The organism is Pseudomonas sp. (assembly GCF_026224925.1).
GTDB lineage: Bacteria > Pseudomonadota > Gammaproteobacteria > Pseudomonadales > Pseudomonadaceae > Aquipseudomonas.
This window is the reverse complement of sequence record NZ_JAMFRV010000327.1, coordinates 1-41,513: the sequence shown is the minus strand read 5'-3', so window position 1 is coordinate 41,513 and position 41,513 is coordinate 1. Positions and strand designations below refer to the sequence as shown.

Below are 41,513 nucleotides of genomic sequence, written 5' to 3'. Positions count from 1 at the left end.
TGAAAGCAGTAAACACCTGGTGAGTGATTTTCTGAAGGCCTTCTCCAGTGGAAACCTTGAGGCCATTTCTGCTTTTTTTCATGAGGATTTCAGTTGGTGGGTCGCGGGCAGTCTGGAAGGACTGTCGGGTACTTACGATCGTCGACAAATGTGTGAGCTGCTGTCCGGTATTACCGCCGTTTATAAACAAGGTGCCCTGCCTGTGACCCCCATCAGCATGATCGCCGAAAGTGATCGGGTCGCGGTGGAAGTGCAATGTTATGCTGAGTTAGTCAATGGTCGCATTTATAAAAACCAACTTCACATGGCCATTGAACTCTCCGACGGCAAGATCAAACGAATTCGCGAGTACATGGATACGGTACATGCCTATGACACTTTTCTTGCCCCTTGACGGGTTTGGACAGTGCAGGGCGATGAATCAATATCACCACAATAAAAAGGAAGTCCGATGAGCAGGCTACTCAATAAAGTCGCTTTGATAACGGGTGCTGCGCGTGGAATGGGGACATCTCACGCTCAACGATTCGTTCGTGAAGGTGCGAAAGTCGTCATCACTGATCTTAACGAAGAACGCGGAGTCGCCTTAATGAATGAACTGGGTGCTGACAACGCACTGTTCATTAAACAGGATGTTTCCAATGTTCATAGCTGGGCGTGTGTCGTGGCCCAGGGCGTGGCCCGTTTTGGTCCCATCACTATTCTGGTGAACAATGCCGGAGTTCTTGGCCCTGTTGCACAGACCGTCGAACTGAGCGCCGAAGATTACGCCAGCGTCTGTGCAGTTAATCAGCACGCAGTGTTCTATGGCATGCAGGCGGTTATTCCGTCGATGTTGGAGGCGGGCATCGGCTCTATCGTTAACATCTCATCTATTGCCGGGATGGCCGCCAACTACGGTTTTCCGAGTCTGGCGTACGTAGCCAGTAAGTTTGCGGTCCGCGGTATGACCAAAGCGGCGGCAATCGAGTATGGCCCGCGCAACATAAGGGTTAACTCGGTACACCCCGGCTTTATTCAAACGCCGATGATGGTTGAAGCCACGGATGATCAGGGCGGCGATGCGTTGGCGCAAATTCCGTTGGGGCGCATTGCAAAGCCAGAAGAAGTCAGCAACCTGGTGCTGTTTCTTGCCTCAGACGAGGCGTCTTATATAACGGGCAGTGAATACCTGGTCGACGCCGGTATGTTGGCTCAATGACCCAGGTTTTGAACGATATGGATGGAGTAGCAAAATGACTGAGTCGACCCAAGTAACGTTCCCCGCTTACACAACTATTCGCTTGGAACAGAAGGGTGCGTTGACCTGGTTGATTCTCAATCGTCCGGAAAAGGCTAACGCATTATCCAATGAGTTGCTTGATGAGTTTTCTGACGCTCTGCGCTTTCTTGAGACCGCTGGTGGACCAGTAATCGCCATTCGTGGAGAAGGCCGTGGGTTCTCCGCCGGGTTCGATCTTGATCAAGTCGGCAAGCTGACCAGCGCAAAAGATGCGGTCAGTGACAGAGAACGCTTGCAGCGAAACCTGAACCGCTTTCTGGCGATTTGGGACCACCCCAAGCCAATCATCGCTGCAGTGCACGGCTACTGTGCCGCAGGCGCGACGCAGATGTGTGTTTACGCGGATATCACCATCGTTGCGGACAATGTGCGTATCAGCGAGCCAACGGTGCCCATCGGGGGTGGTTATATCGCGCCGCTTTGGGTGCCGTTGGTGGGGCCAAAGCGCGCCAAGGAGTTCGCCTTTGTTCCGGGCAATAGCATTAATGGGCCCACCGCAGTGGAATGGGGTTGGGCTAACCATTGCGTGGCGGCCGATGAATTAATTGCAGTCGTTGAAGACTTGGCCGAAAGGATCGCAATGATCGCTCCGGAAGTGTTGCGGATCAAAAAGTTGTCGATCAATAAAGCCGCCGATGCCATGGGTTTTCGCGCCGCCAGTGCCAGCGTTGCGGAAATGGACACCTTGTTGCACTTTTCCACCCCCGTGCTTGAACTCAAACAATGGATTCAGGAGGTAGGGCTTAAAACCGCGATGCAGCATTATCGAGTGGAATCAACCAACCCGCTGACTACCACGCGCAAGCCGGACCAGTAAACCTCCCTATAGCGCGGAGCTAAAGGGAATGCCCCATCAGTGCTAACATATTCGCCATGTGCCAGAGGGTGGCGCACCAAACAACGTGTTACCTCGCTCTGTCGACGGATCACACCAAGGGAGCATCTGGTTTTATGGCCGATACAAGCAACATTTCTCGCCGTCGCAAGGCTGCATTGGCCGACGGCAGTGTCGAATACAAAGCCAAGCGCGATGAGCTGGTTCGAGTGGCCGCCATGTTGTTCAAGGACAAAGGCTATAAAGCCACCACCTTGAACGATATTGCCAAAGCCGCAAATCTGGACCGTGCGAGTGTTTACTACTACATCGGTAGCAAGGACGAGTTCTTCAAGGAAGTGATTAAAAGCTCGGTCGACAAGAATATTGCCGAAGTGGAGAGCTTGCTGCGCATGCGCTCGCTTGACCCGGTGCAGAAGCTCGAGAGGCTCATTGAGCTTCTGATGATTTCCTATGACGAATGCTACCCGTACATGTACGTGTACATTCAGGAGCAAATGCATATTGTCGCGGAAGAGGGCACTAACTGGGCCCAGGACATGGCACAGCAGACCCATCGATTTGAGAAAGCTGCGATGGGCTTGATTACCCAAGGTATCGCCAAAGGATTGCTGCGCGACGATATCGTGCCTGTGCTTGCAGCGAACGCAATATTCGGCATGCTTAACTGGACCCATCGTTGGCACAAGCCAGACGGAAAATATGGCGCTGCTGAGATCGCGGGCACGTTTTCCCGGATATTTTTCGATGGCATGCGTGTCTGATACAGTTTGGATTGAAGGCTGACCGGCTCGTTGCGAGCCGGTAGTTGGTGGGTCAATTGTGTCGATTTTGCCGCAACTGCCGAAGTTTGAGTTTAAACGACTCCGAGTCCATGCAACTGACCACTGCTTTTAATTCCTCCTCCAGTTGTATATGCAGTTTTGTGCCGGCTGAATGCATGATCAGTCGTTTGGTAGCCGCTGCTGCCTTGGGTTCCCACAGTGCCAAACGAAGGGCGAAGGCTTCTGTCTGCTGTTTAAGTTCTACAGCCGGTACAACGCGAGCGACCATGCCCCACTGCATTGCTTGTTGCGCACTGACTTCCTGTTCAGCCAAAAACAACTGCATGGCACGCCGTGGACCTACAGCGCGAACCAGGGCCGCCGTGCCGCCGGCATCGGGTGACAAACCTATTTGGATGTAAGCCGGACGCAGTCTTGCATTATCGGCCGCTATACAAAAATCCCCCATGAAGGCCAGTGAAAAGCCGGCGCCTGCCGCCACACCCTGAACGCTGGTCAGCACTAGCGCTGGCATCCGCTGCAAAACCAGCAGAAAGATATTCAGGTCGGTCAGTAGTTGAGTAATGGGTGGGGCGAGATCATCGATATGCCTGACGAAGAAATCCAGATCACCGCCAGCGCAGAACGATTTACCTGCACCGGCTAATACCAGTACGCGAATGTCTTTTCGTGCCTCTACTTCCAATGCGAGCAATTTCAAGCGCAAGGCCATGTCTGTATCAATGGCGTTATAAGCTGTGGGCTTGTTCAGGGTAATCGTTGCGATCATCCCGTTGACACTCAGGCATGCACACGCTTCTTGTTCATCGATCATTTCAATACCTCAGCGTGAGTGTCGTCCTTAGACGCTGGTTGCGCTGCGTTCTTTTGCTGTGGCTAGCCCCAATGGCGAAAACTGGCCATAGCTGCCCTGGAAGAATACTAGCGGCAGGCCGCCTTGTTCGATTTCCAGGTCATGGACCAGGCCAATCACAATGTAATGGTCACCGGCCTCGTGAATGGCTTGCATGTCGCAATCTATCCACGCGACGCTTTGCTCAATAATCGGAGAACCCAGCGGGGAGAGTCGATACACCGTGCCGATGAATTTATCAGTAGCTTTGGACGCGAGACGTCGGCATACGTCCTCCTGGTCAGCCCCTAAAATGTTCACGCAGAACTTTCCTGCGGCCTGAATTTTTGGCCAGCTTGAAGACGCTCGGTCGGGCAAGAACGCAACCAAGGGTGGATCGAGGGAGACTGAAGTAAAGGATCCGACCACCATGGCTGCAGGTGCGTTGTCCTCTTGTATCGCGGTGATCACGCAGACGCCCGTAGGATATTGCCCAAGCACCTGGCGAAACCTTTTCGGGTCCAATGGCTGAATGGCTTCGTGCTGTTGTTTTATGGTCATGGCTGATCCTGCAATCGGCAAAGTGTGTAGGCCCAGCGCCGTGTGCGGCGCTGGGTAGCGAGCGAGCACTCAGGCAAATATGCCGTCTGCGCCTTTGGTCGCAAACCGCGGCGCTACAAGACTGGCGAATTTCTCCAGTTCTTCGTTGTTTTGATCTGGGTTGAGGTGACCCTGGCCGAACATCAGGAACAGCTCATTGAAACCCAGTCGGTCATGAGCCTCACCGATGCGGTCGGCGATCTCGTCTGCTGAACCAATCAGGACGTTGGGCATGCGCTGACCAAACGGAATGAACCACTTGTCCCAAAACCATTGGTGCTCAGCCATTAGCTCGCGGGCTTTGGTTTTGTCATTGGTCAACATCAAGAAGCCACCCCATGCCGCGACCTCTTCGCGTGCGACTTCATTGCCTGCTTGCTTGGCACTCTCCGCATAGCGTTTCCAGAGGGCTTCACAGAAGTCCAGGTCACCCGACAGGACAATTGGCTTGCCGCCTTCGCGTGCCCAGAAGTCGACGGTTTTCATGCTGCCGGCGAAACCGCCGTAGATGCGTGGATGCGGTTTTTGATAGCACAGCGGTGCGATGCCGATCTGGCGGACAATGCCGTCCTTGTCCATGCCTTTGCCAAACTCAGCGTAGGCAGGGTGGCCAGCGGAGCCGCCGTTTGGCGGGAACTCCCAATGTTTGCCTTTATGGCTGAACACGTCATTGGTCCAAGCCTTTTTAATGACTTGTAGGGACTCTTCGAAAATCTCGCGGTTGAGCTCGTCCATGGCGTCCTTGGACTTGACCATATCGACGGTGGTTGCAGAAACGCCGCGAATAGCGGCGTATGAATCTACCCAACGCGCGTGGTAACCCCGGGTGAATCCTACGAACAAGCGGCCCTGCAACATATGGTCGAGGGTGGCAATTTCTTCGGCAATACGTACCGGGTTATGCGTAGGCAGGGTGTAGCCCATGATTCCTGCTTTGAGGCGTTTGGAGTGCATGCCGACGAACAGGCTAAACATGCCAGGGTGGTTGTTAATCTCAAAGCCTTCGATCTGCAGGTGATGTTCCGGCTGGCAATAGCCTGCGTAGCCAAGGTCGTCCGCAAGGCGAACGTAATCCTTAACCTCGGAAAGAAACCGTTGGTAAAGCTCGGGCCGCTGCCCGGCCATGCCAGCTTCTATCTCATAGCGGCGGCCAATAACGCCGGTCTGCATCAAGTTGAATTTCATTATTGTTCTCCTGGGAAAGCGGCTTGTGAAAGCAAGCATGCGATCTGATTTTGATTATGTCAACGGTGATGTTGATTTGTGGAAAGTAAAATCAACTGATGTGTTGAAAGCGATCAATCTGTCTGTTGACGCTGGTGTTGACTGATTCTATTATCAACTTTCGTGTTGACAAAATAGAGCCTGAAAGATGAATGAGCCAGTCGATTTGCAAGAGCTTTACACGCAAGTGCTTCGCTTAAGTGCTGCTGACGAAATCAAGACGTTGATTTACGACTACGCCTTCCACCTGGACATGAACCATCCCCAGGAGCTCAGCGAGCTGTTTATAGAAGACTGTGAAATTAGCTATGCGCCTAACTTCGGTGCGGTAGGGCGCGAGGCGTACGCCAAAACGCTGGAAGGCATCGGTACGTATTTCGTGGGCACCAGCCACCATGTGTCGAATATCAAAGTCGAGTTCATCGACGATGCAACTGCCCAGGTACGTTCGATCGTGTATGCGTGGCACCGCTACAGCCGCGAGCGGCCCGACAGCCATGTGTGGGGGCAGTACCGGGACGAAGTCGTGAAGGTTGACGGGGCATGGCGCTTCAAAAAGCGTGTGCTGTGCAACGCTGGGTCGAAAGACTTTCACGTTAAAGAAGCGAATCCCATCGGACGCGCTTGATCCTCACCTATATAGAGAAGCACTCATGTCAGATATCGAGTTTTTTTGTGAGGGCCATGTCGCCCACGTACGGCTCAACCGCCCCAAGTCTTTGAACGCAATCAACAGCGAGATGGATCAAGCGTTACATGATGCCTGGCACGAGATTAACCGTGATCCTGAGATATGGGTCGTTGTGCTTTCTGCAGAAGGTGAAAGGGCGTTCTGTGTCGGCGCAGACGTCAGTGGTGGTGCCGAGCGGCCCTCGCGCATGGCCCTCGGTGGCGGATTGACGGGGGTCGGTGGGCCTTTGGTGAAGTTGAATAAGCCAATGATCGCTGCCGTACAGGGCTATGTTCTGGGCGGTGGTTTCGAATTGGCACTGTGCGCAGACATCATTGTGGCTGCGGATTCAGCACTGTTTGCAGTGCCGGAAACCAAGGCCGGGATCATCGGCGAGTGCGGTGTACTGCACAGGACCATGCGTCAATTGCCGCCACGTATTGCCATGGCGATGATTCTTACCGGCGAGCGCATGCCTGCAAGCGATGCGCTGCAACACGGGCTGATCAATGAGGTGGTTCCGTTCGCGGACCTGCAAGCCGCAGCTGCACGCTGGGCCGAAAAGGTGGTGTTGGCCTCACCTTTGGCCAACCAGGCTGCCAAGTCTGCCGCATGGCAAGGACTTGAATCCTCGCTGGAAACTGCGTTGAGCACACGCTATGAGCCGATCGAAAATTATGCGTTCAGTGCCGACCGGCTGGAAGGACGTAACGCATTTGTTGAAAAGCGAAAACCTGTCTGGCGTGGGCTGTGATTCATGGCAATCAAAAAGGTTGGCATTATCGGTGCCGGAGTAATGGGCTGCGGCATAGCTCGGGTGCCAGCGGGTCAAGGCTTGCCGGATATCTGGGGCGCAAAAGCGGGCGCGGATTTCATGTCTATTAGTTAAAGTGTTGTACATGGTGCTTTGACGCAAAAGCAGTGGTGCGTGTTTTTCAGCCTTCTTAAAACAAAAAATAGGACGTTTCGCGGGCTCGACTCGCACGACGACATCGAAATGGGGAGAGAGCAATGGAGCTTTTCAGCGGGTGGTGTGAGGTGTCTCCCATCGGGGATTTATTGGTGCGTGCAGCCCATCTTCACCCAGACCGATTTGCGTTGGTTCTACCAGAGCATCGATGCACCTATTCGCAATTAATGCAGGGCGCAGTGAAAACAGCGCAAGGGCTGTTGGCGTTGGGTGTTATGCCTGGCGATAACGTCGGGCTCATGTCGACCAACAGCATCGAATTCACTGAAGGATTTTTTGCTGCGGCGCTGCTTGGGTGTGTCATCGTGCCGTTGAATGCCCGCCATAAGGCAGCCGAAATTGGTTTTATCATCCGTAATGCGCATCTCGCGGCATTGCTGACCACGGCAGACGACCAAGAGTACGTTGATTTCACCGAGCTGTTTTGTGCGGCGCTGCCCTCGTTGTCGGTGGCCCCCGACGCCACGCATTTGTCATTACCTGAAGCGCCGAATCTACGCGTCGCAGTGCTGTTACGCGGCAAGCAGCGGCCCGGGTTTATCGGGCGGGATCAGTTCGACACATTGATTGCGCAGGTATCCCCTGATCGTGTGGACGCCTTGCGTAGGCGTGTTCGCACGTGCGACATCGCGTTGACCGTATACACCTCAGGCACCACCGCACATCCCAAAGGCTGCATGTTGACCCATGAAGCTATTACCCGAGGCTCTGTAGAGCGTGCACGCAGCCGTTTTGCGGCCAAGGGCGGGAATGTTGTGTGGGGAGGAGGGCCGCTGTTTCATATCGGGTCTCTGGCACCGTTTATCGGCACCATTGGCGCGGCGGGCACTTACCTCACTGATGCCTTTTTTGAACCTGGTCGCGCGCTGAAACTCATGATGGATGAGCAGGTGACAACTATCTGGCCATGGTTTCCGGCGGTGGTTCAGGCATTGCTGGATCATCCGACGTTCGACTCACAACGCTTGTTGGCGTTACGCACTGTTATTTTGATTACCGCACCAGCCCTGGTAGAACGCGTGCAACGACTATTGCCGCAAGCTGAGGCTATTCAGGCATGTGGTATGACCGAGACGTCTGGCATCTTCGCATTGAGTTCGCCAGACGATTCACTCGCCCAGCGCGCCATCAGCCATGGCAGGCCTGCAGAGGGTATTGATGTGCGCATCGTTGACCCTTCCACAGGCGATGATGTTCTGCCCGGCAAGGTCGGAGAAGTTTTGGTTCGGGGCTACTGTGTCATGTCTGGTTATTACCGCGATAACGAAAAAACCGCCCAAGCCATCGACGCGCAGGGCTGGTTACACACCGGAGATCTTTATCGTTTCAACGATGACGGCGGACTGGTATTCAACGGTCGCCTCAAAGACATGTTGAAGGTCGGCGGCGAGAATGTCTCGGCGGTTGAAGTAGAGGCTTTTCTCTGTAGCCATCCTGCGGTAAAGCTTGCAGAGGTAGTAGGGCGAGCCGACTCACGACTGGATGAGGTGCCTGTGGCGTTTGTCGAGCTGCAACCGGGCTGCACTGCAACGGCCGATGAGTTGATTGCTTTCTGTAAAGGACAGATAGCCAACTACAAAGTCCCTCGAGCTGTCTATTTCATCGAAGCTGGAAGCTGGCCCATGTCCGCGACCAAGGTCAATAAGCAGGCACTCAGGCAACGATTGTGCGATGTGTTAGAAGCATAAACGCTGTTTTTCGGTTGGTTAAACGATAACGTTGATTAAAAACTTGTATCGTTTCGTGGTGGCTGGTCCTCCGCGGAAGATGAGGTGTGCTGGCCTTTTTTTGATGAGACCAGAGCCCGTAAAAATTAATTTTTGCTTGTTCAACGTTACTGTTGACTTGGCAATATTTGTATAGGATATTCACTGCGAGTCGTGGTTTTGCGTGACATCCGAGTACGGCCCGTATGACTGTTTTACCTTAAGAATAGAAATAAAAAAGAGAGAGGAGAGAAACGCCATGCCTATGGAAACCGGTCTTATTTTCCATCCTTACATGAAGCCGGAGCGCACTGCTCGGCAGACGTTTGATTGGGGTGTACAGAGCGCTATCGCAGCTGACAAAGCCGGCTTTAGCTCAATGATGATTTCCGAACACGCCTCGCAACGCTGGGAAAACATTCCCAATCCCGAGCTGATCATCGCTGCGGCAGCACTCCAGACAAGCAGAATCAAGTTCGCCCCCATGGCGCACATTCTTCCTCATCAACATCCAGCCAAACTGGCCATCATGATCGGCTGGCTGTCGCAAATTCTCGAAGGCCGTTATTTCCTTGGCATCGGTGCAGGCGCCTATCCACAGTCGTCTTATATCCACGGGATCAAGGGCGGTGAAGACACCAAATTTCTTAACGATATGGTTCGGGAATCTTTGGATATCATGGAGAAAATCTGGAAGCGTGAACCGTTCTTCCAGGAAGGTAAATATTGGAAGGCAGGCTATCCAGAAGAGACACATGCTGACAACGCCGAAGACCAGCAGCATATGTTGGCAGACTTTAGCCCTTGGGGTGGCAAGGCACCCGATATCGCAGTAACCGGCTTCAGTTTCAATTCGCCATCAATGCGTTTGGCTGGAGAGCGTGGTTTTAAACCAGTGTCCATTTACTCGGGCCTTGATGCGCTCAAGAGCCATTGGGACATGTATTCCGATGCTGCTTATAAAGCGGGTTATACCCCTAGCCGCGCCAACCATGCGGTATCTCAAACTGTATTCGTGGCCGACACCGATAAAGAGGCGAAGCGCCTGGTCATGGAAGGCCCCATTGGCTATTGCTTCGAACGTTACCTGATACCCATTTGGTGGCGTTTCGGGATGATGGACGGCTTCATCAAAGATAAAGGCGCCAGTGCGGCAGACGTAAACCTCGAATGGTTAGTCGATAACGTATTTGTAGTCGGGTCGCCGGATACCGTTGCTGACAAAATCAACACCTTGTTTGAGGCGGCAGGTGGCTGGGGCACGATGCAGGTCGAATCTCACGATTACTTCGATGACCCGTCGCCTTGGTTCAATTCGCTGGAACTGATTGCGAAAGAAGTAGCGCCGAGAATAAAACTACCTTCCTGACCTGCTGACCGGGCCCGTCCCTTCATAACACCGTACATCGCAATCAAAATGATGAGAGATAGCAGGGACGTTATCTCGTATACATTCGTCCAGGTTGTCAACGTAAGTGTTTACTAGCGCTTGATATCAACCACGAATGACCAACATTCGGAGCTGCTTGCTGCCTGCAATACCTTGCTGTTCATGCACCATTGGAGAGGAATGATGAAAACAAAAATTAAAGAAAACATCACCGCCAGACCGAAAAAACTCACTGCCGCCATTGCGTTGATCGCTACATCGGGGTGTTTTGTCACACAGGCTCACGCTTATACATTTGACCCGGGTGATAGCGATTGGCGGGTCAATTTTGATACGACACTGCAGTACACGATGGGCTGGCGTGCGGAAGGGCGCGATAACAACATCGGTAACTCAATTCCGAATGCGCAAAGTGATTACAAGTTTAACCAAGGTGACATGGTCACTAACCGCCTGCAAATGCTGTTCGAGTTTCAGGGCGTGTATCAGGATCGCATGGGCTTTCGTCTGTCGGGCTCAGGGTGGAAAGATTTCGCTTATGACGACAAAGTTGAAACCAATCCCGCGCCTGGTTACGGAGTCAGCTACTCCAACGGTCATTATTCCTCTTACACAAAGAAGTACCAGTTGAGGGGCGCAGAGTTACTGGATGCGTTTGTGTTCAAGAACTTTGAAATCAGTGATGTACCGGTATATGCCAAATTCGGTCGATTTACCCAGCAGTGGGGTAACGCACTGTTCTTTGGTTTTAGTAGCATTTCTTATGGGCAACATGCCGTCGATTATATCAAGGGCTTCACCCAACCGGGTTCCGAAGTTAAAGAGCTTTTTTTGCCGCGGGGTCAGGCCAACCTGGTTGCAGAGCTGACACCTACCTTGACTGTAAGTGGACAGTACTTTCTGGAAAACGCAGAAAACCGTTATCCAGAAGGCGGTACCTACCTGGCACCCTCGGACTTGCTTTATCAGGGGCCTAACACGTCAGAGTTTCAATTTGGTCCTGGATTTTCTGCAGGTGAAAGTCATGACCTGAAGAACATTAACAACAACTTCGGGGTCAAGGCTGCCTGGTCCCCTGAATGGGCGAATGGCACGATCGGGTTCTACTATCGGCGCCTGGATGAAACCCAACCTTGGGCGTTGGCGGAAGGGCAGCTTGGCGTCGGCGGCGACGTACATCTTTCCTATGGCGACAACGTAAAACTGTATGGTTTGTCGTACGAAACGACTGTTGGCAGCACCAGTTTCGGCATGGAGGCCAACTACCGTACCAATACGGCTCTTGCCAGTTCATTTACCTTACCGAGCTTTGGTACCGGCCCTGCCCAGCCTTACCGTGAAGGCGCACGCGGTAATATTACAAACTTGCTTGCCAACAGTTTCACCCAGCTGGGGACCACGCCTTTCTGGGACGCGGGCATCCTGCTTGCGGAGGTGACGTATACCCACCTCGACAGCGTGACCAAAAACAAAGAATTGTTTATGGGCAAAGGTTATTCCGCGTGTAATGGCGGTGGAATAGCTCAAGGCTGCGCGACCAAAGATGCTGCCGCAGTGGCCTTCTTGTTTGAACCTCAGTGGTTACAAGTTTTTCCTTCGATTGACCTGAGTTTGCCGATATCAGGCACTTACGGTGTCAGTGGTAACCCGGCGTATGCAGCGGGCTCTTTCTATGCAGAAAAATCACTGGTGTACTCCGTGGGGATCCGCGCGAATTATAAACAAGTTCACCAGGTTACGTTGCAGTACCAGGACTATGACTGGGATCACCTAGGAACCGGCGCCATTGGCCCTAATGGTGAGAAAGGCTATGTTGGTGGCAACGGTCCTTATGCCCTGGATGATAAAGGTTGGGTGTCATTGTCGTATAAAACCTCGTTCTAATAATAAATAAGGTGACGAAGATGTCTAAGCGCAGAGCTATTGGTAATCTGCTGGCAGGGGCTTTTGTATTGACGTGCGTGTGCCCACTGGTATTTGCAAAAGTTACGCCTGAAGAAGCAAAAGCAATAGGTACCACTCTCACCAGCTTTGGCGCGGAGGCCGGTGCGAATGCAGACGGTTCTATCCCAGCTTATACCGGCGGCCTTCAAACTGTTCCGGGTTACAATCGTGAGAAGAACCAGACCTACATTGATCCGTATAAGAGCGAAAAGCCGCTGTATTCGGTCACCGCAAAAAACATGGCGCAATATGACGCGGTGTTGACCGAGGGCAGTAAGGCGCTGCTGAAGAAGTACCCTGACACTTATCGCATAGACGTGTTTCCAACCCATCGTACTATGCGCATACCGGACTGGATGGTGGAAAACACCAAAAAGAACGCTACCACAGCTGAAATGACCGGCCAGGAAACCGGTGACAGCCTCAAAGGTGCAGCGGCTGATGGGCTACCGTTCCAAGGCGTTCCCTTCCCAATCCCGAAGAATGGTTATGAGGTGATGTGGAACCACAAGATGACGGTCGGCCCGGCGGTGCTGCACCAGCAGAACAAAGCTTTTCTCGTAGACAGCAATGGTAGCGTCACGGATATCCCATCAACGCATCAAATGTTCACCCGTCCATGGTCAGAACAAACTGGCGAATTGCGTAAAAAGACCTTTGACGCAACCTATGGTGTTTCGTCCAACCTAGTATCTCCGCCGTCGGCGGCAGGCACGTTCTTTCTCAACTTCTATCTGCCGACTGCCGATAACGGCGGCCAACGGGTATGGTTCTATACCCCGGGTCAGCGGCGGACCCGGACCGCGCCAGACTTCTCTTATGACCTGCCTATTGCTGCTTACGGCGGCGCATTGTTCTGGGACGAGTTGACCGGCTTTGTCGGGAGAATGGACCGTTTCGATTTCAAGTTAATCGGTAAGAAAGAGATGGTTATTCCGTATAACTCTTTCCCGTTGACTCAAGACATCCAGGCAAAAGATGCACTCGGTAAAAGTCATTTGAATCCAGAGGCTGTACGGTTCGAGAAACACCGTGTGTGGGTGGTCGAAGCCGATCGTAAAGCCGGCGAACGCCATGCTTATAAAAAACGCCGCTTCTATGTTGAAGAAGACTGCAACTGCGTGGTTGCCAGCGATGCTTACGATGACGCTGGCAACCTATGGCGGGTCGGAGCTGTATATACCTTCCCGACCTACGACGTTGGGGGCGTCAACAACATGAGCGTTGGCTTTAACGATCTGCTCAAGGGCAATTATTTCATCATGAACTACGGCGCCGCCGATGAAGGTTACTTCAATCGTAGTTACACCAGCGCAGATGGCCTCCAAATCAAACTGACGCCAGCATCCCTCGCAGGCAGTGTCAGATAACTGAAGAAAAATTGAAGCCGCGGTCGCAAGCCGCTGCTTCGTTTTCGGGAGAGTGGGTGCCATGAATGATTGGAAGGAAGTGAGTACCGGTCCAGGTAAAGGCGCTTCGGTTCTATTGTTGCTGTGTTTTCTGGTCCTATTTGTAGGGCAAGCCTATGCATTCGAGGACCCACTGGTAACGCCTGCGATTACTCAATCGAATCCCGCCCAACGCCCGCTTATCGGCATTACGCATGCGGGTAATCGGCTGATCGCAGTCGGCCTTCGAGGATTGATCATTTACTCTGACGATCAGGGTAAAGGTTGGAAGCAAGCGAAGGTGCCGGTGCAAAGCGATTTACTTGCAGTGCAGTTTCCGACCCCAGCTCAAGGGTGGGCCGTAGGCCACGACGGGATCATTTTGCACAGCGTAGATGGTGGGGAGACTTGGATTAAGCAATCGGACGGGCGTATGGCTGAGGCTGCTGCTCGGGAGTATTACAACAAATTGGCCAGCACCGGTGATACGTCCGCCGCAGATGCCTTGCAGATGGTTGATCTGAACTACCGCTCTGGACCATCGCTGCCTTATCTGGATGTGTGGTTTAAAAACGAACAGGAGGGTTACGTCGTGGGGTCGTTCGGTAACTTGGCGGCCACTGTGGATGGCGGTAAGAACTGGGTTCCGTGGCTTGACCGAATTGATAACCCCAATGGCGCGCACTTGAACAGCGTGCGAGGCATAGGTGGGGACATCTATATCGCTGCGGAGCAAGGGTACGTCTTCAAACTTGACCCAGATAAAAACCGTTTTGAGCCCATTCAAACCGGTTACGCAGGTAGCTTCTTCGGGTTGACGGGCAACGACCATATTATGTTGGCTTTTGGCCTGCGCGGTACCATCTACCGTAGCCTGGATGCAGGACTTAACTGGCAGCCGCAAAACAGCCCATCGCATTCCACGCTGACTGCCGGCGCTATTGATGCCGAAGGCAACTTTACCCTGGTGAATAATGACGGGCAGTTGGTGGTCGGTGACCCGTCCGGAAAGACTTTCAAACTCATTACTCCCGATAAATATATGCGCCTTACCTCAGTCGTCTCCAACCAGGATCAGTCGGTTATTACAACCGGGCTTGGCGGCATAGCGCATGACGCCCTCGTGCCTCATTGATCACGTATAACTTTAATAACAGGTATGCCGACGATGTCAGTCTCCAGCGAAAACAGCGACTCAATGCCGGCGATCCGCAGGGTGGAGGATTTTGATTCACTTTCCGGAAACAAGCTCGAACGATTGATCTTCAATAACCGCTTGATCATCACCATAGTAAGCCTTGTTTTGACGGTCGGGCTTATGTTTTCTGCTGTGCGCCTGGACGTTAATGCAAGCTTTGACAAGATGATGCCGCAGTCTCACGCGTACATCAAAAACTACAAGGACAACGCTGCATCATTGCGCGGTTTAGGAAACTCCTTGCGGATAGTCGTCGAAAATCCCACCGGAGATATTTACGACGCTCATTACATCGATACGTTGCGCGACATCAACGATAAGCTGTTCCTGATACCCGGCGTTGATCGATCGTTCATGAAATCGCTGTGGATGCCAGTGGTGCGCTGGACAGAAATCACCGAGCAGGGCTTTGATGGCGGCCCGGTAATGCCAGAAGCCTACAACGGCTCCGCTGAAAGCTTGACTGGCTTGCGTCAGAATATTTATCGCTCGGGGATCATTGGTTCATTGGTGGCCAATGACCAACGCTCAAGCATGATTTTCATCCCTTTACTCGAACGTGATGGCGCAACTGGCAAAGCCCTTGACTATAAAGAATTGCGTAGTCAGTTGGAGTCGCTAAAACACGAGTACGAAGCAAAAGGCGTCAAGATTTATATCATTGGCTTTGCCAAATTGGCGGGAGATCTCATTCATGGCCTGATGCAGGTGATGGGTTACTTTCTGATCGCCGCACTGCTGGTTTCAGCGATTATCTACTGCTATACCCGCTGTATTCGCAGCAGTGCATTGGTCATCTCCTGTTCGTTGATCGCGGTGGTTTGGCAGTTAGGAATAATGCAGATGCTTGGGTTCGTATTGGACCCATTTTCAATGCTCGTACCGTTCATGATATTTGCGATTGGTGTGTCGCACGGGGCACAGAAAATGAACGGTATCATGCTGGATGTAGGCCGCGGGACACACCGCTATGTCGCCGCCAGGTATACGTTCCGTCGACTGTTTCTTGCGGGTGTCACAGCGTTGATGGCCGATGCGGTTGGGTTCGCGGTACTGTCGATCATCGATATCCCAGCGATCCGCGACTTGGCGCTACAGGCCAGTATTGGGGTTGCAATATTGACCGTCACTAACTTGTTGCTATTGCCTATCCTGCTGTCCTACACCGGGGTAAGCCCCAAAGCAGCTGCGCGTGCGGTGGGGAGCAAGCAGGGTGAGCATCCGGTAGTGGGTATGTTGCTGAAGTTCACCGAGCCACGGGTCGCGGGTTTTGTTTTGCTGGGCACCGCTGTATTAACCGCGGGCGGGTTATTGCTGGCTCATCAACTGAAAATAGGCGATCTCGATGCCGGAGCGCCAGAGTTGCGGGCCGATTCCGAATACAACCGGGACAACGGCTACATCACCAGCCACTATGAGTTATCCAGCGACCAGTTCGCAGTCATTGTCACCAGCCCCAAAGGGCGACTGGATAACTTCGAAGACGTCGTAGAAATGGATCGCTTGGAGCAGCAGCTCCGGGAGTTACCTGGTGTTCAGACCACCAGTTCGATTGCTAGTCTCGGCAGACCCTTAACCTCGGCAGGATTTGAAGGGTCACCGAAGTGGATCACACTCAATCGAGATCCTTCAGTCATCAACGAATCTATTAATAATGTGTCGGCCGCTAGCCCGGAAATGGTTAACGATTCACGCAACGTCGCGCCTATCATCGCGTTCCTGACCGATCACAAAGCTTCAACCCTCGCCAGCGTGGTGACTCTGGTTGAAGCTTTTGCGGCCAAGCACAATACCGATCAACGACAGTTTTTATTGGCCGCCGGAAACGCGGGTATAGAGGCTGCGACCAATCAAACTGTGGCAAAAGCCAACTATCAGATGCTCGGTCTGGTTTACGCGGTGGTTATCATCCTGTGCCTGATTACGTTCCGCAGTTGGCGAGCGGTATTGGTGGCGGTTATTCCATTGGCGGTGACTTCGGTGTTGGCCGAAGCGCTGATGGTCTTGATGGGCATCGGGGTAAAAGTTGCGACGTTACCTGTTATAGCCTTGGGTGTAGGCATCGGGATCGATTATTCGCTGTATCTCCTGACGGTCTATTTGTCCCATGTACGTCAAGGGCACTCGGTTCGCGAGGCCTATCGTCGGGCATTGATGTTCACTGGGAAGGTGGTCGCGTTGATTGGCGTGACACTTTGCGTCGCCGTTGCGACATGGATCTGGTCACCCATCAAGTACCAAGCCGATATGGGAGTGCTCTTAGCGTTCATGTTCTTATGGAACATGGTAGGCGCGCTGGTCGTTGTACCGAGTTTGGCGGCCTTTTTACTTAAACCCGCTAAGGACGTATCGCCGCCGGATGAGACAACGGTGCCTCAGGAAAAGGATCTGAGGGTTGAATTAGAAAAGCCACGAAGGAATGTGCCGGTCTGATATTGAGGAAAGGGGCATCGAAAGCTGATCATGCTGTTAGACCAAGTCATCGTGATGGATGGCTTGGTCTAACGATTTGATTGTCAGGTCCGCTCGAAGATGGCTGTGGTCGAAATGATCGCACCTGTGGCGCCTAATGGGTGGTCGAGGGAAATCCCTGAACCATCCGGGCTCATTTGGCAGGATAGAGATCCAGTCCCTGGGACCTCATCACCTGGGGGGCTAATGAACCGACAGTTCGTCTAAGCCCTCAAGCAGTTGCCCACTAGCGTTGGTACTACATCAAGGGTGCCTATTTGGGTGAGGTTTTTTGCTGATATCTGCGCCTGGGTATCGCCTAAGGCTCTTCCCGTCTGGCTCGATAATAAACAGTCCCAAGGGGAGTCGCGGAACTGGTTGTGCACAGCCTGCGCAACGATTGCGCTGTCCGATAACTGCCACCGCAGAGGCTCCAGTGCCAATAGCTCACAACAGATATAACCGGCAGTAAATATGTCCAGCAAGTTGGTTTGTCCATCACTGCCCGCGCAGACCAATACAATAGGCGAGTCATGTGCGGCGGCGATGCGCTGAACGACAGCTGGGGCATTCACCAAGGCGGCGGTGTAGACGTGAAGCGCTTCGGATGACTTACGCAAGGCGGTGCCGCATGCACCACCCTGCATCAAGTTCATAGGTGGCGAGTTATCGAGCAACGGGCCGGGCAATTGATGCGGACGAAGCAGGTGCACCTCGTTTGCTCCGTCGGCCAGCCGTTGCGCAATTAATGAGGTCGTAGACAGCACATTGATAATGACGACGGTTTTTTCGGCAAGGTTAAGTGCGTCGAGATCTTCCTGGCGCAACACTACAGTTACTTTAGGCATGGTTGTGGCCCTGTCAGTTATTTTGACGGCCACGCAACGTGAATACCCAAGCGGTTGCTGGCTCTTTTTGTAGGTCTTATTAACGCTCACCAAGGGCGGGCAGGGCGGTTGCCAAAAAATTCAGTATGACTTGGTTGAATGGGTCATTTTTATCTCCGCCCACCATATGCCCGGCGCCGCTGACATCTTGCAGTTGGGCGTGAGGTATAAGGTTGAGTAATGATTGCGCTCCGTCTTGCGTCACAACATCACTTTCAGCTCCGCGGATCAGCAATGTCGGAATACCAATAGCCGAAGCGGCCGTTTCCATCCGATGGGTGAAGGGCGCCGATACAGATCGGGATTCATCATTCAAAAACGCAGGATCCCAATGCCAGTAATAACGGCCATCAGCGCGTAGCTTCAGAACCTTCAATAGCCCTTCGGTGCTGGCTGGTTTCGTGCGCACTGGTGAGTACTTGGCAATAGCGCTGGCAGCTTCTTCCAGCGTTGTAAAGCCTATAAGGGTACTGGCCATGAACTGCCTTATGTTATCGACGCCTTGCAGAGACATGCGCGGAACTACATCAACCAATATCAACGCACGTGCGCAAAGCGCCAGGCTTTCGCCACAGGCGAGCAATGACACGGCGCCCCCCAACGAAGCACCGATGAGTACTGGAGGATGGTCCAATGTATTGACAACCGCTTTCAGGTCTTCAATGAACGCGTCCAGTGAATAGTCCCCCTCAAGCGAATAAGCGCTGTCTCCATGGCCTCTCATGTCGAGGTTGATAACCTGATAGCCGGAGTCAATCAGGGTTCTTCCCAAGCGGCGCCAGGAATGACGAGTTTGCCCGCCGCCGTGTAACAAAATGACCGGCGGGTTATGCTTATCGCCACCAATATCGGCAACTAAAGTCAGGTCGGAATAGCCAGTGTATTGAATCGTCTGCATGCTCATTGCTTACCTCGATTTCTAACTCGGCGAAACATCATAAATGATGGCCCGAATCAGGACGTTGCGAGAGCAAAGGGGGTAGAGGTTCCTGATGGACTTACGTAGTCAAAGACTTCAAGGTCGAAACCCGATATTGCATGGTACTTTCGTGGGCTGCCCATCAGGCGCATTTTACCAAGCCCGAGTAAACGCAGAATTTGCGAGCCAACTCCGATCATCAGCGAGTTGTAATGGGTTGGAACGTTTCGTTGTTGAACCGACTCGTCGACATTGCCCAAACTTTGCAGCAGGTCTTCTGCAGACTCTGAAGCCGCAAGCAGCACTAGTACGCCGGTGCCTTCTTCGGCGATTCGTTTCAGGCAACGATTGATGTTCCAGCCGCTGCTGCCTTTAGCTTGAATACCCAATAAATCCCGGGCCGAAAGGCCTTGCTGGACTCGGGTCAGCGTCGGCTGCTCCTTGAATATCTCGCCACGTACCAGTGCGAAATGTACATTTCCGTTTATTCGATCACGAAAGGTGTGGAGGGAAAACTCGCCGTCGTCAGTGTTGACCACACGGGTGCCCATCTCATCTACCGTGCTTTCGTTGACAACTCTGAAGTGAATCAGATCAGCGATGGTGCCAATTTTTAATTGATGTTCTTGGGCAAACACTTCCAGTTCAGGACGACGCGCCATGCTGCCGTCGTCATTCATGACTTCGCAAATGACTGCACTTTCCTCAAACCCTGCCAAGCGGGCGAGGTCGCAGGCGGCTTCGGTATGACCCGCCCGAACAAGCACGCCACCCGTTTCAGCGATCAGCGGGAAAATATGACCTGGTTGTACAAGGTCAGTCGATATCGCCTGTGAGCGGGCTGCTACTTGAATGGTGTGCGCTCGGTCTGCGGCCGAAATCCCAGTGCTCACGCCCGTTGCGGCTTCGATCGAATTGGTGAACTTGGTTCCGTGGCTAGAACCATTGTGCTTGACCATAAGCCCTAGACCCAGGCGATCACTCTTGGCTTGACTCACCGGCATACATATCAAGCCACGTGCGTGCTTGGCCATAAAATTAATGTGCTCGGCGGTCACACATTTGGCTGCCATGACGAGGTCGCCTTCGTTTTCGCGGTCTTCGTCATCAATCAGCACGACCATCTTGCCGTTACGGATGTCCTGAATGATTTCTTCGCTGCTGTTTAATTGCATGGCAATACACTCAACGTGTGGCTGGGCTTTTCGCGGCGGAGCCTTGGAGAAGCAAAAGGGTCAAGGGACCGTCACGGCGTTTATTATTTTTTAAGTTGCAGATATTTGAACCGAACCATTTGTTTTGTGGCTGAAGCCAGCTTCCGTAGAACAGCATTGGAACGGAATGAATTGAATTATGTTGATTACAACTGTGCCTGTCAACGTTATGGTTGATTGAAGGTCCGTTGTGGTTTTTATGCCGGAATGACGGGAGGTAGTGGCACAAAGACGGGTTATGATGACGTCAGCCAGCGCGAACCTTAATCCGCAGGCAAGCCTCTACCCTCGGAGCCAGATTCTCGATGTCCACGATCACCCTGTTTCAAACTCCGCCCCCGGAACTCATCAAAAGCCAGATTCTGCAGATGGTCGTGGATTACCTGACCGACATCAGCATGGTCGCCATCGCACCAAGCAATCCGCTGTACAACCTGTATCAATACGGTATCGGCTTCGAAGTTCATCTCTACCTGGATGCTTTGGACGGTTCCAAGGGCATACCGGTCGAGCTAATCGTTGCGCTAGACGACGAAGACCCTTCTATCGTTGTCGGCTTTTTGCTGTACCTGCCGGTAAAAGACGATCCTGAGGCCTGCGCGGTGCCCTATATGGCAGTCCGGGCGAGCCATCGACGTCAGGGCATTGCCCGCGCAATGCTCCATCAGATGCTCGGTCGTTACCCTCACGCTGACCTGGCGTGCACCGTGGCCAAGGTCCCGTATTTCGAATCGTTGGGCTTTCAGGTGTTGGGCGCGCGCGGTCCGCAGGTGGTTATGAACACCTACGACCATGGCACCGATAGTTTGCTGGCCGTGTTGGATGTTGCGCCGATTTATAACTCGTTGGAGGTGCGGCAAATCCACACCTACCTGCTGCAGCAACACGGCAAAAGAGCGATGACAGACGCCGAGAAGAAGCGCGACCGCCAACTCGATCAAATGACGCGCCACGCTAAGGCATTTGTGCAGGAGCGTCTGGGCGAGAGTGCTGTGCCGGGCATTGGGGGCGGGTTGCGGTTGGTTTAGGCGTCGCTTCTGATAGGCTGCTGAGCCAAACCGTTAAAGCGCCAGGCCCAATCAATGCTTACTATTCGAGTTATGACCATGGACGATTACGATGGGGTCATCGACCTCATGAAACGTACGCCAGGCGTCACCTTCCGCGATGCTGACTCTCGTGAATCGACTTCGAAATACCTGCAACGAAATCCCGGGATGAGCTTCGTTGCTGAAGTCGCAGGCATTCTCTGTGCTTGCGTCATGTGTGGGCACGACGGCCGCAGAGGGTATTTGCAGCATTTGGTTGTTCTTCCTCAATATCGGCGCCAAGGCATAGCCAACACGCTGGTAGAACGCTGTCTGTCAACGCTTGAGCAACACGGGATACTGAAGTGTCACCTCGACGTGATCAAGACAAACGCGACCGCTGCTGACTATTGGCGCAGCCAAGGTTGGCAGCTGAGGACTGATATTGATCGGTACTCGTTTACGCGGTCGGAAAATGAAAACGTTTGATCTTTGACCAGCAGGACCTGGCTTGCCGAAATCACGCAGCTCGTTCTGCGCTCGGTAATGATCAGCCTTGCTCACTACGCCGTAGATAATCCTCAGCCAACTCAAGCATCCGCGCTCGACCAAAGCTCGGATCATGACCGCCATGCACCACTTCAACGGGCAGATTTTTCAAACGGTGCATCGTGCGCTGATAGTCGGTCACGTTAGCGCCGCCTATCTTGTCCAACAGCGGCCCATCGTAAATGGCATCGCCGGAAAACAGGGTGCCCGTATTTTTCTCCCACAGTCCGATGCTGCCGGGAGAATGACCGGGCAGATGCAGCACCTCGAACGCTGTATCGCCTAGGTCAACCACGTCGCCCTCATCAATTAGACGCGTCGCTTGAGTACCCCTCGGGCGAAAGGTGAACGGGTCAAAACCTTCATGAGGATAGGCATCAATCATGACGTCCGGTACCTCATAACCTTGCGCCTCAATGTTCGCGCGAGAAGTGCCAGGCCAGTGACAACTGCACAGCACTGGATAGGTCGCTGGAGTGGCCAGACTATGCGCCTCCAACGGGTGCACCAGGCGATGTTCGAATTCGTGCAGGCTGCCGACATGATCCGTATGGCTATGGGTCGCAACCACGATAAGCGGTTTGTTCAATAGCGCTGCCATCGCTGATTTCAAGCTACTGATGCCCATACCGGCATCGACCAGAAGATCGCTATCGCGCCCGCGCACATGCCACATGTTGCATTGGTCAAGCCGAGCGACATGCGGCTCCCACAGCAGCGTAATCCGGTCGTCGATGCGTTTTGTCTCAAACCAGCGATCAGCAATGCGCATCATGAAGCTCCAGTAACTTTTCAGAACAGGGGGGTGAAAGCACGCTGTATGCAAAAAAAGAGCAGTCTGTAGTCATTACTGACGGCATTGGTCACGCGGGTAAAAGCGTGTAACTATCAGGTACAAAGACTCTTACTATTAGAAGTCTACAGGGAGAGGGCTAGTCTGGAAGGAGCGCTGTCGAAAGTCAGCCCGTTTTAAATCTGATAAGAAAGCCAAGAATCAGCTAGTCATCGCTACTGGGCGCCTCGACGGGCCGTATAGCCGGATGAAAACGACCAAAGGTAGATAAAAAAATGTCAACTGAATCGAAATGCCCGTTTAATCACGCCGCTGGTGGTGGCACAACCAACCGCGACTGGTGGCCGAAACAACTGAACCTGAAGATCCTGCATCAACACTCGTCCTTGTCCGATCCTATGGGCGAGGGCTTTGACTATGCCAAAGAGTTCAAGAGCCTCGACCTGGCGGCCGTCAAGCAGGATTTACGTGCACTGATGACCGACTCCCAAGACTGGTGGCCTGCAGACTTTGGTCATTACGGTCCGCTGTTCATTCGCATGGCTTGGCACAGTGCCGGTACTTACCGCACGGCCGATGGTCGTGGCGGTGCCGGCGCCGGTCAGCAGCGCTTCGCGCCTCTCAACAGTTGGCCGGATAACGTCAGCCTCGACAAAGCGCGTCGGCTGATTTGGCCGATCAAGCAGAAGTACGGCCGTAAAATTTCCTGGGCTGACCTGATCGTTCTTACAGGCAACGTCGCACTGGAGTCCATGGGCTTCAAAACCTTTGGTTTCTCAGGTGGGCGTCCAGACGTCTGGGAGCCGGAGGAGGATGTTTACTGGGGGTCTGAAACCACTTGGTTGGGCGGCGACAACCGCTATGGCAATAATAAGGAAATGCAGGAACCCGGCGAAGGCGTACTCGTTGCCGAGCCAGAGATGCACGGCCTTGAAGAGAGCCGTACTGACAGCCAAGGGCGCAACCTGGAAAATCCACTAGCCGCCGTACAAATGGGCTTGATCTACGTGAACCCGGAAGGCCCTGAGGGCAACCCGGACCCGGTGGCGTCGGCGAAGGATATTCGCGAGACCTTCGGGCGCATGGCGATGAATGATGAAGAAACCGTGGCACTGATTGCCGGCGGTCACGCGTTCGGCAAGACCCACGGTGCAGGGCCCGCGACTAACGTAGGCGCCGAACCCGAAGCCGCTGACATCGAAGATCAGGGCTTTGGCTGGAAGAACAGCTTCGGCACCGGCAAAGGCGGTGACACGATCACCAGCGGCCTGGAAGTGACCTGGACCTCAACGCCAACCCGTTGGAGCAATCAATACCTGGAGAACCTGTTCGGCTTCGAATGGGAGCTGACAAAAAGTCCTGCTGGCGCGCATCAATGGACGCCGAAGAACGGCGGTGGCGCGAACACCGTACCGGATGCCCACGATCCGTCCAAGCGCCGTGCCCCCTCCATGTTGACGTCGGACCTCGCCCTGCGATTCGACCCGGCCTATGAAAAAATTGCACGCCGCTTTCTTGAGAACCCAGCGCAGTTGGACGACGCATTCGCCCGCGCCTGGTTCAAGCTGACCCACCGTGACATGGGGCCCCTGGCGCGCTACCTCGGCCCGGAAATGCCAGCCGAAGAACTCCTGTGGCAGGACCCGATTCCAGCGGTCGATCATGCGTTAGTAAGTGAAGATGACGTCGTTTCACTTAAAGGAAAAATCCTGGCCTCGGGCCTGACTGTCTCGCAACTGGTGTCGACAGCATGGGCGTCGGCTTCCACCTTCCGCGGCTCCGACAAGCGTGGCGGCGCGAACGGTGGGCGTTTGCGCCTGGTTCCACAGAAGTATTGGCAGGCCAATCAGCCTGAGCAATTGGCAAGCGTACTCACTACCCTCGAAGGTATTCAGGGCGAGTTCAACAGCGCACAGTCTGGCGGTAAGAAGATCTCTCTGGCTGACTTGATCGTGCTGGCCGGTTGCGCCGGCGTCGAGCAGGCTGCGAAAAATGCCGGGCACACCACGACGGTCGCTTTCACGCCGGGACGCATGGACGCCTCGCAAGATCAGACAGATGTGGAGTCGTCCGCCTTTCTCGAACCCATCGCCGATGGCTTCCGCAACTACCTCAAGGGCAATTACACCGCCTCGGCGGAGGCATTGCTGGTGGATAAGGCGCAACTGCTGACACTGACTGCGCCGGAAATGACGGTGCTTGTTGGCGGCATGCGTGTCTTGAACACCAACGTCGGGCAGACCCAGCACGGCGTCTTCACCCAGCGGCCCGAAGCGCTGACTAACGACTTCTTCATGAACCTGCTCGACATGGGCGTGGCGTGGAATGCGGTCGGGGGCGGTAAGGATACGTTTGAAGGGCGCGACCGCAAGACGGGCGAAGTGAAGTGGACCGGCACCCGAGTCGATCTGGTCTTCGGCTCACACGCCCAACTGCGGGCATTGGCTGAAGTCTATGGCAGCGCCGACGCGCAGGAAAAATTTGTCAAAGACTTTATTGCGGCCTGGACCAAAGTGATGAACCTCGATCGCTTCGACCTTAAGTGAGGAGGGTGATGGCGTAGGCGTTTCATCTTTCGCCTGTTGTTACGCAAACGTTACGCAAAGCACAGCGCCTCCCTCGTGGAGGCGTTGTGCGTTGTGGTGTTGTTACTTGCGTGCTTCAAATATCAGGTTGAACGGTGTTTCTGCAGCCCGGCGTACATGGGTGAAGCCTGCTTGGTTGAGTACATCGCGCAGGCGTGCTTCGCCGGCCTGCGCGCCCAGACCGAGCCCCACTTCCTGGGACAACGAGTTGGGGGTGCAGATAAACGTCGAGGCGGCATAGAACAACCGTCCCACCGGTGTGGCGTTTCCGTCCAGTTGGTCCGTGGCATAAGGCTCTACTAACAGCACCGTGCCGTCCGGCTTTAATGACTGATAGGCATGCCGCGCGGCGCCTACCGGATCGCCCATGTCGTGCAGGCAGTCGAAATAACAGATCAGGTCGTAGTCGTTGCCCGGATAATTTTTTGCGGTGCCTTGGCTGAAGCGTACCCGATCGCCAACGCCGCCTTGTTCTGCACGCTGATTCGCGGTGTCGATAGACGGAGCGTGATAGTCGAAGCCGACGAACTGCGAGGCGGGAAAGGCTTGGGCCATAATCACGGTCGAGGCGCCGTGCCCGCACCCGATGTCAGCTACCTTGGCGCCGTTCTTCAGCTTATCGACCACGCCCTCCAGCGCTGGCAACCATTCGGCCACCAAATGCATTCGGTAACCGGGTCGGAAGAACCGTTCTGTGCCGCTGAACATGCAAGGATGGTGATCGCCCCATGCCAACGCGCCGTCGCCGCGCATGGCTGCAACCAGCTTGTCCTTGTCATGAAACAGCGCCGCAACTACCACTGCGCCACCCGCCATATAAACCGGGGAATCTTCGATTGCGAGTGTCATCGCCTGTTCTTCAGGCAGGCGAAACTTTCCGTCACTGTGTTCCATGTAACCAGACGCTGCGTGGGCGCTGAGCCATTCGCGAACCAGTCGGGGGTTGCAGTCGGTTTTGCTGGCCAATGCTTCCGGGGTCAGGAATTGACTATCGGCCATGGCCCGATACAGGCCGAGCTCATCGCCGAGAATCATGTTCGCCAGCATCGCTGCGCCGCCCATGTCCGTTACCAACTTGCCCATGAAGTCGTGGAGTTTTTCCTCGTTCATGTTATTGCCTCCTTGATAGAGGCCGCCGCACGATGGCGCCGATGAAGGTGACTGCCCGCTCGGCGGCGGCGAGATCAATAGCACCGTGGTCCTGGGGCGAGACAGTCCTAGGGCACGATGGTCTTGAATGCCTTTGGGAAGGGGAGATCGGTCCCGAAAAGGCAGGTAGCAAGTGTAGTTCAGCTGAGGGCACTCAGTGAGCGGCTAGGACGGTTTAGCCTTCCATCAGTCGGTTAGTACTGGCCGGGGGGGCGCACGCTCCCCCCAGAATGACAGTCTCCTTTTCACGCGCGCTTAGGCAGCTTCCAGTTTGGTCGAATGAAGTGGCACGTGTACCCGTTGGGGAATTGTTCCAGATAGTCCTGATGTTCCGGCTCTGCCTCCCAGAACTCGCGCGCGGGCTCTATTTCGGTGACCACCTTACCCGGCCAAAGGTCGCTAGCATCGACATCGGCCACGGTGTCTTGGGCTATCTGCTTCTGCTCATCGTTAAGGTAGTAGAGTGCTGACCGGTAGCTCAAACCCAAGTCGTTACCCTGACGATTTTTGGTGGACGGGTCGTGGATCTGGAAAAAAAACTCCAAAATTTGTCGGTAGCTGATCTGGCTCGGATCGAACACGATCTCGATCGCTTCTGCGTGGGTACCGTGATTGCGGTAGGTGGCGTTGGGTACATCTCCGCCCGTGTAGCCCACGCGCGTGGATAGCACGCCGGGGTAGCGTCGCAGCAAATCCTGCATGCCCCAGAAGCAGCCGCCGGCGAGGATGGCGGTTTCGGTTTGCGTCGTCATATCAAAGTCCTTCATCAGTGATCTACCCTTGGAGTACACCACCGGCAGATTAGTTGGTCGCTGACGTGCCTTTTAGCATGTCGGGCAGATCACCGTCAGCATGGCGTAGCTTTAAGACCTCATCCGTTACGGAGATATCTTGGGTCATGATATTGCCTTCGCAAGCAAGCTTACTCCCACAGGATTTTGAACGACATGGGCATTAGTGGGGGTTGGAATTTATCTTGGGTGTATGTTCGGTATTCAATCCACACAACAGCTTCAGACATACAAATACCCTGTGGGAGTAAGCTTGCTTGCGAAGGACGCGGCGCGATTCTCTGCAGGAATACTGTTCTTCAAATCCCCCAGCCCTCAACCACCGCCCGTCGAATCCCTTCCAGCAACATCGCAAACGCCGGGTTGTCGTTGTTTTCGTGCCAGATCAAGTGCAGTTCGCTTTGCACGCCTTCTCCCAAATCAATATCGCGAAACACTACGTTTTTGAACACGACACTGCTAGCGCAACGCGGGACCAAGGCTAGCCCCATTCCGGCGTTGACCAACGCGAGGATGGTCAGTGATGAGCCGAGCCATTGCACGTATTCCGGCGCGACCCGGGCCGAGCGGAGCATGCCGGTCAGCAGTTCGTTGAAGGGCGGGTAGGCTGCGTGGGAGTACATGAGGAAGGGCTGCGCATCGAGGTCTTTGACCGATACGTTTTCAGCGCTGGCCAGTGGGTGGTGGCTGGGAACGGCCAACACGAACGGCTCGCGCACCAAGCATTCAGTGGCGTAGCCCGGCTCCAGTAAAGGCGCGCGGACGATGCCCAAATCAATACGCCGAGCGCGAAGGGCTTCGTGTTGCTGGTAGGTGTTCATCTCTGACAGGTCGATTTTGACATGGGGCTGTTTGAGCCGTGCCTCAGCGATGACTTTGGGCAGGAATTCATACACTGCACTGCCGACAAAGCTGATGTTGACCGTGCCGATATCGCCCTCGGCAAAGCGTCGGGCAGTGACCGCCGCTTGCTGGGCGCGCTCCAGCAAATTCTGGGCTTCGACGAAGAATGCTCGGCCCGCCGCAGTCAAGGCAACGCTGCGGGTGGTGCGCGTGAACAGGTCGACCCCCAGATGGTGCTCCAGCAATTGAATCTGCCGACTGAGGGGCGGTTGAGTCATATTCAGCCGTTCGGCGGCGCGCCGAAAGTTGAGTTCTGTCGCCACCGTGGTAAAGCAGCGCAGTTGAGTAAGTTCGAACATTGATCTAATCCAGGTATCAATCGAATGCCAAGTTAGATTAGACGGGATCAATGAGCGCGTCCATGATCGGTTTGTCCCTAAAAAAACAAATCGGGAGTCGCGTTTTGAACCATTTACACAGTCCACCAGATCCCTCCGTCCTCGCTCGCGCAGCGGCCAAGGTCAAGCGCCATGTGTTGCCCCTGTTCGTCATCATGTTCATTGTCAATTACATCGACCGGGTCAATATCGGCTTCGTGCGCAGCCACATGGAAACCGACCTGGGCATTGGCGCTGCCGCCTATGGCTTGGGCGCCGGGCTGTTTTTCATTGGTTACGCGATATTCGAAGTTCCCTCCAATATGCTGCTGCAACGCTACGGTGCTCGCGCATGGCTGACACGCATCATGCTCACTTGGGGCGTGGCAGCAATGGCCATGGCCTTTGTTCGCGGTGAGACCAGCTTCTACGTGTTGCGCTTCATTCTTGGCGCCGCCGAAGCGGGTTTTTTCCCTGGCATCATTTATTATTTCACCCAATGGCTACCCTCGTCAGAACGGGGCAAGGCCATGGCGATTTTCCTCAGCGGTTCAGCCATTGCTTCCGTGATCTCCGGCCCGGTATCTGGCGCGCTGCTCCACGTCAACGGCCTCAATCTGCACGGCTGGCAGTGGATGTTCCTGATTGAAGGTTTCGCCTCCATCATACTGTGTGGTTTTGTCTGGTTCTGGCTGCAATCCCATCCGCGCCAAGCGAAGTGGTTGAGCGAGGAAGAAAAGGACGCACTGGTTGGCGCAATCGAGCACGAACAGCAGGCTCGTGAAGCCTCGCAGACGGTCAAACCGTCCATGTTCAAGCTGCTGGCCGACAAGCAAATCGCGCTGTTCTGCTTTATCTACTTTTCCATCGCCCTGACCATTTACGGCGCCACGTTCTGGCTGCCGAGCATGATCAAAAAGATGGGCAACCTTGGTGACTTCCAGGTCGGGCTCTTCAACTCGATTCCATGGATCATTTCTATCATCGCGATGTATGGCTTCGCTGCCATGGCCGGTAAATGGAAACACCAGCAAGCCTGGGTTGCCGTTACGTTGGTGGTTGCGGCCGTCGGTATGTTCATGTCCACCATTGGCGGGCCGATCTTCGCCTTCGTCGCCATCTGCTTTGCTGCCATTGGCTTCAAGGCGGCCTCGGCGTTGTTCTGGCCGATTCCGCAGGGCTATCTGGACGCCCGTATCGCGGCAGCGGTGATCGCTTTGATCAACTCCATCGGCAACCTTGGCGGATTCGTAGCGCCGACTGCGTTCGGTTTTCTGGAGCAGAAAACCGGTTCCATCGAAGGCGGCATGTACGGCCTGGCGATTACTTCACTGGTCGCGGCGGTGGTGATCTTTTTCGCCCGCACGGCACCTCGTGGCGGCACCCCGAGCGCCTTGATAAGCAAACCCGTGAAGGCCTTGGCAAAAAAATCATCCATCAGTCATACGTCCTTGAATGCTGATCCAACGGGAGCAACCTCTTGAAAATCGTCCGAGTTACCGTCACCCCAATTGCTTTCCGTGATCCACCGCTGCTTAACGCCAGCGGTATCCACGAACCCTTTGCGCTACGCTCGATCATTGAAATTGAAAGCGACAACGGCTACATCGGTTTGGGCGAAAGCTATGGCGATGCTCCGGCGCTGCTGATCCAACAGCAGCTGCAACCGCTGCTGATCGGTCTGGACCCGTTTAACCTCAATCAGCTGCGATCCATCGTGCAGGCCACCGTGGCCGCGAACAAACCCGCCAGCATTCCCGGTGCAGAACTGGCGCCGGGCTCGCATGCCAGTAAAGCGGTAAGCAACGCTTATTCTGCGTTCGAAGTGGCGTTTCTGGACCTACAAGCACACTCGCTGAATGTGCCGTTGGTGGACTTGCTCGGCGGTGCCATCCGTGACGAAGTTCCATTCAGCGCTTACCTATTCTTCAAGTATGCCCAGCATGTTGATTCACCCTATAAGCCGGACAGTTGGGGAGAGGCCCTGAACGAGGAGCAGATCGTTGCCCAGGCACGTCGCATGATCGAGGCTTACGGCTTCAAAAGCATCAAGCTCAAGGCCGGTACGCTGCCACCTGAACACGAAGTGTCGTGCATCAAAGCGCTGAAAAAAGCCTTCCCCGGCTACCCGCTACGCATCGACCCGAACGGTAACTGGTCGCTGGAAACATCGATCCGAATGGCTGAGTTACTGGGCGACGACCTGCAGTATTACGAAGACCCGACGCCCGGTCTGGAGGGTATGTCCGAGCTGCACAAGCGCACCGGCTTGCCGCTGGCGACCAATATGGTGGTCACCGATTTCGACGAGTTTCGTCGCAGTGTTGCGCTGAACAGCGTGCAAATCGTCCTTGCCGATCACCACTATTGGGGTGGCCTGCGCGACACGCAGGTGCTCTCCAAAATGTGTGAAACCTTTGGTCTCGGCGTGTCCATGCATTCCAACTCGCACTTGGGCATTAGCCTGATGGCAATGACTCATCTGGCTGCCTCGGTACCTAATCTGGATTATGCGTGCGACACGCATTACCCATGGCAGGAGCCGGACGAAGAGGTGATCAAAGGCGGCAAGATTCCCATCGTCGATGGCTGCGTGAGGATCACCCGCGCACCCGGTTTGGGCCTTGAGCTGGATCACGATCAATTGGCCAAGCTGCACGACCAATTCCTCAGCTGCGGCATACGCCAGCGCGACGACGTGAAACAGATGCAGCGTTATAAGCCGGAGTGGAAAGCGGTTAAACCGCGGTTCTGATAGGGCATAGGGAGAGCCTGATTGGGTGTGGGTCTAGCCCATCAGGCGCTCCAAAAAATCATCCGTTTTTCGCTAGGTGTTCTCTACGGCCAGTCGGCACAGTTCTGCCAATTGCCCAGTCAGCCCGCTGTGCCCATGCTTTAGAATCGCCAAGTGATAGTTGACCGGTGGTGGAGGGGTTTGGACGGATACTTCCTGCAGCACCTGCTGCTCAATGTCTTTGGCAAAAAGGGCTCTGGGGACGCAGCTCAATCCCACCCCGGCGCGGATCAATGCAACCAATGCAAACAAGCTGTTGCTCCCGTACACCCGATTGAAATCGATACCCGCGCGGACGAACAGTTGCTCGCAGCGCTGGGTGATCCCCGAGTCCGGCCCTTGAACAATCAGCGGCCACGTTGCGAGCTCTTTGAGCGACAGGGTTTTGCTTTCTGCAAACTGATGGGGAGGTGCGAGCCAGGCAAACTCAATAGACTGCAAGTGGATCGAGGTCATCGCTGAGGTCACGTAGTCTTCTGGAATAACCACTAGGTCGAGGTCTCCATCCAGCAGCTTTTGCTGCAGGCGGGCTGACAGGTCCACGTCGGGGTGCAATGACACGTCGGGATGAGCGGCTTTAAGTCCTGCCACAAATGAAGAAAACCAGGTCAGCGTAACCAGTTCGGTCACCCCCATTTTTACATTTCTCGCCACCTGCCTGTTTTTCCCTCGCAGGGTTTGCAGCTCTGCCAAGCCTGCGATCAGCGCTTCACAGGTAATCAGTAATTCTTCGCCTTTGGCGGTGAGTCGGGTTTTTGGTCCGTTGTCTTCAAACAGCGGCTGACACGCATTTTTTTCCAATTCCTGGAGACGTTTGGTCACTGCAGACTGAGTAATGAACAGGTGGGTGGCGGCTCTTTGTAGCGTGCCTAATTTAACGGTCCAGTAGAACGCTTCGATCTGCTTAACGTTGACCATCGAATGCACCTTGGTGGGAACGAGCAGGCGATGATCGTTCGTAGGGTTTCTGCAGGTTGCAGTGCAGTAGCATCAGATCGAGGATGTGTCGATGGAAGGGGCTGCAGGTATCGGCTCGTCCCAGTGCTACGTAGGCTGTTACCGGCAGCGTCGGTTCGACACGGGCCTGCACAAGTTGTCCACTGGCCAAGGACGGTTCGGCGACGACGTAGGGCAGGTAAGTCACGCCAAGACCCGCGACCGCTAACCCCACCAGCGCCACCAGGCTGCTGCAGGGGATGTAATTGACGGGCACTGCATGGTGCTCGGCTAACCACTGGCCCATCAACAGGCCTGAACCGGACTGATTTCCTTGGGCCAATAGCGTCTGCTGGCTAACGTCTTTCAACGACAATGTACGCGTGTGATCCAGTAGGCCTGGCGCGCAGAACCAGCCATTGTTCACAGTGTCCAGGGCAACCTTGATCAAGCCGTTGGAGTGGAAGGCGTCCGGAACAACTATCAGGTCCAGTTGCCCCGCAATCAACATTTCGTACAGCCGCACGCTCAAGTCGATTTCCGGTTCGATGTGTACCTTCGGGTAATGGGTCGCAACGGCTTTCACTAGATGCGGTAGCCACGTCAAAGCGCTGAGTTCGGTGATGCCAAGTCGCAACGTTCGATTGAGTACGTCGTTACTGATCAAACAACTGTTGACGGTTTCTCGCTGGAGCAGAATTTGCCTCGCCTGGTCAACGATATCCCCGGCATTGGGTGTGAGCCGGGCGGTGCGGGCAGAGCGATCAAACAGCTCAAATCCGAGCCAGCTTTCCAACTCCTGGATTTGCCGGGAGATGGCTGATTGAGCGACGCGCAGGCGGGCAGCCGCTGATTCAAAGGTTCCTTGATCCACCACCGTGATCAATGCTTCGAGTTGCTTGAATGTCGCCATCGACTTAATTCATCTTATTTTAGAATATCCAATGTTCGTAAAATATCACTTTCTCTCATTAAAACGTCGGACTAATAATTTGGGGCACGCTCAAGCCACAACAACAAACAGCATCTTCAGGTGCAGGAGTCGTCATGTCTTTACCCGGTCTTCGAATCAATCCCGCCTGTGCCCCTGCAGCAGCCTCACTTGTGAAAGCGTTCGCTAACGTTGTCACGCCGCATATCAGCGACAACATGGGGCGGCACGTTGGTGCACATGGCCTTTTACGGTTGAATAAGACCGGGAAACTGGTGGGCACCGCGCTTACCGTAAAAACCCGCCCCGGCGACAACCTGCTGGTCTACAAAGCCATGACCATGCTGCAGCCAGGTCATGTACTGGTCATCGACGCTCAAGGTGACACCAATAATGCCGTCATCGGCGAGCTGGTAAAGCTCTATGCCGATATGCGTGGCTGTGTCGGTTACGTGGTTGATGGCGCAATTCGTGATGTCGTCGCCTTTGAGAATACTCCGCTGTATGCCCGTGCCGTGGTGCATTGTGGCCCGCGCAAAGATGGCCCCGGTGAGGTGAACGTCCCGGTCAGCATCGGCGGCATGATCATCTCGCCAGGCGACATTGTGGTGGGTGATGAGGACGGCCTGGTCACTTTTTCCCAGGATCAGGCGGAAGAAATTCTTCGGCTTGCCGGGCTGCATGCCGAGCACGAACAACGCGTCATGGCAGAGATTGCCACGGGTGAGTTCAGGCAAAGCTGGATGGAATCTGCGCTCGCTGCGAAGGGCCTGTTGGACTGACCCATAACGCCTATCCAGTTGCAAAAAAGTTACCGAAAATAAATTCAATAACATCGGTGAAAACATGAATGACCAATCAAAGCCAGCCAGCCGCTTCAGGTGGGTGGTCGCTACGCTGTTCTTCCTGGCCTATATGGTGGCCGGGGCCGATCGTGCCAACATCGGCGTGGTGGTGCCTTTTATTAAACAGGAATATGCGCTGTCCAATACCGACATCGGGGCATTGGCCAGCTTGTTCTACCTCACTTATGCGGTGGTGCAGATTCCTGCGGGTTACCTGTTCAGTCGCTACGGCATCCGCAAGTTTCTGACGGGGTCGCTGATCTTGACATCGCTGTCCACACTGGCCATCGGTTTTACCTCCAGCGTGTTGCAGCTGAAAGTTGCCCGCGCGGTTCTCGGCGCGGCTGAAGGCCCAATCAACATCGGTATTGTGTCGATCATCAATAGGTGGTTTCCGGCCCATGAAAAAGGCTTGGCCACCGGAATCTTCATGTCGTCGATCAAGGTTGCGCCCGCGTTCGTGCCACCGCTGTGTGCCGTGATTGTCAGCCTTTATGGTTGGCGCGAGGTGTTCTACCTGTTTGCCATACCGGGCTTCTTTATTGCGGCGTTGTGGTGGTGGCTGGTTAAGGACGATCCTTCCCAGAGCCGTCATTGCACGCAGCAAGAGGTGAGCTATATCCAGGAAACCCCAGGCGCCTCCGGGCCGAAACGGGCAACCGAGTCAAAAGGGCCCTCCTGGATTGATACCTTCATCCGCAGCCGCGATGTGCAACCGCTGGCGGACAACAAGACTATTTTGCGGTCGTGGAACGTGTGGGCATGTGCGCTGGGCTACTTCCTGCTGGTCGGTATTACCTACGCCATCATGACTTGGATTCCCACCTACTTGATCACCGTGAAGCATTACTCCGTGATGAAAATGGGGATGGTGGCGGCCGCGCCTTGGGTGGGTGCGATCATTGGCAATCTGTTGGGCGGATGGCTATCGGACCGTGTTTTCGACAAGCGACGCAAGCCGGCCATGCTGATTACTTCCTTTTCTACCGTCGTCATGATGTATGTGCTGCTCAACTCACCCAGCGAACCGGCGTTGTTGGCTGGAGTGTTTTTGTTGGCCGGTATCCTGCTGAACATCGGTTACTCAACCTTTCTGGTTTATCCCATGGGCCTTGCGACCAAAGACAAGGTGCCTTTTGCGGCGTCGATCGTAAATACCGGCGGATCCCTCGGCGGCGCCTTCGCACCCTTCGTGGTCGGCTTATTGCTGGATACCTACAACTGGGACTATGTGTTTGGCTTTTTGGGCCTTTGCTCACTGCTCACGTTTATCGTAGTACTGACCATGATCGAGCCAAGACCGAGTCATCCCATCGCCAGCGTCGAGGCTGACCAAAAGCCGTCAGCGGTTGCCCATGTTCAGGCCTGACAGTGTTCGTCTTCTGAAACCTTTGTTGAGAGAATTTCCATGAACACACACTCCCATTTGGCGCAGGTCTGCCGACTCGATTTCTGGATCAATCCGGTGTTTGACGAGGTAGTCGCTTCTCACCCGCACCTGGCGTTGAATGTATTAGCTCGCCGTGGCGATGATGACCGCACCCTGGCAGCGCTGCGAGCAGCCCATGCCTACCATGTTACGGCGGCAAAAGATGAGCTGCCGGCGCCGTGGTTCGTCAACTCACAGTTGATTGAACAGTGCCCCAACCTTCTGTGCATCTCCTCGGGCGGTGCCGGTTACGACACGGTGGATGTCGAGGCCTGCAGTCGGGCAGGGATTGCGGTGGTCAATCAGGCGGGCGCCAATGCGCATTCGGTTGCCGAACATACCTTTGCGTTGCTGCTGGCCGTGGTCAAACGTGTCGTTGAGTCAGACAACAAGCTGCGTCATGAGAGCGGATTTACCCGTGAAGCGCTGATGGGGGATGAGATCTATGGCGGTACGATCGGCCTGATCGGGCTGGGCGAAATAGGTACCCGCACGGCACGGGTCGCGCAAGGATTTGGCCTGACCGTGTTGGCGTATGATCCGCTGCTCAGCCCCGAACAGATTCGAGAGCGTGGTGCCCAACCGGCAACGTTGGAAGCGCTGCTTCAACAGAGTGATTTTGTATCACTGCATTGCCCGTTGAATACTTCGACCTACCATATGATTGGCGCTGAGCAGTTTGCTGCGATGAAGCCGGGGGCTGTATTCATTTCTACAGCCCGTGGTGGCATCCATGATGAAGCGGCGCTGTACAACGCATTGAGTGAAGGTCATCTACGCGGCGCCGGGCTCGATGTTTGGGAAGTCGAGCCGCCTCGTCAAGACGCCCCATTGATGACACTCGCCAACGTTGTCGCGACTTTTCACACGGCAGGGGTCACCCACGGTGGTCGGCGTAATGTCGCGCGCTCGTCGGCTAATCAGATAGCGGCGATGATGCGGGGTGAGCGCCCTCCACACTTGATTAACCCAGAGGTTTGGGAGGTATTTCGGGATCGTTGGGGCAGCGTGTTTGGGTGAGGTCAGAGCCATCTGCTCTACTTTTGCCGATACCCGCTGGGCGACACTCCGGTCCAGTGCTTGAACACCTGTGCAAAGTGGCTCGGGCTGCCACTGATCAACAAAGACGGCGCGCCGTTGGGCAGTGATTTGAGTCTGGTCAAACTCGCGGTGCGGATTGCCGGGTAGGGTTTGCTCTGAAAATAACGTTGTACGGACTGACGTCTTCGCGAATGAATTAGCTCCCACAGGGATGTCTGCGTTCAACCTGTGGGAGCTAATTCATTCGGGAAGGCAAACAACGCGGTATTTCAGATAAACCGAGCCGCCTGCTTCCCGAATGAATTCGGTCCCACAGTAGCCTTTAGTGCTCTTCTGGGCCGTCATGCAGCAGATGAAAAATATTCCTCTTCATGCTGATGAATTCCGGGTCCATGACCATGTCGAGATTTCTTGGGCGCTCGATGGGAACGTCCAGTACTTTCTTGATGCGTCCCGGACGGGCGCCCATGACGAAGATCCGATCACCCAGCAGGATCGCCTCGTCGATGTCATGGGTCACGAACAGGACGGTCTTCTTGCTGTGCTCCCAGACCTTCAGCAGCAGTTGTTGCATCTGCAGGCGGGTCTGGCTGTCCAGCGCACCGAAAGGCTCATCCATCAGCAGTATTTTCGGGTCGTTGGCCAGCGCGCGAGCGATGGCGACCCGCTGCATCATGCCGCCTGATAACTGCTTGGAATAGTTGTCGGCAAAACGCGTCAGGCCGACCTCGTTGAGGTAGTACTCGACGACCTCCTTGCGCTCCTTGGATGGCATGCCACGACGTTTGAGTCCGAACTCGATGTTCTGCCGTACGGTCAGCCATGGAAATAGCGTGTAGCCCTGGAACACCATGCCACGGTCGGCTCCGGGTCCGTCGACCTGTTTGCCGCCGACGAAGATTTCCCCCGACGTCGGTTCGGCAAGGCCTGCGGTGAGGTAGAGCAAACTGGATTTGCCGCAGCCCGAAGGACCGACCAATACCGCGAACTGCTCGTCAGGCACCTCGAACGACACCTGCTCCAGTGCCGTAAACGTACTGCCAGCCGGGGTTTGGTAGCGCAAGCTGACGTTGTCCACTTTCAGTTGCGGGGGAGCATTTGGCGCCACGCTGACGGGGGTGGCGAGCCTTTGGGAAGTTGCGTTTACTGAGCCCATGCGGCCACCTTCAAACGAAGAAATCTAAAGAGTTGATCGGTGATCAGACCCAGCAGGCCAATGACGGCGATGGCCAGGAAAATAACGTCGACCTGAAAGCCACGCATGGCCTTGAGGCTGAGGTAGCCCAGGCCGCTTGATGCGGCCACCAGTTCGGCGACGACCAGGTATGTCCAGGCCCAACCCATGGTGACCCGCAATGTGTCCAGCACGCCGGGCAACGAAGCCGGGGCGATGACGTGGATCACCGCATCCCGACGGCTGGAACCCAAGGTGTACGACGCGTTGATCAGGTCTTTGGAGATACCCTTCGACACGTCGGCGATCATCACCACTTGCTGGAAAAACACCCCGAAAATGATGACCGATACCCGTTGTTCCAGTCCGATGCCAATCCACAAAATGAACAGCGGCACGAACGAGGTGACGGGCAGGTAGCGGATGAAGTTGACCAGCGGCTCGAGAAACGCTTGAACCACTCGAAAGCTGCCCATCAACAAGCCCAACGGGACCGCGACCACCGAAGAGATCACGAACCCGACCATCACCACTTCCAGACTGGCCCAGACATGCACGCCCAAGGTGCCGTCACGGCTGAGACGAATGGCGGCGTCCAGTACTTGCCCGGGAGTAGGCAGGAACATCGCAGCCACCAGACCGCCATAGGACAAGCCCGCCCACAGCCCGATGAGCAGAATCCAGGCCAGGGCACTGGCGCTCCAGATCACCTGCATCGGCAAGCTGGTTTTCGGGGTGATGCAACGGTTCAGCCATGAGTTACGCTTGGACATAGCCGGCTCCTATTTCGGGCTGATGAAACGGTTGTCGATCAGATCTGCATAGCTGACGTTATACGGTTTGCCTTGCAGTTCTGTGGCCGTTTGATTCGCCAACTTGATGACGTTGGTGGCGTCGCCGGTGCTGCCGTTGGAGCCCAGCAGTTTTTCGCTCATCGCCTGGTCATAGAAGCGTACGCCCTTGGCCGCAGCAGCCAGTTCGGCCGGGTCAGCCAGATAACCACCGACACCTTTGGCCATGATCGCGTAGGCTTCGTTTGGGTGGTCCTTGGTGTACTGGACGGCCTTGTACAGACCCGCTACCAAGGCTTTGACGTCATCCGGTTGTTTCTCGATGACATCGCAGTTGAGTGCCACAACATCGACGATTACGCCGGGTGTGCTGCTGCTGTCGACCAGCACTTTGCCTTGTTTCTTGTTACGTACGGCTGACAGATGCGGTTCCCAGGTAACTGCCGCAGGAACACGGCCGGCGATGAACGCAGTGGCTGCATCGTCGGCGGTCATGTTCTGAATGGTCAGGTCGCTCATCTTCATGCCTGCGTTCTTCAGCAGGTAGGCGAGCCAGAACTGCGATACCGAACCCTCGTTGACGGCCACCGACTTGCCTTTGAGGTCTTGCAGGCTGTTGACGTCTTTGCCCACCAGCACGCCGTCGCCGCCATAGCTTTCATCAAGGGCCGCGACGGCCTTGAAGCAGAACTGCGGACGGTACTTGAGGATTTCATCCAGGGTGGAGGCCGAGCCCGACAACTTGCTCGACGCTTGTGCTGCCATGTACATGGATGCTTCTTCGATGGTTGGCAATTCAACCGTCAAACCGTTGTCCTTGAAATAGCCAAGGTCCTTGGCCAGGTACAACGTGCCGTAACCGACCCACGTGGTATGGCCGATGGAGAGCGTGCCTGCCTGGGCAGCGCTGGCCATGCCGGCAGCGATTGCGGTCAGGGCCAAGGGACGCATGCAGCGCGATACGAAAGACTTGATCATTTAACACTCCCGGAATGATGGTTTTTATTTCGACTATTTCGGGGCAGTGGGGCGTAGCGCCAAAAACTAATACGTGCGGTCTCTGACGGACCTTTTGCCTCTGTGTGGCAGGCTTGATCTTGGCTGATGTCGGGGGGTAGGAAAATTAGTAAATTTGTCGTCGCTAGCGAGGAAAAAAATGGGCTGTGATTGGGGTGCAAGCACGTTGGGTTGGCGCTGAGGTTGGCGTGTATATCCGGCGTTTTTGGTTGCTGGTCTTATGGTTTCGCTCTTACAGCGAGGAACCTTTTTCAGACGCCAAAAAATGAAGGCCCTGCGGTTCTGCTGGTTTAGGGGTTAGGGTCAAGGGCGTGTTGTGTGTTGGCGTTGGGTTTTGGGCTGTGTATTCATTATTTTTGGTTGCTGGAAGTATGGTTTCGCTCTTACAGCGAGGAACCTTTTTCAAACGCCAAAAAGGTCCCGCCAAAACGCTTGCCCCACCATGGGTCTCGCTTCGCTCAACTTCCCTCGCTTCGCTCGGCCTCTATGGTTTTACGGGGCATGTAATGGAGGCCTTCGGCCTGCTTTTTTTGCGAGCCAAGATCTACATCAAGATCAAGATCAAGATCAAGATCTGGATCAAGTGCGCCTGTGTATCACCTGAATCCCTGTGGGACCTATATCGGGAAGCAGGCGGCGCGGTTTATCAGGCAGACCGCGTGAAGCCTTTCGCCAACAAGTTGGTTCCTACAGATGGTGTGGTTTCAGCGTGAATAGTGCTATTGCCATGCAGTATCAAATCAGCCGCTTTTTCACCGATCATGATGCAGGGGGCATTGGTGTTGCCGCTGATCAGGGTGGGCATGATTGACGCGTCAACCACTCGCAAACCCCGCACGCCGTGCACCTTCAGGTCCAGGTCGACCACGCTCATGGCGTCGGTGCCCATTTTGCAGGTGCCCACCGGATGGAACACCGTGGCGGCGTATTCACGCAGGTACGTCATCCATTGCTCATCGGTCTGCACGGCTTTGCCTGGCAGCATCTCTTCGCCACGAATGGCGTCGAACTGCTTGTCCGCGAGTATTCGGCGGGTCAGTTTCAAACCCTCGATCAACACCGCAGCGTCGGCTGGGTCGGACATGAAGTTGAAGTCGATAACCAACTGGCCGCCGCGCTCAAGTCGCAGTTCGCCGATGCTTTTCGGTCGCAGGACGCAGGTGTGTACCGCGTAGCCGTGACCCCATTCAAATAGACGTCCGCGGTGGCTGCGATAGCCGGGTACAAAGTGCATCTGCACATCGGGTAGGGTGCTTGCCAGCGGCGTTCGAGCAAAGCCACCTGCTTCGACATAATTGGTCGTCAACCAACCCTTTTTGTTGAATATATAACGCAACGGCGACATCAAAATGCTCGGCAGTGAACCGAGGGAAAACCCCAGTGTGAGCGGGCTTTTGGAGCGCACTGTGATCAAACCATCGAGGTGATCCTGCAAGTTTTTACCCACGCCGGGAAGGTCGTGCTGAACCTTGACCCCTGCCTTCTCCAGTTCGCTTGCCGGGCCTATCCCGGAGGCCAGTAGCAGTTGCGGGCTGCCGAACGAACCCGCGCAAAGAATCACCTCGCGGCGCGCCGTCAGCGATTGTTGCTTGCCTTGCACCTGAACGATCACGCCCTTGGCAACACGCTGTTCGAGTATCAACGACTTCACCGAACAGTCGGTGATTACGGTGAGGTTGGGGCGATCAAGCACAGGCGCCACAAACGCGCGGTAGCTGGACAGGCGTTTGGCATCTTTTTGCGTAAGGTTGTAAATGCCACAACCTTCCAGGTAATCACCGTTGAAATCGTCGTTGCGCTTGAGCCCTACACGTTCTGCCGCTTTGATGAACAGGCTCGAGACCGGGTTGGGGTCGCGGGCAACATCGACGTACAACTCGCCCCCGGTGCCGTGCAGACGCGGGTCTTGGCCGATGCGGTTGTTTTCGGATTTTTTGAAGTATGGCAACACGCTGTTCCAGTCCCAGCCAACGCAACCGGCTTGGGCCCAGCGATCGTAGTCACTGGCGTGTCCGCGAATGTAGATCATGCTGTTCATCGAGCTGGAACCGCCAAGCGCCTTGCCCCGAGGGGTATGCAGCGTGCGGCCGTTAAGGTTTTTTTGCGGTGCGGACAAGAAATTCCAGCTGTACTTTTTGCTCTTGT

General features: G+C 54.8%; 37 protein-coding genes. 21 read left to right on the top strand and 16 right to left on the bottom strand.

The window, feature by feature from the left end; all coding sequences use genetic code 11:
* From M0974_RS14260 to M0974_RS14245, 4 genes are all read left to right on the top strand, one after another.
* Positions 1-394, top strand: a 394-nt coding sequence (locus tag M0974_RS14260) for a nuclear transport factor 2 family protein (protein ID WP_297837724.1), incomplete at its 5' end; no start/stop codon positions are given.
* Positions 395-451: 57 nt separating this feature from the next.
* Complete coding sequence (locus M0974_RS14255) at positions 452-1,201, top strand: SDR family NAD(P)-dependent oxidoreductase (protein WP_297837721.1); 750 nt, start codon at positions 452-454, stop codon at positions 1,199-1,201.
* Positions 1,202-1,235: 34 nt separating this feature from the next.
* Complete coding sequence (locus M0974_RS14250) at positions 1,236-2,099, top strand: enoyl-CoA hydratase-related protein (protein ID WP_297837718.1); 864 nt, start codon at positions 1,236-1,238, stop codon at positions 2,097-2,099.
* Between the two features lie 134 nt (positions 2,100-2,233).
* Complete coding sequence (locus M0974_RS14245; RefSeq protein ID WP_297837715.1) at positions 2,234-2,881, top strand: TetR/AcrR family transcriptional regulator; 648 nt, start codon at positions 2,234-2,236, stop codon at positions 2,879-2,881.
* 52 nt (positions 2,882-2,933) lie between these two features.
* Here M0974_RS14245 and M0974_RS14240 read toward each other — a convergent pair whose 3' ends face one another.
* From M0974_RS14240 to M0974_RS14230, 3 genes are all read right to left on the bottom strand, one after another.
* Entirely contained in the window at positions 2,934-3,716 is a 783-nt protein-coding gene (locus M0974_RS14240; RefSeq protein ID WP_297837712.1) for an enoyl-CoA hydratase/isomerase family protein, read from the bottom strand.
* Between the two features lie 27 nt (positions 3,717-3,743).
* Positions 3,744-4,295, bottom strand: a complete 552-nt coding sequence (locus tag M0974_RS14235) for a flavin reductase family protein (RefSeq protein WP_297837709.1) — start codon at positions 4,293-4,295, stop codon at positions 3,744-3,746.
* 69 nt (positions 4,296-4,364) lie between these two features.
* Complete coding sequence (locus M0974_RS14230) at positions 4,365-5,519, bottom strand: LLM class flavin-dependent oxidoreductase (RefSeq protein ID WP_297837707.1); 1,155 nt, start codon at positions 5,517-5,519, stop codon at positions 4,365-4,367.
* Positions 5,520-5,706: 187 nt separating this feature from the next.
* Between M0974_RS14230 and M0974_RS14225 the strand changes: the two genes are divergently transcribed.
* The 9 genes from M0974_RS14225 (at position 5,707) to M0974_RS14185 (ending at position 17,257) form a co-directional block, all read left to right on the top strand.
* Positions 5,707-6,186, top strand: a complete 480-nt coding sequence (locus M0974_RS14225; RefSeq protein ID WP_297837704.1) for a nuclear transport factor 2 family protein — start codon at positions 5,707-5,709, stop codon at positions 6,184-6,186.
* A gap of 25 nt (positions 6,187-6,211) precedes the next feature.
* Complete coding sequence (locus tag M0974_RS14220) at positions 6,212-6,982, top strand: enoyl-CoA hydratase-related protein (protein ID WP_297837701.1); 771 nt, start codon at positions 6,212-6,214, stop codon at positions 6,980-6,982.
* A gap of 3 nt (positions 6,983-6,985) precedes the next feature.
* Positions 6,986-7,117, top strand: coding sequence for a hypothetical protein (locus M0974_RS14215; RefSeq protein ID WP_297837698.1), 132 nt, complete (start codon positions 6,986-6,988; stop codon positions 7,115-7,117).
* A 122-nt stretch (positions 7,118-7,239) separates the two neighbouring features.
* A complete protein-coding gene (locus M0974_RS14210) occupies positions 7,240-8,886 on the top strand; it encodes a class I adenylate-forming enzyme family protein (RefSeq protein WP_297837696.1) in 1,647 nt (548 codons plus the stop codon).
* Positions 8,887-9,088: 202 nt separating this feature from the next.
* Complete coding sequence (locus M0974_RS14205) at positions 9,089-10,273, top strand: LLM class flavin-dependent oxidoreductase (protein WP_297837693.1); 1,185 nt, start codon at positions 9,089-9,091, stop codon at positions 10,271-10,273.
* A gap of 204 nt (positions 10,274-10,477) precedes the next feature.
* Positions 10,478-12,178, top strand: coding sequence for a DUF1302 family protein (locus tag M0974_RS14200; protein WP_297837691.1), 1,701 nt, complete (start codon positions 10,478-10,480; stop codon positions 12,176-12,178).
* Positions 12,179-12,198: 20 nt separating this feature from the next.
* A complete protein-coding gene (locus M0974_RS14195; RefSeq protein WP_297837688.1) occupies positions 12,199-13,608 on the top strand; it encodes a DUF1329 domain-containing protein in 1,410 nt (469 codons plus the stop codon).
* 61 nt (positions 13,609-13,669) lie between these two features.
* A complete protein-coding gene (locus M0974_RS14190; RefSeq protein ID WP_297837685.1) occupies positions 13,670-14,761 on the top strand; it encodes a YCF48-related protein in 1,092 nt (363 codons plus the stop codon).
* 33 nt (positions 14,762-14,794) lie between these two features.
* A complete protein-coding gene (locus tag M0974_RS14185) occupies positions 14,795-17,257 on the top strand; it encodes an MMPL family transporter (RefSeq protein WP_297837682.1) in 2,463 nt (820 codons plus the stop codon).
* 242 nt (positions 17,258-17,499) lie between these two features.
* Here M0974_RS14185 and M0974_RS14180 read toward each other — a convergent pair whose 3' ends face one another.
* The 3 genes from M0974_RS14180 to ribBA form a co-directional block, all read right to left on the bottom strand.
* Positions 17,500-18,123, bottom strand: a complete 624-nt coding sequence (locus tag M0974_RS14180) for a 2-phosphosulfolactate phosphatase (RefSeq protein ID WP_297837679.1) — start codon at positions 18,121-18,123, stop codon at positions 17,500-17,502.
* A gap of 79 nt (positions 18,124-18,202) precedes the next feature.
* Positions 18,203-19,066: an alpha/beta hydrolase gene (locus tag M0974_RS14175; RefSeq protein WP_297837676.1), complete on the bottom strand. Its 864-nt coding sequence runs from the start codon at positions 19,064-19,066 to the stop codon at positions 18,203-18,205.
* 50 nt (positions 19,067-19,116) lie between these two features.
* A complete protein-coding gene (gene ribBA, locus M0974_RS14170; RefSeq protein WP_297837673.1) occupies positions 19,117-20,256 on the bottom strand; it encodes a bifunctional 3,4-dihydroxy-2-butanone-4-phosphate synthase/GTP cyclohydrolase II in 1,140 nt (379 codons plus the stop codon).
* A 344-nt stretch (positions 20,257-20,600) separates the two neighbouring features.
* Between ribBA and M0974_RS14165 the strand changes: the two genes are divergently transcribed.
* The gene (locus tag M0974_RS14165; RefSeq protein ID WP_297837670.1) at positions 20,601-21,323 is read left to right on the top strand and encodes a GNAT family N-acetyltransferase; all 723 of its coding nucleotides are present in this window, start codon (positions 20,601-20,603) and stop codon (positions 21,321-21,323) included.
* A 54-nt stretch (positions 21,324-21,377) separates the two neighbouring features.
* Positions 21,378-21,812, top strand: a complete 435-nt coding sequence (locus M0974_RS14160; protein WP_297837667.1) for a GNAT family N-acetyltransferase — start codon at positions 21,378-21,380, stop codon at positions 21,810-21,812.
* 61 nt (positions 21,813-21,873) lie between these two features.
* Here M0974_RS14160 and M0974_RS14155 read toward each other — a convergent pair whose 3' ends face one another.
* A complete protein-coding gene (locus tag M0974_RS14155; protein ID WP_297837664.1) occupies positions 21,874-22,647 on the bottom strand; it encodes an MBL fold metallo-hydrolase in 774 nt (257 codons plus the stop codon).
* Between the two features lie 293 nt (positions 22,648-22,940).
* Between M0974_RS14155 and katG the strand changes: the two genes are divergently transcribed.
* The gene (katG, locus tag M0974_RS14150) at positions 22,941-25,211 is read left to right on the top strand and encodes a catalase/peroxidase HPI (protein WP_297837661.1); all 2,271 of its coding nucleotides are present in this window, start codon (positions 22,941-22,943) and stop codon (positions 25,209-25,211) included.
* A 102-nt stretch (positions 25,212-25,313) separates the two neighbouring features.
* Here katG and M0974_RS14145 read toward each other — a convergent pair whose 3' ends face one another.
* From M0974_RS14145 to M0974_RS14135, 3 genes are all read right to left on the bottom strand, one after another.
* Positions 25,314-26,360, bottom strand: a complete 1,047-nt coding sequence (locus tag M0974_RS14145; protein WP_297837659.1) for a class I SAM-dependent methyltransferase — start codon at positions 26,358-26,360, stop codon at positions 25,314-25,316.
* 284 nt (positions 26,361-26,644) lie between these two features.
* A complete protein-coding gene (gene msrA, locus M0974_RS14140; protein WP_297837657.1) occupies positions 26,645-27,151 on the bottom strand; it encodes a peptide-methionine (S)-S-oxide reductase MsrA in 507 nt (168 codons plus the stop codon).
* A 338-nt stretch (positions 27,152-27,489) separates the two neighbouring features.
* Entirely contained in the window at positions 27,490-28,392 is a 903-nt protein-coding gene (locus M0974_RS14135; protein WP_297837654.1) for a LysR substrate-binding domain-containing protein, read from the bottom strand.
* A gap of 104 nt (positions 28,393-28,496) precedes the next feature.
* Between M0974_RS14135 and M0974_RS14130 the strand changes: the two genes are divergently transcribed.
* Together M0974_RS14130 and M0974_RS14125 are read left to right on the top strand one after the other, a co-directional pair.
* A complete protein-coding gene (locus M0974_RS14130) occupies positions 28,497-29,894 on the top strand; it encodes an MFS transporter (protein WP_297837652.1) in 1,398 nt (465 codons plus the stop codon).
* Positions 29,891-31,165, top strand: coding sequence for a glucarate dehydratase family protein (locus M0974_RS14125; RefSeq protein ID WP_297837649.1), 1,275 nt, complete (start codon positions 29,891-29,893; stop codon positions 31,163-31,165). Before M0974_RS14130 ends, M0974_RS14125 begins: the two co-directional genes overlap by 4 nt.
* Positions 31,166-31,237: 72 nt before the next feature.
* Here the strand turns inward: M0974_RS14125 and M0974_RS14120 are convergent, their stop codons facing one another.
* Together M0974_RS14120 and M0974_RS14115 are read right to left on the bottom strand one after the other, a co-directional pair.
* Positions 31,238-32,122, bottom strand: a complete 885-nt coding sequence (locus M0974_RS14120) for a LysR family transcriptional regulator (protein WP_297837647.1) — start codon at positions 32,120-32,122, stop codon at positions 31,238-31,240.
* The gene (locus tag M0974_RS14115) at positions 32,109-33,053 is read right to left on the bottom strand and encodes a LysR family transcriptional regulator (protein ID WP_297837644.1); all 945 of its coding nucleotides are present in this window, start codon (positions 33,051-33,053) and stop codon (positions 32,109-32,111) included. The genes M0974_RS14120 and M0974_RS14115 overlap by 14 nt, the downstream gene beginning before the upstream one ends.
* Positions 33,054-33,187: 134 nt before the next feature.
* Here M0974_RS14115 and M0974_RS14110 point away from each other — a divergent pair, with 134 nt between their 5' ends.
* The 3 genes from M0974_RS14110 (at position 33,188) to M0974_RS14100 (ending at position 36,365) form a co-directional block, all read left to right on the top strand.
* Complete coding sequence (locus M0974_RS14110) at positions 33,188-33,853, top strand: RraA family protein (protein WP_297837642.1); 666 nt, start codon at positions 33,188-33,190, stop codon at positions 33,851-33,853.
* A gap of 64 nt (positions 33,854-33,917) precedes the next feature.
* A complete protein-coding gene (locus M0974_RS14105) occupies positions 33,918-35,285 on the top strand; it encodes an MFS transporter (protein ID WP_297837640.1) in 1,368 nt (455 codons plus the stop codon).
* 39 nt (positions 35,286-35,324) lie between these two features.
* Positions 35,325-36,365: a hydroxyacid dehydrogenase gene (locus M0974_RS14100; RefSeq protein ID WP_297837638.1), complete on the top strand. Its 1,041-nt coding sequence runs from the start codon at positions 35,325-35,327 to the stop codon at positions 36,363-36,365.
* Positions 36,366-36,708: 343 nt separating this feature from the next.
* Here the strand turns inward: M0974_RS14100 and M0974_RS14095 are convergent, their stop codons facing one another.
* The 4 genes from M0974_RS14095 to M0974_RS14080 all read right to left on the bottom strand — a co-directional run.
* A complete protein-coding gene (locus M0974_RS14095) occupies positions 36,709-37,542 on the bottom strand; it encodes an ABC transporter ATP-binding protein (protein ID WP_297837636.1) in 834 nt (277 codons plus the stop codon).
* Positions 37,530-38,333 (bottom strand): ABC transporter permease, encoded by an 804-nt coding sequence (locus tag M0974_RS14090; RefSeq protein WP_297837634.1) that lies wholly within the window; start codon positions 38,331-38,333, stop codon positions 37,530-37,532. The genes M0974_RS14095 and M0974_RS14090 overlap by 13 nt, the downstream gene beginning before the upstream one ends.
* Before the next feature lie 9 nt (positions 38,334-38,342).
* Positions 38,343-39,329, bottom strand: coding sequence for an ABC transporter substrate-binding protein (locus M0974_RS14085; protein ID WP_297837632.1), 987 nt, complete (start codon positions 39,327-39,329; stop codon positions 38,343-38,345).
* A 685-nt stretch (positions 39,330-40,014) separates the two neighbouring features.
* Positions 40,015-41,513, bottom strand: a 1,499-nt coding sequence (locus tag M0974_RS14080; RefSeq protein WP_297837630.1) for a GMC family oxidoreductase, incomplete at its 5' end; no start/stop codon positions are given.

Excerpts from the sequence above, each read along its gene's own strand:
- M0974_RS14255 (WP_297837721.1), top strand. The coding sequence starts at position 452 with ATGAGCAGGCTACTCAATAAAGTCGCTTTGATAACGGGTGCTGCGCGT.
- M0974_RS14250 (WP_297837718.1), top strand. The coding sequence starts at position 1,236 with ATGACTGAGTCGACCCAAGTAACGTTCCCCGCTTACACAACTATTCGC.
- M0974_RS14245 (WP_297837715.1), top strand. The coding sequence starts at position 2,234 with ATGGCCGATACAAGCAACATTTCTCGCCGTCGCAAGGCTGCATTGGCC.
- M0974_RS14240 (WP_297837712.1), bottom strand. The coding sequence starts at position 3,716 with ATGATCGATGAACAAGAAGCGTGTGCATGCCTGAGTGTCAACGGGATG.
- M0974_RS14235 (WP_297837709.1), bottom strand. The coding sequence starts at position 4,295 with ATGACCATAAAACAACAGCACGAAGCCATTCAGCCATTGGACCCGAAA.
- M0974_RS14230 (WP_297837707.1), bottom strand. The coding sequence starts at position 5,519 with ATGAAATTCAACTTGATGCAGACCGGCGTTATTGGCCGCCGCTATGAG.
- M0974_RS14225 (WP_297837704.1), top strand. The coding sequence starts at position 5,707 with ATGAATGAGCCAGTCGATTTGCAAGAGCTTTACACGCAAGTGCTTCGC.
- M0974_RS14220 (WP_297837701.1), top strand. The coding sequence starts at position 6,212 with ATGTCAGATATCGAGTTTTTTTGTGAGGGCCATGTCGCCCACGTACGG.
- M0974_RS14215 (WP_297837698.1), top strand. The coding sequence starts at position 6,986 with ATGGCAATCAAAAAGGTTGGCATTATCGGTGCCGGAGTAATGGGCTGC.
- M0974_RS14210 (WP_297837696.1), top strand. The coding sequence starts at position 7,240 with ATGGAGCTTTTCAGCGGGTGGTGTGAGGTGTCTCCCATCGGGGATTTA.
- M0974_RS14200 (WP_297837691.1), top strand. The coding sequence starts at position 10,478 with ATGAAAACAAAAATTAAAGAAAACATCACCGCCAGACCGAAAAAACTC.
- M0974_RS14195 (WP_297837688.1), top strand. The coding sequence starts at position 12,199 with ATGTCTAAGCGCAGAGCTATTGGTAATCTGCTGGCAGGGGCTTTTGTA.
- M0974_RS14190 (WP_297837685.1), top strand. The coding sequence starts at position 13,670 with ATGAATGATTGGAAGGAAGTGAGTACCGGTCCAGGTAAAGGCGCTTCG.
- M0974_RS14185 (WP_297837682.1), top strand. The coding sequence starts at position 14,795 with ATGTCAGTCTCCAGCGAAAACAGCGACTCAATGCCGGCGATCCGCAGG.
- M0974_RS14180 (WP_297837679.1), bottom strand. The coding sequence starts at position 18,123 with ATGCCTAAAGTAACTGTAGTGTTGCGCCAGGAAGATCTCGACGCACTT.
- M0974_RS14175 (WP_297837676.1), bottom strand. The coding sequence starts at position 19,066 with ATGAGCATGCAGACGATTCAATACACTGGCTATTCCGACCTGACTTTA.
- ribBA (WP_297837673.1), bottom strand. The coding sequence starts at position 20,256 with ATGCAATTAAACAGCAGCGAAGAAATCATTCAGGACATCCGTAACGGC.
- M0974_RS14165 (WP_297837670.1), top strand. The coding sequence starts at position 20,601 with ATGTCCACGATCACCCTGTTTCAAACTCCGCCCCCGGAACTCATCAAA.
- M0974_RS14160 (WP_297837667.1), top strand. The coding sequence starts at position 21,378 with ATGCTTACTATTCGAGTTATGACCATGGACGATTACGATGGGGTCATC.
- M0974_RS14155 (WP_297837664.1), bottom strand. The coding sequence starts at position 22,647 with ATGATGCGCATTGCTGATCGCTGGTTTGAGACAAAACGCATCGACGAC.
- katG (WP_297837661.1), top strand. The coding sequence starts at position 22,941 with ATGTCAACTGAATCGAAATGCCCGTTTAATCACGCCGCTGGTGGTGGC.
- M0974_RS14145 (WP_297837659.1), bottom strand. The coding sequence starts at position 26,360 with ATGAACGAGGAAAAACTCCACGACTTCATGGGCAAGTTGGTAACGGAC.
- msrA (WP_297837657.1), bottom strand. The coding sequence starts at position 27,151 with ATGACGACGCAAACCGAAACCGCCATCCTCGCCGGCGGCTGCTTCTGG.
- M0974_RS14135 (WP_297837654.1), bottom strand. The coding sequence starts at position 28,392 with ATGTTCGAACTTACTCAACTGCGCTGCTTTACCACGGTGGCGACAGAA.
- M0974_RS14120 (WP_297837647.1), bottom strand. The coding sequence starts at position 32,122 with ATGGTCAACGTTAAGCAGATCGAAGCGTTCTACTGGACCGTTAAATTA.
- M0974_RS14115 (WP_297837644.1), bottom strand. The coding sequence starts at position 33,053 with ATGGCGACATTCAAGCAACTCGAAGCATTGATCACGGTGGTGGATCAA.
- M0974_RS14110 (WP_297837642.1), top strand. The coding sequence starts at position 33,188 with ATGTCTTTACCCGGTCTTCGAATCAATCCCGCCTGTGCCCCTGCAGCA.
- M0974_RS14105 (WP_297837640.1), top strand. The coding sequence starts at position 33,918 with ATGAATGACCAATCAAAGCCAGCCAGCCGCTTCAGGTGGGTGGTCGCT.
- M0974_RS14100 (WP_297837638.1), top strand. The coding sequence starts at position 35,325 with ATGAACACACACTCCCATTTGGCGCAGGTCTGCCGACTCGATTTCTGG.
- M0974_RS14095 (WP_297837636.1), bottom strand. The coding sequence starts at position 37,542 with ATGGGCTCAGTAAACGCAACTTCCCAAAGGCTCGCCACCCCCGTCAGC.
- M0974_RS14090 (WP_297837634.1), bottom strand. The coding sequence starts at position 38,333 with ATGTCCAAGCGTAACTCATGGCTGAACCGTTGCATCACCCCGAAAACC.
- M0974_RS14085 (WP_297837632.1), bottom strand. The coding sequence starts at position 39,329 with ATGATCAAGTCTTTCGTATCGCGCTGCATGCGTCCCTTGGCCCTGACC.